The organism is Capnocytophaga canis (assembly GCF_000827555.1).
GTDB classification, from domain to species: domain Bacteria; phylum Bacteroidota; class Bacteroidia; order Flavobacteriales; family Flavobacteriaceae; genus Capnocytophaga; species Capnocytophaga canis.
Genome location: NZ_CDOI01000142.1, coordinates 1 through 57,671, shown reverse-complemented (window position 1 = coordinate 57,671; position 57,671 = coordinate 1). Strand labels below are relative to the sequence as shown.

Annotated in this window: 49 protein-coding genes, 1 tRNA gene and 2 other RNA genes (1 of these 52 running past the window's edge); 22 read left to right on the top strand and 30 right to left on the bottom strand. The window is 36.0% G+C overall.

The features are described 5' to 3' along the window. The coding region annotated (locus CCAND38_RS05480; protein ID WP_042344241.1) for an HYR domain-containing protein crosses the window boundary (this coding region is incomplete at its 3' end): on the bottom strand, positions 1–3,299 show 3,299 of its 3,818 nt. The annotated region extends 519 nt beyond the left edge of the window. A 260-nt stretch (positions 3,300–3,559) separates the two neighbouring features. Between CCAND38_RS05480 and ald the strand changes: the two genes are divergently transcribed. Further along, on the top strand, positions 3,560–4,672 hold the full coding sequence (ald, locus tag CCAND38_RS05475) for an alanine dehydrogenase (protein WP_042344240.1): 1,113 nt from the start codon (positions 3,560–3,562) through the stop codon (positions 4,670–4,672). Positions 4,673–4,902: 230 nt separating this feature from the next. Here ald and rplS read toward each other — a convergent pair whose 3' ends face one another. The 3 genes from rplS to CCAND38_RS05460 form a co-directional block, all read right to left on the bottom strand. Next, entirely contained in the window at positions 4,903–5,250 is a 348-nt protein-coding gene (rplS, locus tag CCAND38_RS05470) for a 50S ribosomal protein L19 (protein ID WP_042006040.1), read from the bottom strand. Positions 5,251–5,356: 106 nt separating this feature from the next. Continuing rightward, positions 5,357–7,255 carry a LysM peptidoglycan-binding domain-containing protein gene (locus CCAND38_RS05465; protein WP_042344239.1) on the bottom strand — a complete coding sequence of 633 codons (1,899 nt, stop codon included), beginning with the start codon at positions 7,253–7,255 and terminating at the stop codon, positions 5,357–5,359. A 167-nt stretch (positions 7,256–7,422) separates the two neighbouring features. Then, a complete protein-coding gene (locus CCAND38_RS05460) occupies positions 7,423–8,184 on the bottom strand; it encodes a creatininase family protein (RefSeq protein ID WP_042006038.1) in 762 nt (253 codons plus the stop codon). Between the two features lie 92 nt (positions 8,185–8,276). Between CCAND38_RS05460 and trpS the strand changes: the two genes are divergently transcribed. The 4 genes from trpS (at position 8,277) to CCAND38_RS05440 (ending at position 13,806) form a co-directional block, all read left to right on the top strand. Further along, positions 8,277–9,245, top strand: coding sequence for a tryptophan--tRNA ligase (gene trpS, locus CCAND38_RS05455; protein ID WP_042344238.1), 969 nt, complete (start codon positions 8,277–8,279; stop codon positions 9,243–9,245). A gap of 20 nt (positions 9,246–9,265) precedes the next feature. Then, positions 9,266–10,081: a 2,3,4,5-tetrahydropyridine-2,6-dicarboxylate N-succinyltransferase gene (locus CCAND38_RS05450; RefSeq protein WP_042344237.1), complete on the top strand. Its 816-nt coding sequence runs from the start codon at positions 9,266–9,268 to the stop codon at positions 10,079–10,081. Positions 10,082–10,177: 96 nt separating this feature from the next. Next, the gene (locus CCAND38_RS05445; protein ID WP_042344236.1) at positions 10,178–10,909 is read left to right on the top strand and encodes a YggS family pyridoxal phosphate-dependent enzyme; all 732 of its coding nucleotides are present in this window, start codon (positions 10,178–10,180) and stop codon (positions 10,907–10,909) included. A gap of 47 nt (positions 10,910–10,956) precedes the next feature. Then, a complete protein-coding gene (locus CCAND38_RS05440; protein WP_042344234.1) occupies positions 10,957–13,806 on the top strand; it encodes a DEAD/DEAH box helicase in 2,850 nt (949 codons plus the stop codon). 301 nt (positions 13,807–14,107) lie between these two features. On the opposite strand, the gene CCAND38_RS05435 is transcribed toward CCAND38_RS05440, so the two are convergent. Continuing rightward, positions 14,108–15,874 carry an aminopeptidase P family protein gene (locus tag CCAND38_RS05435; RefSeq protein WP_042344249.1) on the bottom strand — a complete coding sequence of 589 codons (1,767 nt, stop codon included), beginning with the start codon at positions 15,872–15,874 and terminating at the stop codon, positions 14,108–14,110. Between the two features lie 93 nt (positions 15,875–15,967). Here CCAND38_RS05435 and CCAND38_RS11510 point away from each other — a divergent pair, with 93 nt between their 5' ends. The 3 genes from CCAND38_RS11510 to CCAND38_RS11615 all read left to right on the top strand — a co-directional run bounded on the left by CCAND38_RS11510 (position 15,968) and on the right by CCAND38_RS11615 (position 16,821). Beyond that, the gene (locus CCAND38_RS11510) at positions 15,968–16,147 is read left to right on the top strand and encodes a hypothetical protein (RefSeq protein ID WP_082023492.1); all 180 of its coding nucleotides are present in this window, start codon (positions 15,968–15,970) and stop codon (positions 16,145–16,147) included. Between the two features lie 52 nt (positions 16,148–16,199). Next, positions 16,200–16,367 (top strand): hypothetical protein, encoded by a 168-nt coding sequence (locus CCAND38_RS11620; RefSeq protein ID WP_156129771.1) that lies wholly within the window; start codon positions 16,200–16,202, stop codon positions 16,365–16,367. Between the two features lie 106 nt (positions 16,368–16,473). Then, positions 16,474–16,821: a transposase gene (locus CCAND38_RS11615; protein ID WP_156129770.1), complete on the top strand. Its 348-nt coding sequence runs from the start codon at positions 16,474–16,476 to the stop codon at positions 16,819–16,821. 210 nt (positions 16,822–17,031) lie between these two features. Here the strand turns inward: CCAND38_RS11615 and CCAND38_RS05425 are convergent. From CCAND38_RS05425 to CCAND38_RS05385, 9 genes are all read right to left on the bottom strand, one after another. After that, positions 17,032–17,105: transfer RNA gene (locus CCAND38_RS05425), tRNA-Ile, on the bottom strand. A 105-nt stretch (positions 17,106–17,210) separates the two neighbouring features. Then, a complete protein-coding gene (locus tag CCAND38_RS05420) occupies positions 17,211–18,110 on the bottom strand; it encodes a DUF1835 domain-containing protein (RefSeq protein WP_042344231.1) in 900 nt (299 codons plus the stop codon). Positions 18,111–18,251: 141 nt separating this feature from the next. Continuing rightward, positions 18,252–20,471, bottom strand: coding sequence for an NADP-dependent isocitrate dehydrogenase (locus CCAND38_RS05415; RefSeq protein ID WP_042344229.1), 2,220 nt, complete (start codon positions 20,469–20,471; stop codon positions 18,252–18,254). A 205-nt stretch (positions 20,472–20,676) separates the two neighbouring features. Next, positions 20,677–21,348 carry a spermidine synthase gene (locus tag CCAND38_RS05410; protein ID WP_042344227.1) on the bottom strand — a complete coding sequence of 224 codons (672 nt, stop codon included), beginning with the start codon at positions 21,346–21,348 and terminating at the stop codon, positions 20,677–20,679. Beyond that, positions 21,345–21,842: a hypothetical protein gene (locus CCAND38_RS05405; protein WP_042344225.1), complete on the bottom strand. Its 498-nt coding sequence runs from the start codon at positions 21,840–21,842 to the stop codon at positions 21,345–21,347. The genes CCAND38_RS05410 and CCAND38_RS05405 overlap by 4 nt, the downstream gene beginning before the upstream one ends. Before the next feature lie 201 nt (positions 21,843–22,043). Beyond that, positions 22,044–22,718 (bottom strand): hypothetical protein, encoded by a 675-nt coding sequence (locus CCAND38_RS05400; RefSeq protein WP_042344224.1) that lies wholly within the window; start codon positions 22,716–22,718, stop codon positions 22,044–22,046. Positions 22,719–22,813: 95 nt separating this feature from the next. Further along, the gene (locus tag CCAND38_RS05395; protein ID WP_042344223.1) at positions 22,814–23,335 is read right to left on the bottom strand and encodes a hypothetical protein; all 522 of its coding nucleotides are present in this window, start codon (positions 23,333–23,335) and stop codon (positions 22,814–22,816) included. Between the two features lie 299 nt (positions 23,336–23,634). Next, a complete protein-coding gene (locus tag CCAND38_RS05390; RefSeq protein WP_042344222.1) occupies positions 23,635–24,816 on the bottom strand; it encodes a hypothetical protein in 1,182 nt (393 codons plus the stop codon). A 149-nt stretch (positions 24,817–24,965) separates the two neighbouring features. Next, positions 24,966–25,871, bottom strand: coding sequence for a leucine-rich repeat domain-containing protein (locus CCAND38_RS05385; RefSeq protein WP_156129769.1), 906 nt, complete (start codon positions 25,869–25,871; stop codon positions 24,966–24,968). Between the two features lie 899 nt (positions 25,872–26,770). Between CCAND38_RS05385 and CCAND38_RS05380 the strand changes: the two genes are divergently transcribed. From CCAND38_RS05380 to CCAND38_RS05350, 7 genes are all read left to right on the top strand, one after another. After that, on the top strand, positions 26,771–29,647 hold the full coding sequence (locus CCAND38_RS05380) for an ATP-binding protein (protein WP_042344220.1): 2,877 nt from the start codon (positions 26,771–26,773) through the stop codon (positions 29,645–29,647). An 18-nt stretch (positions 29,648–29,665) separates the two neighbouring features. Further along, positions 29,666–30,787: a formimidoylglutamase gene (locus tag CCAND38_RS05375; protein WP_042006101.1), complete on the top strand. Its 1,122-nt coding sequence runs from the start codon at positions 29,666–29,668 to the stop codon at positions 30,785–30,787. Between the two features lie 19 nt (positions 30,788–30,806). Further along, positions 30,807–32,591: a M14 family metallopeptidase gene (locus tag CCAND38_RS05370; RefSeq protein WP_042344219.1), complete on the top strand. Its 1,785-nt coding sequence runs from the start codon at positions 30,807–30,809 to the stop codon at positions 32,589–32,591. 145 nt (positions 32,592–32,736) lie between these two features. After that, complete coding sequence (locus tag CCAND38_RS05365) at positions 32,737–33,645, top strand: helix-turn-helix domain-containing protein (RefSeq protein WP_042344218.1); 909 nt, start codon at positions 32,737–32,739, stop codon at positions 33,643–33,645. Between the two features lie 191 nt (positions 33,646–33,836). Next, positions 33,837–35,702: a M1 family metallopeptidase gene (locus CCAND38_RS05360; protein ID WP_042344217.1), complete on the top strand. Its 1,866-nt coding sequence runs from the start codon at positions 33,837–33,839 to the stop codon at positions 35,700–35,702. 4 nt (positions 35,703–35,706) lie between these two features. Then, entirely contained in the window at positions 35,707–36,111 is a 405-nt protein-coding gene (gene rnpA, locus CCAND38_RS05355) for a ribonuclease P protein component (protein WP_042344214.1), read from the top strand. Between the two features lie 21 nt (positions 36,112–36,132). Beyond that, positions 36,133–36,711 carry a PhnA domain-containing protein gene (locus CCAND38_RS05350; protein WP_042006107.1) on the top strand — a complete coding sequence of 193 codons (579 nt, stop codon included), beginning with the start codon at positions 36,133–36,135 and terminating at the stop codon, positions 36,709–36,711. A 130-nt stretch (positions 36,712–36,841) separates the two neighbouring features. Here the strand turns inward: CCAND38_RS05350 and polA are convergent, their stop codons facing one another. Then, positions 36,842–39,646 carry a DNA polymerase I gene (polA, locus tag CCAND38_RS05345; RefSeq protein ID WP_042344212.1) on the bottom strand — a complete coding sequence of 935 codons (2,805 nt, stop codon included), beginning with the start codon at positions 39,644–39,646 and terminating at the stop codon, positions 36,842–36,844. 186 nt (positions 39,647–39,832) lie between these two features. Further along, positions 39,833–40,510, bottom strand: a complete 678-nt coding sequence (gene radC, locus CCAND38_RS05340) for a RadC family protein (RefSeq protein WP_042344248.1) — start codon at positions 40,508–40,510, stop codon at positions 39,833–39,835. A 119-nt stretch (positions 40,511–40,629) separates the two neighbouring features. Between radC and CCAND38_RS05335 the strand changes: the two genes are divergently transcribed. Both CCAND38_RS05335 and ruvX read left to right on the top strand, forming a co-directional pair. After that, on the top strand, positions 40,630–42,990 hold the full coding sequence (locus CCAND38_RS05335; RefSeq protein WP_052458140.1) for a hypothetical protein: 2,361 nt from the start codon (positions 40,630–40,632) through the stop codon (positions 42,988–42,990). Positions 42,991–43,008: 18 nt separating this feature from the next. Continuing rightward, positions 43,009–43,422: a Holliday junction resolvase RuvX gene (ruvX, locus tag CCAND38_RS05330; RefSeq protein ID WP_042344211.1), complete on the top strand. Its 414-nt coding sequence runs from the start codon at positions 43,009–43,011 to the stop codon at positions 43,420–43,422. Positions 43,423–43,433: 11 nt separating this feature from the next. On the opposite strand, the gene CCAND38_RS05325 is transcribed toward ruvX, so the two are convergent. Continuing rightward, the gene (locus tag CCAND38_RS05325) at positions 43,434–44,651 is read right to left on the bottom strand and encodes an HD domain-containing protein (protein ID WP_042006114.1); all 1,218 of its coding nucleotides are present in this window, start codon (positions 44,649–44,651) and stop codon (positions 43,434–43,436) included. A gap of 266 nt (positions 44,652–44,917) precedes the next feature. On the opposite strand from CCAND38_RS05325, the gene CCAND38_RS05320 reads away from it, so the two are divergent. The 4 genes from CCAND38_RS05320 to rny all read left to right on the top strand — a co-directional run bounded on the left by CCAND38_RS05320 (position 44,918) and on the right by rny (position 47,311). Beyond that, on the top strand, positions 44,918–45,217 hold the full coding sequence (locus CCAND38_RS05320) for a hypothetical protein (protein ID WP_042344210.1): 300 nt from the start codon (positions 44,918–44,920) through the stop codon (positions 45,215–45,217). 12 nt (positions 45,218–45,229) lie between these two features. Continuing rightward, the gene (locus CCAND38_RS05315; RefSeq protein ID WP_042006118.1) at positions 45,230–45,517 is read left to right on the top strand and encodes a cell division protein ZapA; all 288 of its coding nucleotides are present in this window, start codon (positions 45,230–45,232) and stop codon (positions 45,515–45,517) included. Between the two features lie 61 nt (positions 45,518–45,578). Next, positions 45,579–45,684, top strand: a non-coding RNA gene (gene ssrS / locus CCAND38_RS11445) — 6S RNA. Positions 45,685–45,742: 58 nt separating this feature from the next. Then, the gene (gene rny / locus CCAND38_RS05310) at positions 45,743–47,311 is read left to right on the top strand and encodes a ribonuclease Y (protein ID WP_042344209.1); all 1,569 of its coding nucleotides are present in this window, start codon (positions 45,743–45,745) and stop codon (positions 47,309–47,311) included. Positions 47,312–47,468: 157 nt separating this feature from the next. On the opposite strand, the gene CCAND38_RS05305 is transcribed toward rny, so the two are convergent. Together CCAND38_RS05305 and CCAND38_RS05300 are read right to left on the bottom strand one after the other, a co-directional pair. Next, a complete protein-coding gene (locus tag CCAND38_RS05305; protein WP_042344207.1) occupies positions 47,469–47,993 on the bottom strand; it encodes an adenine phosphoribosyltransferase in 525 nt (174 codons plus the stop codon). 9 nt (positions 47,994–48,002) lie between these two features. Further along, entirely contained in the window at positions 48,003–48,422 is a 420-nt protein-coding gene (locus CCAND38_RS05300; protein WP_042344206.1) for a nucleoside-diphosphate kinase, read from the bottom strand. 148 nt (positions 48,423–48,570) lie between these two features. Between CCAND38_RS05300 and ffs the strand changes: the two genes are divergently transcribed. Beyond that, positions 48,571–48,669: signal recognition particle sRNA small type (gene ffs / locus CCAND38_RS11440), an RNA gene on the top strand. A 9-nt stretch (positions 48,670–48,678) separates the two neighbouring features. Here ffs and CCAND38_RS05295 read toward each other — a convergent pair. The 11 genes from CCAND38_RS05295 to menA form a co-directional block, all read right to left on the bottom strand. Continuing rightward, the gene (locus CCAND38_RS05295) at positions 48,679–49,431 is read right to left on the bottom strand and encodes a TerB family tellurite resistance protein (RefSeq protein ID WP_042006142.1); all 753 of its coding nucleotides are present in this window, start codon (positions 49,429–49,431) and stop codon (positions 48,679–48,681) included. A gap of 98 nt (positions 49,432–49,529) precedes the next feature. Further along, the gene (locus CCAND38_RS05290; RefSeq protein WP_042006127.1) at positions 49,530–49,781 is read right to left on the bottom strand and encodes a type B 50S ribosomal protein L31; all 252 of its coding nucleotides are present in this window, start codon (positions 49,779–49,781) and stop codon (positions 49,530–49,532) included. A 197-nt stretch (positions 49,782–49,978) separates the two neighbouring features. Continuing rightward, on the bottom strand, positions 49,979–50,449 hold the full coding sequence (locus tag CCAND38_RS05285; protein ID WP_042344205.1) for a DinB family protein: 471 nt from the start codon (positions 50,447–50,449) through the stop codon (positions 49,979–49,981). A 113-nt stretch (positions 50,450–50,562) separates the two neighbouring features. Then, positions 50,563–51,312: a ribonuclease III gene (rnc, locus tag CCAND38_RS05280; RefSeq protein WP_042344244.1), complete on the bottom strand. Its 750-nt coding sequence runs from the start codon at positions 51,310–51,312 to the stop codon at positions 50,563–50,565. 5 nt (positions 51,313–51,317) lie between these two features. Next, positions 51,318–52,565: a beta-ketoacyl-ACP synthase II gene (fabF, locus tag CCAND38_RS05275; RefSeq protein WP_042006130.1), complete on the bottom strand. Its 1,248-nt coding sequence runs from the start codon at positions 52,563–52,565 to the stop codon at positions 51,318–51,320. Between the two features lie 119 nt (positions 52,566–52,684). Beyond that, positions 52,685–52,921 carry an acyl carrier protein gene (locus CCAND38_RS05270; protein ID WP_042006133.1) on the bottom strand — a complete coding sequence of 79 codons (237 nt, stop codon included), beginning with the start codon at positions 52,919–52,921 and terminating at the stop codon, positions 52,685–52,687. Positions 52,922–53,096: 175 nt separating this feature from the next. Continuing rightward, positions 53,097–53,966: a hypothetical protein gene (locus CCAND38_RS05265; protein WP_052458138.1), complete on the bottom strand. Its 870-nt coding sequence runs from the start codon at positions 53,964–53,966 to the stop codon at positions 53,097–53,099. Between the two features lie 375 nt (positions 53,967–54,341). Then, positions 54,342–55,097, bottom strand: coding sequence for a hypothetical protein (locus CCAND38_RS05260; RefSeq protein ID WP_156129768.1), 756 nt, complete (start codon positions 55,095–55,097; stop codon positions 54,342–54,344). A gap of 6 nt (positions 55,098–55,103) precedes the next feature. Further along, positions 55,104–56,261 carry a 5-(carboxyamino)imidazole ribonucleotide synthase gene (locus CCAND38_RS05255; protein ID WP_042344199.1) on the bottom strand — a complete coding sequence of 386 codons (1,158 nt, stop codon included), beginning with the start codon at positions 56,259–56,261 and terminating at the stop codon, positions 55,104–55,106. Between the two features lie 169 nt (positions 56,262–56,430). Beyond that, on the bottom strand, positions 56,431–57,108 hold the full coding sequence (locus CCAND38_RS05250) for a metal-dependent hydrolase (protein WP_042006138.1): 678 nt from the start codon (positions 57,106–57,108) through the stop codon (positions 56,431–56,433). 59 nt (positions 57,109–57,167) lie between these two features. Further along, positions 57,168–57,671, bottom strand: a 504-nt coding sequence (gene menA, locus CCAND38_RS05245; RefSeq protein ID WP_042344198.1) for a 1,4-dihydroxy-2-naphthoate octaprenyltransferase, incomplete at its 5' end; no start/stop codon positions are given.

Genomic DNA, 57,671 nt, shown 5'->3' with positions numbered 1-57,671 from the left:
TCCAAGCATGGTTTAATAGCTTGTTCACAACCTCCAGTGATTCTTAATGGAATACGGATTATTCGTTCAGCAGATGCTTGTCGTAAGGTTTCGCCAGGAATGACAAATTGGTAGGTACGACTCGCCGTGTCATAGGTGTATGTAGGCACAAAACTTCCCATTGAGGCTGCTGTTAGCATCGGGCTTCCGTCTAAAGTAACATTGCTGTTTGATGGTAACACTACAGTCATCGTAGCAGTAGTGATGTGCTCACCACCACTGTTTCTGTAGCGGATCTCATATAAGAACGCATCAGAAGTCGGAGATAATTCGGATAAAGGCGTATTACTACCATTCACATAACGAGATGTCAAACTAAGATCCAAAGCGTTCGAAAGAACTGTTACCAAGAAAGTACGGGTGGTTGTGTTTCCTGATAAATCTGTAAAAGTATAGGTAACGGTAGTTACACCCAAAGGAAACTCATCTCCTGGAGTATGCGTACTACTTACTGTTACAGGCGGACAGTTATCCGTAGCCGATACCGTCCATGAAACAGGAGCTAAACATCGTCCCAAAGGTAGCCTTTGTGTGATGTCAGGTATTGGTGCCACAACAGGAGCCTCATCATCATGAGGAATGGTGATTGTACGTCTCAAGGATTTGATTTCTCCTTGATTACAAATTATGGATTGTTTTAAGTTATATTCCACCTCAAAGGTGGTCGTTTTAGTTACAGTAGTTAGGAACACACGTCCAGTATGTAATGCTCCACCCACTCGATTGTCTTGTTCATCTAGCTTGAACCAACGAATGTCGTACAGAGATTCAATTCCCGTGAAGTTCAAAATAACATTTGCAGGGGAACAAACATCGGGGCGGTTTACCAGTGGAATCATACGAGGAGGATAGAAGTTATTTGCTAACACTTCTACATCTTTCGGCACTGAACCACAACGATGTGCCGTAATCACTTTGTATTTCCCTGTTGGAATGTTAGAGAACACATGGGATGTTCCTCCTGACGAATATGTTTGTGACGCTACTACAGCATTCGTTATAGGGTTTATCAACGAATAAGTCAATGGATAGGAAATAACATGAGGATTATTGATGTTTACAGCCACGTATGCTGGTGTGGAAGCATCGCAAGATGAGCTAATAATATCCGGATCAATAATTTCTTGTTCTTTAATTTCGAAGTATGCGTAATCTCTAAAATTTTGTGCATACGTGCTACCATGGAAATACGGATTTCCGTTCAACGCCTCTTCTAAGAAAGAATAACCTGAATGAGAACTTTTTGAACCATTGGGAGCTATATAGGTGTAATAATAATTATAAAACTCCACTCGATATTCTCCTGTAGGGATGTTTACAAAGGTGTTGGTATATCCAGAAATACGAGGATGAGTTGTTGTCATAGAAACCCAAGTGACAACTCCTGATGCATTGACTGTTTTTCGCTGTAGCGTTGCTTGCATGTTTCTTGCCAGGGGGTCATTTCGATCAAAGTTATAGGTATAAGTCCCTAATTGACAATCCTTAGTGATTGTTTCCTGATACTTTATTGGAAGACGCCCTGTAACGGTTAATGTTTTCGAAGCTATATTTCCACAAGCATCTGTCACGGTTACTATGTATTCCCCAGGAGGTAGATCACCGATGTTGCGTGTCCCTCCATTGTTTGTAAATTCGATAGGGAATTTTACCGTGCGAGTGTAGGTGTCTGTTTCTAATGGTAATTTAGTTTGGAAAGATACAGAAGTTTGACCATCTGTACGTGCCAAATGCAGTTTCATATTGTTACCATAAAAGTAATTGTAGATATAACCTGTACCCTCATAAATACCAAGACCAGGCTGCAAAACATTTATCGTATTCTCTAATGGAGGTTTAGGAAGGGGAGGGACTTTAATCTCAACTTCTTTTTCTGCGTCAGGGTAACAACCTTCGTGAGCATTCAACCTATACTTCACCTTGTATTTCCCAGCTCCATGGGCTGTTACGTCAATGTGATTATTAGATTTTATGATACCTGTAGTCAAAGGGCCTGTCCAAGTGTTAGTGCCTTCGTCGAATTTATATACATCCACATGGTTCATCAAATCGGTATTATTTTTTACCGCCCATCTTATGTGGAAAGACATTCGTTTATTATTGTCTGTTGGGAACATTAGGTGGTTGTATGTTCTGAATCCATTGTATTTGTTAACATAAATATATAATTTCTCTACGGGTATACAATCAGCTGTTCGAGAGATACCATAGGAAACAGTTGGAGCTGCTTGTTGGGTCACTTCTTCAAACTTGAAATGGTCGTCTCGTTCAAAAATAGGCGGTACGGTGAGTATGTTAACTCGTACTCTCACTTTAATTTCATCATTTTCTTCAAAGGCATAATCTGTGTAGTACCACCCCCCTGAAAAGCTGGATGAAAAATCCGTGATAGTTCCTTTGGTCACGTTCTCCACCACAAAAGTACCCGACTGTTTCATCAGGTTGTCAAGTACAGTTCTTTCCGCACCGCTTAAGTTCGAGTAGATGTATCCACCTCCCGTAAGCAAATGAGAACTGTACGTCATTCTGTACTTACAGACTCCAGAAGGGTCTCTCTCAAAACTCTGAGGCTTTACTCCTACCCCTAAGCATTCATAGTTTTGTACTATTGTCCCCGTCATAACCATCGGAATTCGGCGTGTTTCCCCACATTGTACAACATCTCCTGCCAAATCCTCTATTACCAATACTACATTTCCTAACGGGATGGAATTAGAGCCTGACCCTTCGATGCTTATTACATTGCTTCCCGTAGGTCGTGCAAAATCTTCGGGAGCATATAAAACATTTCCGTTAGGATCTTCAACACTCACTCTAAAAGGACCAGTCCCTCCTGTAGGTATTCTAAATGTGATTTTACCGTTTCTCTGAGTTAAACATGTAGGAGGGGATTGTTTAATCTCCTGAATGTTCATTATCACGTAGGAGCTGGTTACGTTAACTATCTTAGGAGCAGTTTGTATACCAGAATCCTGATCCATAACTGTTACGGTGTACGTTCCAGCGCGTAAAGCATTAAAGGTGTAGGAAGCAGGAGTTCCCGTCAATTGTTGATATTCAACGTTTCCGGTTCCTTCTGGTGGTGTCAGAACCGCCAAATAGTTTCCTGTACAACCAGCAGGTAATTCTACCTTTAAAGTTGCATCAGAAAAACACGATCCGGGAGTAGGTGTTGCCGTGAAACTATCAATACACGGGGTCTGAGCCTGTGTTACCCAAACAGTGCATAAAAAAACAAATGTTAGTAAAAGATTTTTCATATAGGTTGAATCTTATTAGTTCATTTTTCTATCACCGCCATGAGTAACACATAAAAAAAGTGAAACACAGCTATGTAGAAAATATTCGATATGCAAATATATATTTTTTAATGGATTTTCTCATAAAAAAACTTCTTTTTAGCGAAAATTTAATGCGTTTATAAATAATCAGTTAAATTTTTCATCTTAATTTTTCAATACTTTTGTTTGTTTTCTTTTTTTTTGTAATTTTATGGCTTCAATTTTAATATGTATTTATTATGATAATAGGAATTCCAAAAGAGATTAAAAACAACGAAAATCGTGTTGGAGCCACTCCAAGTGGCGTGAATGAACTTGTAAAATTCGGACATACGGTTTATGTCCAGAAAACGGCGGGTGAAGGCAGTGGATTTTCTGATGAGGAATATGTGGAAGCTGGAGCTAAGTTGTTGCCAACTATAGAGGAGATTTATGCTCAATCGGAAATGATTTACAAAGTGAAAGAACCTATTGCGGTTGAATATGATTTAATACGTGAAAACCAATTGATTTTCACCTATTTCCATTTTGCAGCAGAAGAAGCTCTTACCCATGCTATGATAAAACAAAAAGCTGTATGTTTGGCATACGAAACGGTCACTGAAAACAATACTTTGCCACTACTAACTCCCATGTCCGAAGTGGCAGGACGTATGGCAGCTCAGCAAGGAGCTCGTTTTTTAGAAAAACCTCAAGGAGGACGAGGGGTGCTTATGGGCGGAGTGCCAGGAGTTCATCCAGCTCGTGTACTGGTATTAGGCGGTGGAGTGGTAGGTTATAATGCCGCTATCATAGCCGCAGGATTAGGTGCTAATGTGCTGATAGCGGATATTTCGCTTCCAAGGCTACGTTTGTTGGATTCAATTTTACCTAAAAATATAAAAACTTTGTTTGCATCCCAGTACAATATCAAGCAAGAACTGGCTCATTGCGATTTAGTTATTGGAGCAGTGTTGGTTCCTGGAGCAAAAGCACCTTATTTAATCACTCGTGATATGCTCCAATTGATGAAAAAAGGTTCTGTATTGGTGGATGTTGCTATTGACCAAGGAGGATGTTTTGAAACTTCACGAGTAACAACCCACAGCAACCCTGTGTATGAAGTTGATGGTATCGTTCACTATTGTGTAGCCAACATACCTGGAGCTGTTCCTTACACTTCTACGTTGGCTCTAACAAACGCTACACTTCCGTATGCTATTGATTTGGCAAACAAAGGATGGAAACGAGCTTGTCAAGACAACCGAGGTTTAGCTGAAGGATTGAATATTATCCAAGGAAAAGTAGTTTACCAAGCTGTAGCAAATACCTTTGGATTAGAGTATACACCAGTAAGTGAATTTCTAAAATAATGCGAGGAGTATAGTGATTACGTAGCAAAGAAACTATTCTCTTGTAAAAATATAGAAGAAAATAGGCTTAAAAAATAGATCTTTGTGACTTTTTAAAAGTTAATTTATTCTAATTCAGGTTGTTACAGATTAAATTTAACTCGAACGATTTTTTTTGGATAGCCTTAAATAAAAAAAGTGAAAAATGAGTTTGAAATTCATTTTTCACTTTTACATATTCACTAATTCGATTAGCGAACTTCTTTAATACGAGCTTTTTTACCTGTAAGTCCTCTAAAGTAGTAGATTCTTGCACGTCTAACTTTACCTCTTTTGTTCACTTCGATTTTTTGAAGAGCAGGTAAATTGAAAGGGAAAATACGCTCTACACCTACTGTTCCAGACATTTTTCTGATAGTAAATGTTTCAGTAGCTCCGCTTCCTTTACGTTGAATCACTACGCCTTTGAAAAACTGTGTACGTTTTTTATCTCCCTCTTTAATTTCATAGTACACTGTGATAGTGTCACCTGATGAAAATTCAGGAAAATCCTTTCTTTCTACAAAATTGTCTTGTACGTACTTTAATAAAGGTTCCATAAAAATTTAAAATATAATTTAGTTATCATTGGGCAACATTCACGTCTTTCGCCAGAGGTTGACCAAATCGGGTGCAAATTTAGATATTATTTTTGAAAATACAAGTTTATTTTACTTCTTTTACTTCCATATTTTCGTATTTAACGATGAAAACACCTTGGTTTTCGTAACCTCCACCTTTGTAAGGGTTGCGTTGATAGGCAAATTTATTTTCTAAGTAGGAAGTTTCGCCCACATGTGATGTTGATTGTTCAAAGTTTCCAGTAACTCCTAATCGCAGTACGGCATCCATTGTAATGTCAAATCCTCTAATAGCATATCGATTAGGCAAAACACCATATGTTTTCACATAGCGTTGCGAAAAACTGTCATCTCCGTTGGAGTATTTATTGAAAGTAGGATAGGTGAACTGCAAATCCGACAACTGATTGTTAGAAATGTTATTAGAGTCAAAAACACTTCCTCTATCAATAGTAGCCAAGATGATTTTTGGAGAAATATCGTTCTTTTTAAGAGATAAAGCTCCGTGTAGCACACGCACCGCGTTGGACACATAGCCAATGTCATTGGATTGAATCAAAACAAAATTCAGACGGTTGTAATCAATGGCATTAGGAATTGATTTTGCAGTAACTTCAGTAACGATTTTTGCGTTCGGAAAACTACTTGCTAATCGTTCACGAATCGCAGTGTTCTTAGAGTCTGCCAAAATCAAAATGTTTGCATCTGAGTGATTTTCAGAAATGTAAGTAATCATTTTGTTTTGTTGTACCTCATCAGTTGGAAGTGTTTGAAATACGTTTGGGTTTAAATCAATATTTCGGTTTGATAGAGGAGCCAATACCGCAACATTGGTAATATGTTTTGTCAGATCATTAAAGGATTTCGCTGAAAAAGGGCCAATAATTAGCTGTGAGTTTAGCAAATTCTCATCGGCGATTATATTTTTTATGTTGTTATTTTCACTGTCAAACACATTGACTTTAAACGAATACCCCATTTTTTGTAATGAATCTAAGGCAATCATAGCTCCCGAATAGAAATCCGTTGCCATAGGCGTGGCACGATTGTCTCCTAAGCGTGTACGAAGTGCGGCAGATTTGTTTTCTTCCGAAATATCTGATATTCTGAAAGGAAGCACAAAAGATAACTGACGTACATTTTCTGTCGATGATAGCGATTGCACATTTTGATTCGAATCTGGAAAACTTTTTTCCTCAAAAGAGGTCATTGAATAGCGATATCGATTGTAATTTTCCTTCGGAATCCAAATTTGAGTATCGGCCTTTACACCATCTTTTAATTCAGGATTCAATTTGATAAGTTCTGCCTCTGACAAGCCAAATTTACGTTGCAAACTATAAAAACCCTCAGCTTTTTCTACAGCGTAAGGCACTAAATCCGTTCTATGATTTGGTTTTGAGGCAACACTTTCAACGGCAGGTACCCAAATTTCTTGGCCATCTTTGAGGTTACTTGCCGTAACTCCACGGTTCATTTTTTCTAATTCTGCTTGACTGATGTTATGTTCACGAGCGATACGCCACAGGGTTTCTTGAGGTTTTACTACGTATTTTTTTTGTCCTTGCACACCTTTTTCAACAGTCCCAGTAGCTCTACTGAAAATAGGAATTGAGATTAGTTCTCCTTCTTGTAATCCACGTGTATATAAATCAAAATTATACCGTTTAATATCATCGATGGTGATGTTGTACTTTTGAGAAAGCCCGAAGAATGTTTCTTTAGCTTCCACTGTATGCGGTATAAATCCCATTGGGCGTTGTGTACTGTAATATTTTACCTTTCCACTTGGAATAACAATCACCATACCCTTTTTCATACTATCTTTAAGTCCTGGATTTTGCTTAAAAATATCGGATGGTGACACACGATAAGTCTTAGCAATGTGGTCAATACTCTCATTTGCTTTAATTGTATGGGTCTGCTGTTGGGCGAAGATCACCCCAAACAAGAGGAAAAAAACGATAGAGGTAATTTTTTTCATATTTGTATTACACTTTTTTTAGTAATTGAATGCACAAAGATATTGCATTCATTGAGAATAAACGCAATAAACTCAAAAAATTAATATTTTTTTAACCTCAGCATCAACAGTCTTTACTTTCAATAGAGGAAAGCGATGCGGAGAATCAGTATGAGGTTAGATTCTGACTATTCGTATGGGTGCTCAACATCCAGTTTTTCCAACTGAATGAACACATTAGCAATTTTTTCAGTGATGAACTTAAAATATCGCTCTCCTTTTTCAGCGGTAGCTAATTTAGGGTTACCGACACCTGTGTCGGCAGTGATTTTTGACCATTTGCGTTCTGACCACATCCAACCTTCTGTAAATTCTTTTATTTTATGTTTCTTCTCTTTACCTTCGCCTGCCTCAGACAGAGGAAGTACTAATTCAGGACGCAGGTACATTAGCAAACTGGTTTCCATCTCATCGGCATGGTCGCCAATTTGGTCAAAATAGTTTTTTTTCTCTCCATTTTGAAACCAATTGCACACAGAAATATGCATTTTAGGAAATTTTAGTCCTAATTCTCGTAGAATAGGCTTGAAATCATTACCGCCGTGGCTGTTGAGTACCACTAATTTATGAATGTTCTGGCGGTTGAGGGTTTCGACAATGTCCGAAAGTAAAATCAATTGAGTGCTTGGATTGATATTGATATCTAAGGTAATGTCAGCTTGTCCCGTATTTACTCCGAAAGGTATGGCAGGAAGTACGATGATTCTACAACCTTGTTCCCATGCAATTCGTGCCGATTCAGAAGCAATACATTCCGATTCAATTACATCGGTGGCATAAGGTAAATGGTAGTTGTGGGCTTCCGTAGCTCCCCAAGGTAAAACGGCTATGCTAAAATTAGTTTTTTGGATAGTCTTCCAATTTGTTTCTGCTAAGATATATGGTCTCATTTTGAGTAATTTTGATTTAAGTAGCATACAAAGTTACAAATAATAAAAATGATTTTGTACTTTTGTAGACTTTATTTAAAAAAACAAAGAATATGGCACGAATTTTAACCGGCATTCAAAGTACAGGAACTCCCCATCTGGGCAATATACTTGGAGCAATTATGCCGGCAATAGAAATGGCTCAAAATCCTGAAAATGAATCTTTTCTTTTTATTGCGGATATGCACTCGCTTACCCAAATTAAGAACGGTCAAGAACTTAAAGCAAACACATATAGCGTAGCGGCTACGTGGTTGGCTTTTGGGTTGGATTATAATAAAATTACGTTCTATAGACAAAGTGATGTGCCTCAAACAGCGGAACTTACGTGGTATTTGAGTTGCTTTTTCCCTTACCAACGTTTGACACTTGCTCACTCATTTAAGGACAAGGCAGATCGTTTGGAAGATGTGAATACGGGGCTTTTTACGTATCCAATGTTAATGGCAGCTGACATCCTTTTGTATGATGCCCAAATTGTACCCGTAGGCAAAGATCAGTTACAACATCTCGAAATCACACGTGATGTGGCTTCGCGTTTCAACCACCAAATGGGCGAAACTTTTGTATTACCACAGGCTAAAATTGAGGAGCGAATTATGATTATCCCTGGAACAGACGGAGAGAAAATGAGTAAATCACGCAATAATTACATCAATATTTTTCTTCCAGAAAAGCAACTTCGCAAACAGGTGATGAGTATCCAAACCGATAGTATACCGCTTGAAGAACCTAAAAAACCAGATACATGTAAAGTTTTTGCTCTATATAAGCTGTTGGCTTCGGATGAACAGATACAAACTATGCGAAATCTATATGAAGGAGGAAACTATGGTTATGGACAAGCAAAACAGGTTTTGTATGAACTTATTTTAGAAAAATTCTCCGAACCGCGTCAGAAATTTCATTATTATATGGAAAATTTAGATGAATTAGAGAAAATATTACAAGAAGGTGCTTTAAAAGCACAGAAAGTAGCAACAGATGTACTAAAAAGGGTGCGTGAAAAAATAGGATATTAAAAAAACAACACTATAGCAGTATGACAGAAATAAAAAATACGATAGAAGCAGCTTGGGAAAACCGAGAGCTTCTTAAAGATGAAAGCGTACAAAACGCTATTCGTAAAGTAGTTGATTTGTTGGATAGTGGAAAGTTGCGTGTGGCAGAACCTACTGAAAACGGATGGCAGGTAAATGAATGGGTTAAGAAAGCCGTTGTGATGTACTTCCCGATACAGAAAATGGAAACCTTAGAAGCGGGAATTTTTGAGTATCACGACAAAATTCCGTTGAAGAGAGGCTATGAAGAGAAAGGAATCCGTGTAGTTCCTAATGCAGTCGCTCGGCATGGAGCTTATATTTCAAAAGGCGTGATTTTGATGCCAAGCTACGTTAATATAGGTTCATATGTAGATGAAGGCACCATGGTTGATACCTGGGCAACTGTAGGAAGTTGTGCTCAAATTGGGAAAAATGTACATTTGAGCGGAGGTGTTGGTATTGGAGGGGTTTTAGAACCTTTACAAGCGGCTCCTGTGATTATAGAAGATGGTGCTTTCATTGGTTCGCGTTGTATTGTAGTGGAAGGCGTTCGAGTGGAAAAAGAAGCTGTCTTGGGAGCAAACGTGGTACTTACAGCTTCCACAAAAATCATTGATGTAACAGGAGAAACTCCAATAGAATTGAAAGGATATGTTCCAGAGCGTTCGGTAGTTATCCCAGGAAGTTACACTAAAAAATTTACAGCAGGTGAATTTCAAGTGCCATGTGCATTGATTATCGGAAAACGCAAGGCTACCACCGACAAAAAAACTTCATTGAATGACGCTTTGAGAGAATATAACGTTTCGGTGTAAATATCTATTTTTAAACTGTTTAGACTTTACCAAGTTTGATATTTCTTTACATGATATTCATGCTTGGTGAGGTCTAAATTTATTATTGTTCCCCCAATGAATCAAAATATTACTGAAAATATAAATCAAATTCAAGCACGAATTGAAAATGCTTGTCAGAAAGTAGGAAGAAATCCAAAGGAAGTAAAATTGCTTTTGGCAACCAAAACGGTTAATGCAGAGCGGATAAAAACAGTATTGAATGCAGGATATACCCTCATTGCTGAAAACAAAGTGCAAGAGGTCAAAGAAAAATATGATGCTTTGAAGGACATCCCACATACGAGTCATTTTATTGGGCATCTGCAAACTAACAAAATAAAAGAAATTCTAAGATATGATATCCGTTGTATTCAATCGCTTGACAGAATTGAACTAGCTCAAAAATTACAACAGCGATTGGCTTACGAAAATAAAAATATGGATGTTTTCATTCAGGTAAACACATCGAACGAGGCTAGTAAATTTGGAATAGCTCCAGAAAAAGCCATTGCTTTGGTGCAAGAGGTAGCTCAATTTGATCGACTACACATCAAAGGATTGATGACTATAGGTTTATTCAGTGCAAAATCAGAAGAAGTTAGACCATGTTTTCAATTATTAAAGAATTTACAATTAGAAATCAACGGATTGAACATAACAAATGTAGATGTTTCTGAACTTTCAATGGGAATGAGTAATGATTTAGAAATCGCCATTGAGGAAGGAGCAACAATCATCCGAGTTGGAACAGCTATTTTTGGAAAACGTATATATTCAGATAGTTATTACTGGAATGAAAATCATTAACACATTTTTTTTCCAAAAGTACAAACAAGAACTTCATCGCTAAGAATATGTATTTACTTTTTTTTGATTTTACGTTTGACACTGATTTTTCGGTTTATCTGCCTAATGCTTATATTGCTCAGCAAAAAGGCAAGGCGTGGTATTTTTTTAAAAAAGCTACGGATTCCGTGTTGTTAGGATTACCTGAGTTATCCATAAATTTACAACAAAAAGAGGCTTTGGTCTTGGTTAATAGCTTACAACGAACAGTATTACTGCAAAAATTTGTAAAAAAAGGCAGTTCCTTAGAAATTATTTATAAAAACATCACTCAAAAACAACTTATTCAAAGATATATTGAAGAAAAAACGGATGTTTTATTAGAGATTATTGCCAAAAATGAATTTATAACCACTTTAGAATACAGTAGTAGGGATGAAATTTTTAAAAGACGCATTCAGGTTAGTGAAAAAATCATAAAACCTTTTTTAGAGTTTGAAAAAACAAACTTAGGAATTAACTATCGTTTGTTTTTGTATGACAATGACACTAAGATGATTCCTTCGGAACAAAAAATTGAATTGTTGAACAATCAAAAATCATGGATTGTTATCAATCGAGAGTTAATGCGTGTGAATCATATTAAAGCATTGAACATAAAACCTTTTTTGAATAAAACTGAAGTTCATATTCCTGAGAAAATGGTTCATGAATATTTCGATAAGTTTCTTAAAGAAATTCTTAAGAAAGTAGAAATCAATGCCATAGGGTTCAACGTTTTACAAAAAAATAGTATTCAGTCATCGGAATTGCGTTTAGTCAATGATTTTTTTGAAAATCGCTATAAAATTTCGGTGGGATTCAATTATGGAGGTTATGTTTTTTTCAGTAACCAAGGTCGAATTTCCCATTCTGTTCTAGAAGTAGATGAAAATAACGCCATACAAATCATAACTTATAAAAGAGATACATCGTCTGAAGAAAAAATATATGATTTATTTAGGAAAATAAGTTTTGAAGAGGAAAATGGTTTATTTTTCGTTCAAAAAGAAGGTCTTTATGCGTCAGTATATCATCTTTTGGAACACAGTTCTGCTTTTATTTCTGAGAATATTAATATGAATTCCATAGAAATTGAAGGTAAAAAACTAAATAAAGACAATTTTGAGCTTATTTTTGATAACATATATACCGAAAATGATTGGTTTGATTTGAAAATCCATGTAAAAAAAGGGAATAATACGTTTCATTTTAAGGAATTAGTCAAAAATATTAAGGAAAATAATCCAGTTTATATATTGCCTGACGGAACTGTTTTTTTAATTCCCGAAGAATGGTTTGCTCGTTACGGGACAATTGTAAAATTTAGTAAAGTGAATGAAGGCAAATTGCAGTTACCTAAAAGTAACTATGCTCTGTTGAACGATACGCCTGAACTACAACCAAAACAGTTGATAAACAGTGTTGTATATGTTCCATCTCCTAACTTAAAAGCTACACTTCGACCCTATCAAAAGGAAGGTGTGCAATGGCTTTTGGATCATCATTACAACGGCTTGGGAGCATGTTTGGCGGACGACATGGGTTTAGGAAAAACCTTGCAAACCATCGCTTTGTTGGTTGATATTCACGACCGATTGCCCATGCAGGAAAATACCACTCCAACCGATTTATTTGATTGTGTGCAGCAGAAAGAACCGCTAAAAGCCTTGGTAATTTTGCCTTCATCGTTAGTGTTCAACTGGTATGACGAAACTAAACGCTTTGCACCGCATCTGAAATGTACGCAATATGTTGGTAATGAGCGTAAAGGTAAAACTAATCGTTTGCAGAATTACGATGTAATATTCACCAGCTACCCTATTGTGACACGAGACGCTAAGTTATTCCATAAACATGAATTTCGATATGTGATTTTAGATGAAAGTCAACGAATTAAAAACAAAAACTCGCAGATTTTCAAAGCTATTCACGATATCAAAGCTACGCATAAAATTTCACTCAGTGGAACACCTATCGAAAACTCCCTCAGTGACTTATGGTCGCAAATGCAATTCATAAACCCAAATATATTAGGGAGCTTTTCTCAGTTTTCGAAATATTTTAAGCAAGGCATTGAAAAGAAAAAGGATCCCATTGTTTTGGAGGAATTAAAAACAATCATCAGGCCGTTTTTGCTCCGCAGAACAAAAGAGCAAGTATTGGATGATTTGCCTGAACTTACAGAACAAATCACTTATTGTGAGCTTTCCGAGGCTCAAGAAAAATGGTATGAACGTGAAAAATCAGCAGTTCGCAATCAATTACTACAAGTTGATGGACAGATTTCGCAACTGAATGCTTTAAATATGCTCATGCGTTTACGTCAAATTAGTAATCATCCTAAATTGGTGGAGAAAAACAGCGATATACCCTCTGGAAAGTATGAAGAGGTTATTAGTTATATGGAATTAATAGCTAATTCATCACAAAAAGCATTAGTTTTTAGTAGTTTTGTGTCACATTTGGCAATTTTTGAACAATGGTGCATTGAAAATAATCTAAAATATGCGAAATTGACAGGAAGTGTACCAACGGATGAACGGAAAAAGGAAGTAGAAGCCTTTCAAAATCAACCAGAAGTTATATTCTTTTTCATTTCGCTCAAAGCAGGTGAAGTAGGGTTGAATCTCACTAAAGCCTCTCATGTGTTGCTTTTGGATCCGTGGTGGAATCCTTTTTCCGAAAAACAAGCCATTGCCAGAGCTCATCGTTTAGGGCAAAAAAACAAGGTGAACGTTATTCGTTTTGTATCAAAAAACACCATTGAGGAGAAAATCATTCGTTTGCAGGAGTCGAAAAAGGAATTGTCACAAAACATCGTGGACGATACTGCAATCATCCACGATGTGATGCAACATATTGATGAAATTCTTTAGGTTCATTTGTAAAGTATCTAATTTTCTTTCAGAGTGTTAAAAAAACAGCAGACTTCATCCCAACTGTTGGATTTCTTTCTTTTTTTGGTTGTTTTTTAGCTTTGAAAATCAGAAAAAACAATTTGGCGTCTAAAAGGTATAACTATTCTTTTCTATTTAAAAATTTTGTAGCATTGGAATTCAATTTTTAACACAAAACCCCGATTTTCGGTTTTCGCCGAACTTCGGGGATTCGTTTGTAGCAGATATATAAATTATTTATCTGATATACAGTAGCATATACTCTTTTTTTTGAACAGACCTACAGAGGTTTCACCAATTCCAAAAACCAAGTTTTCACTTCGCCTTCCAGGTGTGGAGCGATTTTCTCTTCACAAGTTTTGTGATAAGCATTCAGCCATTGCTTCTCGTCATCAGTCAAAAGTGTAGGATTAATACCAGTTGCCATAAACGGACAAAGAGTTAAGGTTTCAAAGTCACAGAATGTACCAAACTCATTTTTACAGACTTCTCTAACAGCAACTAAATTTTCATGTCGAATCCCATATTTATTTTCTAAGTAAAAACCTGGTTCATTTGAGCAAACCATTCCTGGCAATAGCTCCTGTGGGTTCATATCCTTACGAATGTTTTGAGGGCCTTCATGCACGTTCATAAAACTACCTACACCGTGTCCTGTACCATGTCCATAGTCTTTGTTATTTTTCCAAAGAGCCATACGTGCAAAAGCATCCAGCTGTACACCACGTGTTCCTTTGGGGAATTTCACCAACGAGAGTTGAATCATCCCTTTAAGAGCCAACGTACTATCGTTGATAAACTCTTGCGATACTTTTCCTAACGGTATAGTACGCGTAATATCGGTTGTCCCCTCTAAATACTGTCCTCCAGAATCCACCAAGATACTTCCTTCTGCAAACACCTCTTTGCTACCGGTTTCAGGAGCAGAATAATGCACTATAGCTCCATTTCCTTGATATCCAACAATGCTTCCAAAACTTTCTCCTACGAAATTTTCTCCAGCCGCTCGAAATTCTCTTAACTTAACCCCTATGCTGTATTCTGTCATTGGTTCTTTACCTACTTGATGTGTGAGCCAATAAAAGAATTTAGCTAAAGCTACACCGTCACGAACCATTACGGTACGGAAACCTTCTAATTCGGTAGCATTTTTTACTGCCTTCATTAAATTTCCAGGAACAGGAGATTGGATAAGCACATTCCCTTGAATTGCCCTGAAAATCGCCTGATTTGTATTTGGTGCAATAAGAATCTGTTTATCTTTTATTTCTGTAAGATATGGAAAGAAATCGGAATAAGCCCTTATCGTTACGTTTGCTTGGGTCAAATGAGCTCTTACCTCATCGGTAACTTTTTGTGTATCAACAAACAAAAAAGTATCTTCATTAGAAAGAACTATATAACCCAGAAATACAGGATTGTACGCTACATCACTCCCTCGGAGATTGAGTGTCCAAGCTACATCATCCAAAGCTGTGATAATATGGAGGTTTGCTTTTTGTTGCTTCATTTTCTCGCGGATAGCTTTCAATTTTTCTGCCACCGTTTGTCCCGCCCATTTGTCAGGATGTACAAAAATTGAATGTAAAGGACTTTTCTCTCGATTTACCCAAACTTTATTTAACAAAGGGTTGTCTTTCAGTTCAATATGTTTAGTAGCTAGTGCCTTTTCCAATTTTTCCCAAGCTACATGTGATGTTGCTAATGCATTCACAGCAACTACCGATTTCTCAGGAAGCTCTGAAAGTAACCAATCCGTATAGTCAGGTATACCTTCCACACCTTCTTTAAACAAATCAATACCCGACCCTTCAAGTTCTATAGGAGCTTGTACAAAATAACGAGAATCCGTCCACAAACCTGCTTTATCTTCGGTAATAACCACAAATCCCGCTGACCCTGTAAATCCTGAAATCCACTGACGTTCAAGCCATTCTTTTGGTAAATATTCACTTAAATGCGGATCGGCACTGAATACTACAAACGCATCCACTCCTTCGGTTTGCATTTGTTTTCGTAATAATAATAATTTCTCTGACGTTTTCATCATATATGCTTTTAATTTTATTTTCTGTACCTAATCCACAAATATAGGATTATTTTAAAAAAAAGACAAGAATTTTTAAAATATTTCGGATAGTTGTGTTTTTATACACATAAAAAACTTAGAAGTGCTTACAGAAGTTTAAAAAACAATCTGCCTTGGTTGTTTACTTGGTATGATAATTATGAATTAGGCATTCCCAATACAACTAATGCTATTGACGGTCATTTTGCTGATTTAAAGAATAAGAGACCTTTGCAAGACAAATCTCCCTAAAATAACTTTTTAATTATTTGATTGTTAGTTGATTATTTTGTATATTCGCTTTATGAAACGCAGCAAAACCCTATCCGCTATGTCCTTTGCTGCTTACGATGTAGAAAGACGCACCCGAAAAGGCTCTTTTTACGCACAAGTCGATACTATTATCGATTGGAAACCCATTTTCGCTATCATTGACCAACATTATCAAAAAGGACTTTCCCGCCTCGGGTGAAAAACCTTACGATGGACTCCTGCTGTCCAAAATGCTACTTATCGGGATGTGAAACAACCTCTCGGATGTCAAGGTAGAAGAGCATGTAAACGACAGCCTATCGGCGATGAAATTCTGCGGTATGCAGCTGGAGGATAATGTTCCGAGCTACAATGTTTTAAGTCGATTTCGCACCGAGCTTACCGAAAAGAAAGCCTTTGATTTACTACTTTCGGAAATCAATCATCAGTTAGAAAAACACAGAATTATCATTCATCAAGGCGTAAAGGTAGATGCCAGTATTACGCAGAGTTTGTTTCATTCGAAAAAGCCGAAAACTTTTGAAATTGCCCAATACCGAAAAGAAGAAGAATTGCCCGAGGGAAAAGTTGAAAAACAAGACCATTTTTTCAAGGAAGTGGCTGAATATGGGGTAGATAAGGAATCGAGATGGGTCAAAAAAGGGAGATTTTAATTAAAATAGCCTCAAAAGATTGAGAAAAAATGATGAAAAAGAACATAATTTCGAATTTTCAGAAACACATTTTCTAAAAAAATCATCCTAAATACAGGAAAAATAGAGGATAAATGGTTCTTGCAAAGGACTCAAGAAATTTATAAAAAACATTTCACACATAAAAAACAGAAAAGGCTTTACATTTCTGTAAAGCCTTGATTTTCTTTGTGGTCCCAGCTGGGCTCGAACCAGCGACCACCTGATTATGAGTCAGGTGCTCTAACCAACTGAGCTATGAGACCTGTCCACTGTAATACGGTGCAATATTACATCTTTTTTTTTTCTTACGCAAGTAAAGAAAGAGTATTTTTTACACCTTTGTATTTAAGTCGTTAAATATGAAACCTTTATAACTTCATAATTTTATTAGCAGGTTCATAATACAAAAAATTGTATTTTAAACTACCTCCAAAATAATCGTGTTCATTTCGCAGTGAGGCGTAAACATTCAACTCTTGTCGGAGTGCTTTTTCAGCATCTTCATTGATTTTTAACGGATTTAATGAAGAAAGTAAAGGTCTTAACCGATTAATCAGATTTTGATATTGAGCTGAAGCATATCCCATTTTTTGGTCGTTTTTTACCAAGTGACTTAACACAGCATCTCGGTTTCCATTGAGTTGGTAAATAGTTTCTAAAATATTTATCTCAACGTTATTTAAGCCATTCGCCACCAAAGGAAAACGTTTCAAGTGGAGTTGGATAGCATTAGGCAGTGCTGTTAAGCGAGTTTGTATGTTTTTGGTGTGTTTTTCTAATTGCAGAGGAGAATTGCTACAATAAAGTTGCCAAATGTAATCAGCATATTCGATATCATCTTGAATTAGCGGATGTCGCTGGGTGTAGGCAAGTTTTATTTTTTCAGTAGTTTGGCTGCTTGGAAGTAAATTAACCCATGACACTTGAATATTTTTGCGGTGTTGCTTTATCCATGAAATCACACCTATCATGTTAAACTGACTTTGTAAGTCTTCTGCAAACCATAATACTATTTCATCTTGTGTTTTTTGATTGCATAGGTTTCTATATTCCTTCAAAACGGTTTCAATAAACGATGATTTTTCCGTATTATATTCATTTTTAAAAAAATCATACCGATTTTTCCAAAAATGTTCACTACCTACATCAGTTGTTGTTTTTCCCTCACAAAGCATTTCGTTCCAAGTGATTACTTCCGATTTTGCGTAGGTTTGTTGCAATTTTTCAGAGGCAGATTGGTTGTTAGTAATATGTAGTACTCGTTTCATAATATCATTATTTTAGTTGTACAGACCACCCGCAAACTTACGAAAAAAAATAATATGATATATTTTTATTTTCGAAAAAAAAATAATGAAGAGTAATAAAAAAGGCTATCTTTTTCAGTTAGATAGCCTCTTTTAAATACATTAACTCAAGATTCTATTTAATGTTTTACTTGGTTGCATTGCTGCATAAGTTCGTTTTTCATTCGGAGCATAATATCCCTCAATGCTGACAGGATGTCCCTGAACGCTTACTAATTCCTCAACGATTTTCGTCTCATTATCTTTCAACGCTTGTGCTATAGAAGCAAATTCACCTGCCAATTGGTGATCTTTATCTTGATTAGCCAAAGCCTCAGCCCAATACAAAGCTAAATAGAAATGGCTTCCACGGTTATCTAATTGTCCTAATTTTCGTTGAGGTGATTTATTGTTTTCCAACACTTTTTCGGTAGCTTCACCAAGAGCATTGGCTAAAACTAAGGCTTTTGGATTGTTGAAAGTTTCTGCAAGATGCTCTAATGAAACTTCTAATGCCAAAAATTCGCCCAATGAATCCCAACGCAAGTAGTTCTCTTCCAAAAATTGCTCCACATGTTTTGGGGCAGATCCACCAGCTCCTGTTTCAAACAATCCTCCTCCGTTCATCAGAGGTACAATAGAAAGCATTTTGGCACTGGTACCTAACTCTAAGATAGGGAACAAATCAGTTAAGTAATCACGAAGTACATTTCCTGTTACAGAAATGGTATCTTCCCCTTTCTTTAGGCGTTTTAACGTATAAACAGTAGCTTCTTCTGGTGATAAAATTTGGATATTTAAACCGTTGAGATCATAATTTTTAAGATATTCCTCCACTTTTTTGATAAGTTCATTATCGTGGGCTCTGTTTTTATCCAACCAAAAAACGGCTGGAGTTTGGGTTGCTTTAGCACGTGAAACTGCCAACTTTACCCAATCTTGAATAGGCGCATCTTTCACTTGACACATACGCCAAACATCACCAACTTCTACATTATGAGACAAATAAACCACTCCATCTTCCCCAATAACGTTCACTATTCCCGTCGCAGGGATTTCAAAAGTCTTGTCGTGAGAGCCATACTCTTCCGCTTTTTGAGCCATCAGTCCTACGTTCGGAACAGTCCCCATAGTAGTTGGGTCGAAAGCTCCGTGTTCTTTACAGAATGCGATTACTTCTTTGTAAACTCCTGCATAAGAGCTATCGGGAATCACCGCCAAGGTGTCTTGAGCTTCGCCTTTGGCATTCCACATTTTTCCTGAATTGCGAATCATTGCGGGCATTGATGCGTCAATAATAACATCGCTTGGCACATGTAAATTGGTAATCCCTTTATCAGAATTTACCATTGCCAAAGCAGGTGCGTTTTCGATAGCCGTTTGAATATCTTTTTCAATAATCTCTCGTTCAGTATTTTCCAAATTCGACAGTTTAGCGATGATATCACCCCAGCCGTTATTTGCGTCCGCTCCGATTTTTTTTAGAATATTTGCGTGTTTTTCAAAAATATCGGCGAAGAAGGTACGCACTGCATGTCCAAAAATAATAGGGTCAGATACTTTCATCATCGTAGCTTTCATGTGTAATGAAAACAAAATGTTTTTATCTCTTGCCACTTGTACTTGTTCTTTTAGGAAAGTAAGCAAGGCTTTTTTGCTCATCACTGCTGCGTCAATGATTTCGCCCTTCTGTAAAGATGTTTTTTCTTTCAAGACTATTTTCTCTCCTTCAGCGGTTGTAAGCTCAATTCGTACGTTGTCTACTTTTTCTGTAGTTACCGACTTTTCACTGTGGCAAAAATCGCCTGTGGACATAGTAGCTACTTCGGTCAATGAATCTTTGCTCCAAGCGCCCATAGAATGAGGGTGTTTTTTAGCGTAGTTTTTCACTGCCTTTGGAGCTCTTCGGTCTGAATTTCCTTCGCGAAGCACTGGATTTACGGCACTTCCTTTAATTTTATCGTAACGTGTTTTAATCTGTTTTTCTCCTTCGGTAGTCGGATTTTCGGGGTAGTCAGGCAAATCGTATCCTTTGGATTGTAACTCTTTTATGGCAGCAATCAGCTGAGGTACTGAAGCACTAATGTTTGGTAGTTTAATGATGTTAGCCTCAGGTTGTGTTGCTAATTCTCCTAAAACTTTTAAAGCATCTTCCACCTGTTGTTCTTTGGTCAAAAAATCAGGGAAATTCGCCAGAATACGTCCCGCTAAGGAGATATCTTTCAACTGAAAATCAATATTTGACGAAGTCGTAAATCGTTTGATGATAGGCAATAGAGAATGGGTCGCCAATAACGGAGCTTCATCGGTTTTAGTGTAGATTATTGTTGCTTTTTGAGTCATTACTATATGATTTTTTATTAAGAAACCACAAATGTAACATTTTATTTCTAAAAAAAATAGTATTCCCTTAAAATATTTTAGCACAAATCTCAAAATAGCCATCACCTTCAAAAGAAAGTAATGAGTGCATTTCTCGTTTACGTACGAAGAAAAACGAAACGAACAAAATTATACTAAACGTATCGAAGTTTTTAATTCACGCACTTTAGGAGATAGTGTCTTTCTTAAAAATCAGTAATAACTCATTGCTTCCTTCAACATTAGGAAGAACCTTTACTGTCGCATATTTTTTGCAATACTCAACAAAACGCAGATTCCTGATGGCGTCCTCTTTTCTTACTTTCATTGTGTTAAACAGAATGATTCCGTTGTTATTCAGCAATGAAATTGTTTGATTGATAAAAGCTTTCGAAAATAGAAAATCAGGCATGTGGTTATCCTGAAAAATATCAACGACAATTAGGTCATAGGTTTGTTTTGCTGTTTTGACAAAATTCTGAGCATCATCAATTACGATGTCTAAACCATCTATATCACTGATTATAAAATACTTATTTGCAATATCAACTACTTCACTATCTAATTCAACCGCTGTCATAGCCCCTTGGTAACCTATTTCATCAATCAGAGTTCTCACAACACTTCCTCCTGCCAGTCCCATTACTAAAATACGTTCCATTTCTCGCACACGTGCGAAACCTATTTTCTTCAAGCCAAATCGCAGAATACGCTGAAGACTTCCATAGGAATAGTTCGTATTCGGTGTATCAAGTATATAGCGACCGTTGTGTAATAACACCTCCAACGACGTACTCACCTGTGAGTCTTGTTTATGTACCGAAATAGGAATAATGTAACTAAGTATTTTCTTTATCATTCGATTCTTTTGAAAGTATTTTTGGCGTGATTCACGATTGCTTTACACAGTTGAGCATCTTTCTCGTCCGTATACTGAATTTCAATAATATAAAAACCTCTTTCACTATTGATTGTATATTTCATAAACGATGTTTTACCGTCTATAATTCCTTCAAGAAAATAGTAATCTTCGTCATGAAATTCTGTATTAGAATACTTTACATTTTCACTTTTCAAATCTTGATCATACGCCTCTTTCAAATTAACCCAATCAGATTCATCATTTATGATAAATGCATGATATCCTCCAAGAAGAATATCTTTTTCAGGATATCCAAGCCGAATTCCATCTAAATGGTTCATTACAACATCCATATTCGTTGGATATTCAAACTGAAATTCGTAGTCCTGATTCAAATAAGTTTCATATGTAAACTTCGGTTCCCGTGGCTGTTGATTGTTACAACCTATCGAGATAAATATACCTACAAAAAAGATAATTAATTTATTCATATATTCTGATTTTTAATCACTTACAAACAATTTGTTACAAGAATATCAACTTTGTGCCGAATTTGATAAAGTTTCTGTTGTTGGGGTAACACATATTACTTTTATCCCTGCCTTTGTTTTGTATCTGCGGAAAGGTTATATCTACTTTAGTCTTATCACAGGCGAGCAGAAAAAGTTTAATGTACAGTTTTTCAAAAGAAACTACTGAGCGTAGTCCCATCTATACTCTCCTGTACCACTTACCTTCCGTTGGTTTATGTCAAATTTATATTTTTCTAAACATATGATTGGAAATCCATCAGTTAGAAAACCTCTTTTTTCAAATTCTTTTTTTTGTTGTTCTAACTGGTCATTCATTAAATTTTCAGGTATTTCCGTGTTTGATTTCCAGGTTTTTGTAGCTTCTTCCCAATATATTCCGGGAGGGGTTTCCTCTCCGTACAGGTAGATGTAAAACACGCCACTTTCCTCTCCTGTTTCAATTCCCCAAACTGAAGATGATGCCTCTAATATTTTCTCTCCTGTTTTAAGATTATAAGCCTTCAAATCACGGGTTCCGCCTGTACCTAAACTGACCAACAAGAAATGATTGTCAACCTTTTCTAATGAGACATATTCGTTATCCGATGCCAATTCAAAAGAGGCTATTCCTTCTTTTTTCGCTTGGATTTTTAATTTGTTAAACATTTCATTTTCATCATCTTGATTGACTATACGACAAAACGAATCTTCAAACTCGACTGTCTCTCCTTGAGACAATTCAGGTAAAGAAACCTCTTTTGGGATTTGTCCCTCGGTCGTGTTTTGCTTTTTAGGTGTCGTTTCACAACTCACAATCAATAAACATGTTACAACTATAAAATAAATAAATTTCATTTTTTCAAAATATTTTTATTTGCTTTTTTGATCCCATATTTCAACACAGAAAACAGGCTCTCCAGATTTGTTTATTTTTCTGATAATATTTTATATCAGTCAATAAAATTAGTGTTCATATAATCAATTTGAAAACTATCCCCGTTCTTAACAAGTATCACGTCTGACGAAGTTTTCACCTCCCCATAGTCTATAAAAACATTAAAACTCAGGTCTTTTAAGTGTTTTATTTTCAAGTCCTCAAGTTTGTCAACATCTCCATTTCCTGTTCCAAACACATTAAGATCATCTTCTTTCACTGGGTTATAAACACTTGCCCATTTCTTTTTATATTGAGCTCTGGCTTGTTCCAAAGCTTCTTCCGAATCGTAGTTATCCTCTGCCCAAAAACTGTAAAGCTCAATGGCTTCATTGTAAAATTCTAAAAATCGTTTCGTATAGAGTTTATCATCCCCTCCCCATTCAGGAAAACAAAATCCATTCCCGTTAGGACATTGGAATATAGCATACAACCACTTTTCGGCAGCTTCAACCGAAACTTTGTCGTTCTCACTGTTGCTTTTGCAACTCCACAGTAAGGTAATCACTGCGATACTAAGTATTACTTTAATTTTCATAATCTGTAAATTTATTGTTTTACAAAAGTTTCTGCAAATTTTCGTCAATATGAAAGCTCTTTGTGGTAAAAAACACACTCAAGGTGAGATGAAATATCATCATCACCTCGAATATGTTTAAAAACCTAATTTAACATTACAAAGATAATTAATTTTCACTAATGTTTTGCATTTTTCTTGCTCTTATTGATAAGTTTAGTTAAAATTCTTATACTTTATATTCAAAGGGAAAGTTTCAATTACATTCAGTAACTATTTTTTTAGAAACAATACGTTTTGAATAGTTTTGTTTCTCCTGTTTATTTGCTGATTTTTCTAGGATTGTGTGTCCCATCAAAAGGAGCTGTAAATTGGTATTTGTTTTGCCATTTTTTTCCGTCGCCTGGCTGTTGTAGATTGTACTGACGCAAGTACGTTACGCCTCCTTCGTTAGTCAAAAGTCCCACTAACAAACTCCGATGCGTGATTTCGTATGGATAGTTTGGACTTTTGAATGTCTTCCAATCTTTTTCTAAAAACACAAGTTTGTCTACTTTAAAAGCTCCTTCAAATTGTTTTTTAGCGTCAGCCAAAGCTTTTTGCGTTGTTGCAGGTGTCATATTGTATGTTTTTGGCATATCTATACCTTTTGCCGTATGAGCATCCCAGCCTTTTACTCTTTGTTTTATCTGTTCATATTTGTTTAACACAAATAGATAACTATCATCTTGTACTTTTTTGGGATGCTTCTCAAAATGTTCTTTCATTGTTGTAGCAATTCTGAAACTCATTTTGCAGCTATCGTATTTCCCAGCCTTTTCGAATTTTTCAATGTTGTTTAGCATTCCAAAAAAAGCTGCTCCGATGGTGTTGAAAGGTGTTTTGTCATACACCATTTGGTCTAAACGTACCACTTCAAGCCCCATATCTGCTACACGAGCTCTGTGAGAGTAAAGCAGTTGAAGAATACCACTATCGGTCACTACCTTTGTATGTTCATTATCTTCATATTTTGCTTCAAAAGTGATGTCTCCATAGCGATGGGCTTCCAATAAAGTTTTACCTGAAACATAGAACGAATAAGGCTTAATGCCCTCAGGATCAGCGTTAAACACAGCGAAGTAAGCGTGTATAACATTGTCATCTTGAAAAGAATAACGTTTTCCTCCTTTGTTGGGCAAATTTACCTCAAATAACTTGGATTGAATACTTTCACGCAATCCTCGATTGTTCAACTGTTGATGTGTATAAATTTCCTGTGAGATCAAGGCTTGCTCACTGTTGGCATCCAGCAGATAAAATTCTTTGAACGCAGGATTGTCATAAGGCTTGTGATATAACCTTTCATCTAACTGTGTATAAGATTTTCTAATCTCTCCGATTGATTTGGTATATCCCTTTTCAACTGTTTTATTGTTGAGTTCAGGATCGTTCTGTGCATTGATTTGTAGCGAAAATACCACAAGCAATCCTAGTGTTGCTTTTAGAATATTTGTTTTCATAGATTCCTGTATTTCAATTTAGTTAAAATTTTAGTTCACTCAGGATTTTATCCTGTCTAAATCATAAAATGCTTTAATTAATTTATGATAAATGTGTTCGATTTTGCATTTCTTCCCCCATTTGACACGTATTTTGGGGCATTTTTAGCTTATAATTCCTTGTGGAAATTAACAATAACTCTCCAACATTTCTCGTTTTTTCCGATATTAATATCACCATTTGTAAAAACATTTTTCTCTGTTTTTCCTCGTGGGGTTTTGTTAGCTGTCAAGTAGAGGAAACCTGTTATGTCACAACGCTGTGGTAAACTATTCATGAAAGCCGTCATATTTTCCCCTTGAATATGATTTCCATAACAAAAGATTGTTTTAAGACTTATGTTTCTACTGACGTCCAAGGATTTCAAATTGGTATCGCTACAATTTAATTCCTCTAGGCTTACATTTGCTTTCAGATTCAAATTCTCAATCTGGCTTCCTCGAACACAAATTCGTTTCAAAATGAGATTTCTGCTCACATCTACCGATCTGATTGGATTAACCCCCATTGACAACTGCTCCAGTTTTAGATTGTTACCCAATTCAAGTGAGGATATGCTATTCTCGGAACAATCCAGTTCTTTTAGATTTACATTTTTTGACAGATCAAGCTCCTTAATATTGTTTTCCGAGCAGTATAATTTTTCCAGTGCAGGATTTTTACTAACCTCCAATCGTTCCACTTTTGCTCGTGGGATGTATAGTGCAGTTACTTCGCCATAAATAGTAATTTCAGGAGCATCTACTTCAAAAATAGTGTACTGTCCAAAAAGTGTTTCGTTAAACTTCTCACCAACATCTTCTCTTTTGTTATTGTTCCAATCAATCCAAACAGCATTTTGTTTCGATGTTTCTGCCTCCAAACTGAGGCAAATGCTTTCTCCTTTTTCCTTCTGTGTTACAAAAGTTATTTTATTCGATTTTTCCATCAAGGATTCGTAATCCTCCATCTCATCTGTTGAACAGGCTGCAAATATTAACACAGCCAAGAACATTATCAATTCTCTCGTTTTCATCTCTTCTAAGTTTTAATGTAATCTTACTTTGTTGTTTTTTCCTATTAGCGTTATCCTTATTTTTAAATAATTTCTTTTGTAGCTTCACAGCGTGGGTTACGTTATCTTCTCGACTACATAACCCTCAACTGTGGTTTAATATTTGAATATGAAAAAAAATAAGTTTTCTTTAATCTTCTTCGGTAGCTATAGCTGTGCTATCCTCCCGACAGCACAGCCTTAAACTACTACTAACATTTGAATATGAAAAAAAATGATTTAACTTCTAATCTCTCAAGTTGCGCTATCCTCCCGACTGCACAACTTCACTAATTAAGTTCTCTTTTTATATTTTAAAAAACTATGATGTTTTTCTCTTACAGAATAAAGTCATTTTATCTTCTGTTTTCTGGTACAAAGGTAGGGTGAACCTAAAAGACGCAGTTGTAAAAATCAAATTACTTTTTGTAAAAATGACGCATTAACAATTTCGAGATTTGTATAAATCACACACGTAAAAATATGTTAAACAATTTAAAATGAACAGAATATAAATACAAAACCATTTAAAAAATAAAACCTTTTTCTTTAGCAACCTAAGTTTTTAAGCAAAATAAAAAGCACATTTGCTGATTTTCAGTAATTTATAAAATTATTCAGATGTACTTTGTTATCTTCTTTAAAAACATGTATTCAACTGATAATCAAAATAATGTTAATTTTAAAACTTTCATACCTACAATTCAAAATTTGTATAAATCACGCACACTCTTGTTACTATTTTATTAATAATCAAATTTTTACAAATACAAATAATTTCTACAGATAAATTACACTCGGAGAACCATCTTTTTTGGATATATTTTTTTCCAATTGGGAAAAAAAAATTACTTTTGTTGCGATGAAATGCAGTTCAGAAAATGAAATATATAGAAAATAAATTTTTCGGTTTCTTTGTCGTTTTTTCGTTTCTGATTATCTACGGTTGTTCCTCTGAAAAAGCACAAGTTGTAGATAATGAGGCGAAAAGCATGTACTTAAAGGAAGCTCAGAAACTTTCTCGGAAAGAAGATTCTCTAAAAATAATGGTTCAGAAATATACTGATGAGAAAAACAATGTCGCTTTGATGATGTTTTACAGACAATTAGGTAAAACACAACGTGAAAACACACGCTTTTCTGATGCCATCACCTCGCACCAAACGGGGTTAGAAATTGCCTTGAAACTCAACGACACTCTTGAAATTGTTCAGGCTCTCAACGATTTAAGTACTGATTTCAGACGTATAAGTGCCATGACAGAAGCTGCTAACTACAGTTATGACGCTCTTCATTATATCGAAGCTTTTTCCGATGTTAAAAGCAGTGGACGAAAATTGCGAGTAATGACTCTCAACGGTATAGGAAACATTAGTGAACGTTTGGGTTACTCGGATGATGCCGAACGCTATTTTCGAGAGGCTCTTAAAGAAGAAACTGCCTTAGACAGCAAGGTGGGACAGGCCATCAATTATGCCAATCTGGGATCTATTTTCCGAAATCGACAGGAATATGATTCCGCAAAAACTTATTACAACCTCTCATTACAGAAAAATATTGAAGCTAATTCAAAATTAGGCATTGGACTGTGCCATAATCATTTAGGTAACCTTTATGCGGTAGAAAAAAAATACGATTTAGCAGAAAAAGAATATCGAATTGCCTACGATTTGATGGAAAAGTACTCCGATAAATGGCACTGGCTCAATGCTTGTATTGCCTTGGCTAAAATAAATCTAACCACAGGTAAAACAGAACAATATCACGAATATATTTCTTTAGCAGAAAAAACGGCTCAAGAAATCAATTCGACGGGACATTTAGCTGAAATCTATTTACTTAAACACGACTATTCCATCAAACAAGGTAAATATGAAGCTGCTTTGGAACAGTACAAATTCAGTAAATCCATGACCGATAGTATTTTAGGCGTTAAAAACACCAATCATTTTATGGATTTACGGGTAAACTACGAGCGGGAACAAAATTCAAGGCAACTTAAAATGATCGAAGCCGAAAACCAAATCAAGGAGGAGCGAAGAGAGCGAGTTCTTTACTTGATGTGGTTAGCTGCTGTTGTGGGAGCTATCATCATCGGTTTGTTGTACTATGCTTATCGACAACGCACCCGAAGCAACCAAATCTTAAAACAGATTGAACAAACCCGCTCGGATTTCTTTACAAATCTGACCCATGAATTTAGAACTCCATTGACTGTTATTCAAGGACTTAATAGACAATTACAACAACGTAAAGACTTAAGCGAAAAGGAAAAGACACGGTTTATGCTTGCTATCGACCGACAAAGCGAAAATCTACTTAAGTTGGTTAACCAACTTTTGGATATTTCTAAATTGAAAAGTGGTACGGACAATCCGAAATGGGAACGTGGAGACATCATCTCTTACTTGCGTATGACTGCTGAAACTTTCGGATTATTCGCACAAGAAAGAAACGTAAACTTAGTGTTTTATACCGATATTGCAGCTCAAGAGATGGATTTTGTTTCCTTCTATATGGATAAAATCATCAGTAACCTACTGTCAAACGCTATCAAACACACTGAAAACGGAGATAAAATTGAATTTATTGTCTTGAAAGGAAAAAATCCTAATGAAATTATGATTCGTGTGGCAGACAATGGAGATGGTATCCCAAAAGATGAATTAGACCGTATTTTTGAATTATTTTATCAGAGTCCTAACGTAAAAAATAATTCAGGAACGGGTATTGGACTGGCTTTTACAAAAATGCTTGTCGAAAAAATGAAAGGGAAAATTGAAGTAGAAAGTGAATTGGGAAAAGGCTCAACCTTTACCGTTACCTTGCCTTTAAAAAATAAGAAAATGCAAAATCTTCCGATGCTGGTGCTTCCTAAGGCAGACCATATCGTTACAAATACCTCGCAAAATCAAGATAATCATGATGATGACCATGGTAGTGATAAAATCACACCTATGGGCACTGATGTTCCAATTGTTTTAGTGGTTGAAGATAGTAAAGATGTTTCCTTATTTGTAAAATCTTTATTGCAAAGTAATTACAATGTTATTACTGCTAAAAATGGAGCGGAAGGGTTGCTGATGGCTGAAAAATATATTCCCGATATAGTGATTACCGATGTGATGATGCCTGTAAAAAACGGATATGAATTCTGCACTGATATGAAAGACAATGTTTTGTTGAATCATATTCCTATTATTATGCTTACTGCAAAAACCTCAGAGGAAGATCAATTGGAGGGATTGCGTCATGGGGTAGATGCTTATATGCGTAAACCTTTCAGAAGTGAAGAATTATTGATTCGGATTGAAAAAATTTTAGAAAATAGAAAAATATTAAAAGATAAATACTTAAGCGTTATTGAAAGTAGTGGAAATAATATTTCCGAACAAAAAGCAGACAATGATGAGAAGATGAAATTCTTATGCAAGGTGATGGACATCATTAATGCTGAGATTACAAACCCTAATTTCAACGCTACTTTTATTGCTGATAGAATGGCTATGAGCACTTCACAACTAAGTAGAAAACTTAACCAAATTGTTGGAGTTTCAACGGTGTCATATATCTTGCAGGTAAAACTCATAAAGGCTAAAAAAATGTTACAGGACAGTTCCATAAGTTTAGGAGAAGTTTCCGACGCATGTGGATTCTACGATTTGAGCTATTTTTCTCGTACATTCAAAAAAGAATTCGGTATCACGCCAAGTGCATACCAAAAAAATGCATCCATGAAAGGGTTCTTGAATACATAAAAGTTGAAATCAAAAAAAATGTCGTTATTATACCTACAACCCATCGATAGCACCTTAGCTTCAAAAACTTACAAACCACAGCAATTAGGTTCGCAAATAAGAAAACACACCTTCGAATTGGGTGTTCCTGATTTAGATGAAATTAAAGTGGCTTTCTTTAGTGTAGAAACCGCTGAACGAACTTTGCATGAAGTTCGCAAGAGTTTGTATGCTCTTTATAGAGGTAATTGGAATTTTCCGATTGCCGATTTGGGAATTTTGTACGAAGGTCACTCCACTAGCGACACTTATTTTGCAGTTAGAGAGCTGGTAAATTCTCTCATAAAACAAAACATTACCCCTGTTGTTATTGGAGGAAAACGGGATTTGACCTATCCTATTTATCGAAGTTTTGACACTTTAGAGCAAATGGTCAATTTGGTAACTGTAAATCCCACGTTTGACTTTGGGGATAAATATGAATTGTTTTCGGAAACATCTTATTTGAGTAGAATTTTATCCGAAGAACCTATTAATCTATTTGATTTTACAAATTTAGGTTACCAATCGTACTATGTAGCCCAAGAAGAATTAGATTTACTCGAAAAAATGTGTTTCGATACCTATCGTTTGGGAATCATTGTCAACGACCTACCGATGATTGAACCTACCATGCGCGATGCTGACATTGTAAGCATTACGATGAACGCTATACAAGCACGAGATATTGAAAACACTGATGGATTCGTGAATGGTTTTTCCAATCGTGAAATCTGTGCTATTTCTCGATACGCAGGTATCAGTAGTAATGTTCAAGTCTATGGTATATTCGACATCCCCGATACGGGACTTGCTGCCCAATTGACAGGACAAATGTTTTGGTATTTTTGCGAAGGGTTTAACTTTAGAGTCAAGGAGTTACCTTTGGTGAATGACAATAACTATATCAAATACATTGTCCCAGTTGACGACATACAAATTGAATTTTTTAAAAGCGTAGCTACAGGTCGTTGGTGGATGAAAGCAGGAAGCGAAAGTTTTTCAGAACGCAAGCCCCATCTTCCACTGGGATTGATTCCGTGTAATCATAAAGAATATCTTGATGCAACACAAGGCGTTATTCCTGAACGTTGGTGGAAGGCTTATCGGAAATCAATTTAACTTTGTAATATATTTAAAAATGAAAAACAACATATATATCTTAATTTCACTTATCGGATGGACACTGGTAGGCTGTGAGCCTCCTTTTTTTTCGGAAACACAAAGCTTTGTCACTCGTTTTGAAACTTCCAATGGAGAGGAGAGTGCAACCTATGAGGAAGTAATCAATTTTTACAAAAACCTATCTGCAAAATATAGCTCCATCAATCTAAAAACAATGGGGCTAACCGATGCAGGACTACCTCTACACATCGTTACTTACAGCACAGATGCTGAGTTTAATTTTACTAAACTTCAAAAAGATAAAGTTATTATCCTGATAAATAATGGGATACATCCAGGAGAAACCGATGGTATTGATGCTACAATGCTATTGTTTCGCAATTTGGCTGAAAAACAGATAAAAACACCTGAACATGTGGTTGTAGTTGCTATTCCTGTCTACAACATAGGTGGAGCTTTGAACCGAAATTCAACAACCCGCGTGAATCAGAATGGCCCTAAGGAATATGGATTTCGAGGTAACGCTAAAAACTTGGATTTAAATCGTGATTTTGTGAAATCAGATTCTGAAAACGCTCTTTCTTTTGCAAAAATATTCCATTTGATACAACCTGATGTTTTCATTGATAACCACGTTACTAATGGTGCGGACTACCAACATGTACTTACCTATGCCATCTCTCAGCCAAAAAAATTAGGCTCTTTTCTTGGCGGATATATGCAAGATACCCTAATTCCGAATCTATCCGAAAAGTTAATCACACATCAGAATAGTGTGAAGAATGATTCTATTGAAAAGCCTTTTCTACACTTGGCTCCTTACGTAACTATTTGGAATACAACCCCTGATAATGGATACAGAGAAATGCTCGACACACCTCGTTATTCCACAGGATACACAAGCCTATGGGGTACTATGAGTATACTAATCGAAACCCACATGCTGAAGCCTTACAAACAGCGTGTCGAAGCGAATTATGAGATGATGAAGGCTCTGTTGGAATTACTTGAAAATGATTCAAAAAACATCAAACAGCTACGTACTAAACAAAGAGAAATAGCCCTTACAGAAAAATCGTATCCCATTCAATGGCAATTAGATAGCTCACAAGTGTCGTCCATAACATTCTACGGTTATAAAGCGGATACTCTCATCAGTGAAGTTACAGGACTACCACGTTTGCACTATGATCGGAATCAGCCCTATGTGAAAGAAATTCCGTACTATAATCACTATGTACCTACCAAACAGGTGGAAGTACCACAAGCGTACGTTGTTCCTAAAGCATGGACAAATATCATTGATCGGCTCAGGGCTAACAAGGTAAGTATGAATGAAATAAATAGAGACACACTCATGTCGGTTGTTTATTACCGCATTGAAAATTATAAAACTGTAGATACTCCTTTTGAAGGGCATTATCTCCATTTCGATACGGAAGTTTCAAAACACAAAACAGAAATACAACTATCAAAAGGTGATTGGATTATACACTTAGACCAACCAGCGAAACGTTATCTATTAGAAGTTTTAGAGCCCGAAGCTCCTGATTCATTTTTCAATTGGAACTTCTTTGATGCCATTTTACAGCAGAAAGAACATTTTTCACCCTATTTATTTGAAAAAACCGCCTTAGTTTTTTTAGAAGAACATCCACAACTTCGAGACTCATTGGAATTACTCAAAAAAAACGACCCGAGTTTCGCTAAAAATAGCTACGAACAACTAAATTGGATTTACCAACAAACACCTCATTACGAGAAATCACACCTGCGATACCCAATTTTTAGAGTGGAATAAAGGTGCGCTCTTAAGTCTCCTGTAGATTTGATGCGTACAATTCCGCTCCCCAAAAGATTATCACAAAGGCTATATCTATACGGATGTAAAAACTACTGAATTAACAGTTCACTCCTGTTCGAAAATTAAAAATTTTCGAACAGGAGTGATTTTAGAATTACTTACGGAATATCCAGCTACTCATTTTTCTATTGGTAGCGGAGGGCGTTTTCATCATACTCAAATTAATACTGAAAACTTTACTTTATTTCAAAATCATTTTTTTTCAGGAGAAAAAACGATACATTTGGATGGTGAATCTTCTGTTCCCAGTTTGGAAATACAAATCAATATAGGCGAAAATGATATACCTTTCTATATCAATCCTTCCCAGCGAAAAATAGCGAAAAAATCGCATTATAATTTACTATATATCAATGGAGAAAAAAGCGGAATTTCTTTTCAATCTCAACAAGAATACAAGACCTTTGATGTGCATATGCCTGTTCATAGGATATTTGAATATTATGGGAATAATGCTATCATAGATAATTTTATTAAGCAAATTGAGAATCAAGAACCTGCAATGCTTTTCGATGAATATTTACCAGTTTCTCACACGGTTTATGAACTTATTAGAGGTATAAAGCAGTGCAATTTGCCCGATTATTTGAAAGAAGAATATCTAAACATAAAAGTTCAAGAAATTTTTCTAAGTATATTATCTGAATCGGAGCGGAGTTTTGACCCCAATAATATCAGCTTAAAAGACCAAAAGTTGCTTTTGGAAGTCAAAAATTTAATGGAGCAAAATATTGAAAAACCGCTCACCATCATAGAATTATCAAGATTAGTGGGTATGAATGACAACAAGCTAAAAATATTCTTTAAACGCTATTTCGGTTGCACTATATTTGAATATTTCCAACAATACAGAATGTACAAAGCTAAAATGTATCTCGAACAAAAAGAACTTACAATCAAAGAAATAGCATCCCAGTTAGGCTATTCCAACACGGCTAATTTTTCAAATGCTTTCAAACGATTTTGGGGTATTTCCCCAAGTGAAAAATAATTGTCTGTTATAGAACTCCAAAACCAATCAGAATTTTAACTTGTTGATAGTATGGTTATATCTTAAATTCCATTAGCAAGTGTAATTTTTTGAGATTGTTTTTCTCCTCTAATTCTAAAAATTGATTTTGCCTATTTGTACAGAAGTTATATCTTTGTGCTTTTACGTTTAATTTCAAAATTAATAATACTATGAAGAAATACGGTCTTATTGCCTTACTTCCATTCTTTTTTGCATACTTAAATGCCCAAAATACAACTTATTGGCAACAAAAAGTCCATTATGAAATGGAAATTGATGTTGATGCAAAAAACTTTCAATATAAAGGAAAACAAAAACTCACGTATTTCAATAATTCTCCTGACACCTTGCAAGTAGTTTTTTATCATCTCTATTTGAATGCTTTTCAGCCTAATAGCGAAATGGATTTTCGTTTACAGTCAATTGCTGACCCTGACCGTAGGATGGTTAAGAACTTAGGAACAGCGGAAAATCCTGTCTACGAGAGTCGTATCGCTAAATTGAAACCTAACGAAATAGGGTATATTAATGTAAAATCGTTAAAACAAGATGGTATTGCTGTGGAGCATACTACAGAAGGCACAATTTTGAAAGTAAAACTCAACAAGCCAATTCCACCCAAATCAAAAGGAGTTTTTACAATGGAATTTGACGCTCAAGTTCCTGTTATGATTCGTCGTACGGGGCGTAATAATCCTGATGGAGTAGCCTTATCAATGGCTCAATGGTATCCAAAAATAGTGGCATATGACTATCGTGGTTGGCATCCAACAGAATATATCGGTCGCGAATTTTATGGAGTTTTTGGTGATTTTGATGTGAAAATTACCATTGATAAAAATTATGTACTTGGAGGGAGTGGTACTTTGATAAATGCCGATGAAATTGGTTTTGGTTATGAAAAACAAGGAGTCATTTTACCAAAAACTAAAGAAAGAACCAAAACGTGGCATTTTGTAGCTTCCAACGTACACGATTTCACTTGGGCTGCTGACCCTCAGTTTAAACACGATAAAATTACATTAAACGACGGAAAGACATTTCATTTCTTATACAAAACCGAAGTTGAAAATTGGAAAAAAATACAACCTAAACTGGTAGAAACCTTTGAACTTTTCAATAACCTTGTTGGTAAATATCCATGGGAACGCTACTCTTTTATTCAAGGAGGTGATGGAGGAATGGAATATGCAATGTGTACCCTTTTAGTCGGTGGTGCAAATTACGATGATTTGTTAGGCACTGCCGTTCACGAGTTGGCTCACGCTTGGTTTCAACATGCTATCAACACCGATGAGGGATCATATGCATGGATGGATGAGGGCTTTACATCATTTATTGAAGATTTGGCAATGGCATTAGTTATCAACCCTACCAAAAATGAAACAAATCCATTCGAAGGTTCTTACAAAAGATATTTTCGTTTGATAAAATCAGGATGGGAAGAACCAGCTACTACACATGCCGACCGTTTTCAACGAAACTTCGCCTATTCAGTAATGGCTTATAGCAAAGGAACGCTATTTTTAACTCAATTGGGATATATCATTGGAGAACAAAACCTTATTAAAACGTTACAACAATTTTACAAAGAATATGCTTTAAAAAGCCCACATCCTAACGACTTTGTACGTGTTGCTGAAAAAGTATCGGGTATGCAACTTGGATGGTTTTTAAATGAATTTATCAGCACTACTCACACGGTGGACTATGCCATAGAAAGCGTTAAAGCGAAAGGTAAAAAAACCGAAATTACTTTGCGTCGTATTGGAGCATTACCACTACCTGTTGATTTATTTGTGGTTGATAAAAGTAAAAAAGTAACCTATTGCTACATTCCGTTGCGTATGCAATTTGGGGAAAAATCTAATCCATATCAATATGAGAGAAAGGTATTCCCTGCATGGGGATGGGCAACCCCTACTTACACCTTTGAAATAGATGTGCCGTTTGAAGAACTTCACGGCGTTGAAATCGACCCATCAGAAATGACAATAGATATTAATCGTCAAAACAATTCGTTTACGAATCAATAGAATCATGAATTTTTGTTTCTCAAAAGAGGAAAAGCTCTGTAAATTAGAGCATATTCAAAAATTATTTTCAGAAGGAAAAAGTGTTCAAAGTTTTCCACTTAAGTTCTTGTACATCCCTATTGAAAAAAGACGAGAGAGCACTCAATTTCAGCTACTTATCAGTGTTCCGAAACGTAATTTTAAAAAAGCTGTAGATCGTAATCGCATCAAACGGCTTATACGCGAAAGCTATCGATTACAAAAACATCAACTAGCTACTTTTACGAATGAAAAATATGCTTTAGCATTTATTTTTACAAGTAAAGACATGCCTACTTATGATTTGATTTTCAACAAAGTAAATAGATGTTTCGAGAAGTTTTCACAAGTCTTGGAAACTCAAACAAAAGATTGCACATTAGAAAAATAAGCCAAATAAAAAGTTTTTAATATGAATTTACTTCAAGAATTAAAAAATCGCAGTGGAAACTGCTGTGAGTTGTGTGGAGCAACCGAAAATTTACATATTTATGAAGTTCCTCCTGTTGGAGCAGGGGGTGTTGATGGCAGTTTATTGGTATGCGAAACATGCAAAAACCAAATTGAAAATCCCGCAATGATGGATACAAACCATTGGCGTTGCTTGAATGACAGTATGTGGAGCGAACATAGAGCCGTAAAGGTAATGGCGTGGAGAATGCTAAACCGTTTAAAATCAGAAGGATGGTCGTTAGATTTATTAAACATGATGTATTTAGACGATGAAGAGTTGGCCTTTGCTAAGGCTTCCGACGACCATTTGGACGAAAGTGAACGTATTGTGCATCGTGATAGCAATGGAGCTATACTTGAAGCGGGAGATAACGTAGTGTTAATCAAGGATTTGAAAGTAAAAGGATCCAGCATGGTTGCTAAGCAAGGAACCATCGTTAGAAAAATATCCTTGGATAGAGAAAATGCCCAATATATTGAAGGAAAAGTAGACGGACAACAGATTGTGATTGTTACACAATATGTTAAGAAAGTGTAACCCATCGATAAAAACCAATACCGAGAAATCTTAAAGGTTTATATTCGTAAAATATGGCAAAAATCTTTGTAAATCACTTTTAGTTAGCTACATTCAACTCACAAAGCATGCGAGTTGAATGTAGCTACTATTAATGAGCCTCTAACCAATTTTTACCTACTCCCAAATCAACTACCAAAGGAACAGTAAGTGAAAAAGCATTTTCCATTTCATATTGGATAGCACTTTTAACGGCTTCCAGTTCGTCTAAGGGAACATCGAATACCAACTCATCATGCACTTGCAAGAGCATTTTGGTTCGAAATTGCTCTTTTTCCAAACGGTTTTGAATACGAATCATCGCAATTTTAATAATATCGGCGGCACTTCCTTGAATTGGAGCATTGATGGCGTTCCGCTCAGCAGCTCCTCTAACCACCTGATTACGTGAATGAATATCTGGCAAATAGCGTCTTCGTCCCAACACTGTCTCAACATAACCATGTTGCTGAGCAAAAAATATTTGTTTGTTGATATACGCTCGTAAATTTGGATATGTAGCATAATAAGTTTCTATGAGTTCCTTACTTTCGGTACGTGAAAGATCTGTTTGGTTGCTAAGTCCAAAGGCAGAAACTCCATAGATAATCCCAAAATTCACGGTTTTAGCATGGCTACGTTGTTCGCGTGTAACGGCTTCAATAGGAACATTAAACACTTTAGCTGCGGTGGAGCGATGAATATCTTCCTTGTTTAAGAATGCTTGAATCATATTTTGCTCTTCACTTAGTGCAGCAATTATCCGTAATTCAATTTGCGAATAATCCGCAGCGAGTAGTACATGTTGTTCATCACGAGGTACAAATGCCCTACGTACTTGCTGTCCTCGTTCAGTACGAATTGGGATGTTTTGTAAATTTGGATTATTACTACTCAATCGTCCAGTAGCTGCAACGCTTTGCATGTAGGTTGTATGGACACGCCCTGTTTTAGGATTTACCTCGTTAGGTAAACTATCTACATAAGTAGACTTTAATTTCTGTAACTGCCTCCATTCTAATATATTAGAAACAATCAAATGTTTATCTGCAAATGCTGAAAGTACCTCTTCGGAAGTGGCATATTGCCCTGTTTTGGTCTTTTTAGGATTTTTAGCAATTTTCAATTTTTCGAACAGAATATCCCCCAATTGCTTGGGAGATGCCAAATTGAACTCCTCCCCTGCTTCAGTAGCAATGGCTTTTTCTAAAGTAGCTATATCGTCGTCCAATCCTGCTGATAACTCTTTGAGAAAATCAGTATCCAAACGAATACCTTCAAGTTCCATTTTCGTAAGAACCTGAATTAAAGGAGCTTCCAAATTATAATATAATTCATCAACCTTCGATGATTTCAACTTTTCTTCAAAAACTTCCTTAAGTTGCCATGTGATGTCAGCATCTTCAACAGCATATTCCTTTTGGTCATGAAGCGACACTTGACGCATCGACAACTGATTCTTACCTTTTTTCCCAATAAGACTTTCTATGGAGACAGGGGTATAGTTCAAATACGTTTCCGCCAACACATCCATATTGTGCCTCATATCTGGATTGATGAGGTAATGAGCAATCATAGTATCGAAAATCAATCCTTTAACTTCCACGCCATAATTGTGTAATACTTTGATATCATATTTCAGATTTTGGCCTACTTTCGTAATATGCTCATTTTCAAAGAATGGTCGAAAAATTTCGAGTTGTTTGCTCGTTTGTTGTTGATTCTCAGGGAAAGGTACGTAATAACCCTTTCCTGCACTCCATGAGAAAGCAATACCAACCAATTCAGCTTCCAAGCTATCAAGATTCGTGGTCTCTGTGTCAAAACAGACTTCTTTCTGTTGTAATATATTCTGAATAAGAATTTTACATGCCATCGGAGTATCTACCAACTGATAAAAATGCGGTGTGTTTTGTATGTTTTTTCTTTCAGAAATATGCTCAGCTGCAAACAAATTACCTTGCACAACTACAGGGGCTGTTTGCAAAGAAAATAAATCAGACGGAGCTTCGATTTGCTTTGTTGCTGGAGCTGTGGTCTGGTAAGTTTTGATAAGATTCTGAAGCAGTTGTCGGAATTCAAGCTCTTCAAAAATTTTGGTAACAGCCTCCATATCAGGTTGCGACAGTTCAAAATCGGTTTCATCAAATTGCACTGGAACATCCAAAATAATAGTTGCTAATTTTTTGGAAAGCAGTCCTTTTTCTGCATTTTTTTCGATATTTTCACGCAGTTTTCCTTTGAGTTTATCGGTATTAGCGAGTAAGTTTTCCATACTACCAAAGTCAGCAAGAAGTTTCTTTGCGGTTTTCTCACCAACTCCAGGCAATCCTGGTATGTTATCGACGGCATCTCCCATCATTCCTAAAAAATCAATCACCTGATCTGGACGTTCTACCTCAAATTTTTCTCTTACTTGGTCAACACCCCAAATTTCGACATCATTTCCCATCCGAGCAGGGCGATATACGAATATATTCTCAGAAACTAACTGAGCATAATCTTTATCGGGAGTAACCATAAACACCTGATAATCTTGTTTTTCGGCTTGTTTGGCAAGGGTTCCAATAATATCATCGGCTTCATAACCTTCTTTTTCGATGATGGGAATGTGCAAAGCTCTCAAAATCTGTTGAATATAAGGCACTGCTATACGAATAGCCTCAGGGGTTTCATCCCGATTGGCTTTATAGTCCGTAAATAATTCCAAACGGTCGACACTTCCTCCTTTGTCGAATGCCACCGCCAGATGGTCTGGACGCTCCTTTTTTATAACATCAAACAACGAGTTCATAAACCCCAAAATAGCTGAGGTGTTGAGTCCTTTGGAATTGACTCGTGGATTTTTGATAAATGCGTAATATCCTCTGAAAATCAACGCATAAGCATCTAATAGAAATAGTCTTTTTTTTGACATTTTATTGATCTTTTATTAACCGAAACTCTCAATCGGACAAAGGTACACATTTTTGGCGAAATTGTTGGCTCATGACACTTTGCTTTTAAAAGCAATCCGCAAAAAAAATGACAAGCATCATTTCTTTTGAATTTTCACAACCTACTGAAATTCAAAAAAAATATTTCCCACAAAAATACAAAACTCTCAAAGTTCTCCTTCATCAGCGAAGCTGAAATATGTTTTTTCGTTCAGAATGATGTGATCCAACAATTTAATATCCAAACTCTCCCCTGCCATTTTTATTTTCTGGGTAATATGCCTATCGGCTTGGCTGGGTGCTAAATTCCCTGATGGATGATTGTGTACCAAAATTAAAGCTACTGCTCCCCACTCTATGGCAGCTTTGAACAACAGACGCACATCTACCACCGTTTGAGTAATTCCTCCTTTTGAAAGTTGTGTTTTGTGAAGCACACGATTGGCATTATTTAGGAACACTCCCCAAAACTCCTCGTGAGCTAACTCTCCAATAATGGGTTGCATAAGCTGAAAAACATGTTTTGAGGCTTTAATGACTGGCTGTGGTTCGGGTAATTCAGAGCTTCTGCGTCTACCCAATTCTGTAGCTGCGAGAATGGTAATTGCCTTTGCCTCCCCTACTCCTTTAAATTGTTGCAACTGCTTCAATGTCAACTTTCCTAATTGTGTTAAATTATTGTTTACCGATGTCAGAATACGCCTACTCAATTCCAAAGCACTTTCATTCCGACTGCCTGAACCTATCAAAATAGCCAACAATTCGGCATCACTGAGTGCATTTTTACCCTGTGCCATCATTTTTTCACGAGGTTTGTCATCATCCGACCAATTTTTGATAGAAATATGCGTATTTGTTGACATAGCTTTATAGTTTTCAAAAATTCAATGCTAAAAGTAGAAAAAAAAATGTAAATTACAAAATATCAAAAAAATAGATTATTTTTGCAATACATTAGTTGGTGATGGGGCGTATTTTTCTTGCAATATTGGTTGTTGTATTGGGGTTCAGTGCCTGTGGCAGAGGTAAAAAAACTGTCAAAGGCGATGTGCTTCTATTCCCTGAAAACACTCAGGTTATCTATCGAATCAACGACAAGAACAACTTTTTGAGCGCCATCGAAAACAATGAATTTTGGAAAGAAAACAATCCTAAACCATTACGAACTTATGAAACAAAACTAATACAAAGCCTCCCTGCTGACAATAATATTTGGGTTGCTTTTACTGGCTACAAGAATTTTTTCGCAATCGCTAAACAAGAAACTTCTGATACGCTCAGCATCTGGAAAAATGCAAATCAACATGTTCAAAAACAATCACAATTTGGCAAAGAATGGTTCTATACGATAATTGACAATAGACTGATTGTTAGCAATGTTTTTGAAATACACTCCTTCTTTAACACAGATAAAACCAACCCTACTAACAAAACTGAAAGTCAAAGCATTTTAGAAGATTTACAAAGAATCGCTACAACGGCATGTAGTGCAAATCTTTTTATGCAAAATGAACAGGCTAACCAGTTTTTCAGTCCATTTTTTAAGAAAAATATTACCAAAGAATTTGACCATTGGCTGGCGTTGGACTTATTTTTGGAAGAAAACGATATACGTTTCAGCGGAATGGCTATTGTTAAAGACGATTATCAGAACGATGTACTGATACGTTCCTCTCCTTACGAAAATGATTTGACAAAGGTGTTTCCTGCCCAAATTTTGGAAGCCACCTCTTTTTCGTTCAAAGAAGCTGAAAACATTGTTTTGCGAGATTCAATCCACGTGCCTTTCAAAAAAAAACTCAATGGCATAGCTTCTGTGCGTACTATTGATGGATTATTTGTGGTCGCATCGTCCTTTGATGTGGATGAAACCTTATTGCAACTTCCTATTTTAACGGAAGTCACTCAGAGTGATTTTGCCATGTATGAACTTACGGACGATTCCTCTTTGGATTTCTTCAAATCATTTGAACCAAACTTCAAACCTCGATTTGTGAGCGTGTATGATGACTATCTGCTATTCTCAAAATCCAAAGAATTGCTCATCGCAGTTATGGGGGATATCGACCGAAAAAACACACTTTCAACGAACAAATCCTATGAAGTTCTAGAAAAGAACACGGCTTCAACTGCTAACTTAACTTATATCGCTAACCTACGCGATAACAGTGAATTCAATAAAAAATACCCAAAAATCGCTGAAAACTATCGGTGGGCGGTCTTTCAACAAACATCTCAAAATGACTATTGCATACTAAATTTCGCTAGCAAAAAACAAACTCAAAAATCGCTCTCCGAAAAAATCAAAGAACGTTTTCAATTTTCTTTTGACGAAAACATGATTACCCCACCAACGATTTTACTAAATCACAGAACAAAACGTTTAGAAATTGCGGTACAAGATCAGAACTACGACCTTCATTTAATCGGCAATAACGGAAGTTTGTTATGGAAAAAACAATTGGACGGAAAAATCCAAAGCCCCATCTATCAAGTTGATTTGTTCAAAAACGGATTCCTACAGATGGCATTCACCACTGAACATTCCATTTGGGTAGTGGACAGAAATGGCAATAACGTAGCCCCATTTCCCAAAAAGTACAAAGGAAAGATCACCCCAATGGAAGTATTTGACTACGACCGAAATAGGGAATATCGTTTTCTTTTTGCTGAAGGAAAAAATCTGCATATGCTCGACAAAAAAGGTGAGGTAGTAAGCGGATTTCTACGCAAAACCACCAACGCTGCTCCACTATTCACACCAAAACACTATCGAGCCAACGATAAAGATTTTTTAGTATATCTGTCTGATGATGGAAAATGTAATATTTTGCATCGAAATGGAGAAATTCGCATCCCAATTCAGGGAAAATATAATTTTTCAAACAACCCTCCGTTGTTTTTTGATAATCGTTTCCTATTTTCAACTCAACGAGGTGAACTGATACGCATCGACCTTAACGGAAATACCATCGTAAATGATCGCGAATGGGCTCGAGAACACTATTTAATTGGAAATCAACACACAACGTCTTTTCTTTCAGGAAATACAATTTCTATAGGAACCACGCGAATTGACATTCCTGATGGACGATATGAACGTCAACGATTATTCCGCATTCGAGGCGTGAACTACGTTTCTGTTACGGATTCTTATCAAAAGAAAGTATACCTTTGGAACGAAAAAGGAGAGTTGATACAGGATTTTCCCCTGATAGGAAATACCCCTATTGCTATTGATGTGGATTTGGATAAATCGATTTGGATTGTCGTTGGAAAAACCAACAAGCAATTGCACGTCTATGAAGTCCGAGATTTAAAATAAATGTAAAAATAAAAACATATGTATCGAATTTTAGCCATTGATTATGGAGTCAAACGTTGTGGCATTGCCGTTACCGACCCTATGCAAATCATAGCCTCAGGATTGACAACCGTTGCTACAAATGAGCTTTTACAATTCTTAAAAAAATACATAAACGAAGAAAATGTAAGAGAAATAATTGTAGGTAAACCGAAACGGATGAATAACGAAGATTCTGATATTGAAGCTCTTATTCTAAATTTCATAAAAAAATTAACCACGGAATTCCCTGAACTGACTATTCTCCGTGAAGACGAACGCTTTACTTCAAAGATGGCTTTCCAAACGATGATTGACAGTGGTATGAAAAAAAAACAACGTCAAAATAAGGAACTTATTGATGAAATCAGTGCTACCATTATCTTACAAAGCTACCTAAACAGAAGAGGATAAAACAAAATCAACTACTTAGGATAATAAACATAATGTTTTACCACAGGTTTGGATAAAGCTTCCAAATTCAATTGGTCAGAAGCTTTAATTACGTCAGTAATCTTTCCTTTCTTGGTTAGTATTTGTATCCTTTGGCGTTCCGAATTGTATGCAGTATTACTAACTACTCCTGAGAAAACAAAAAAATCAGCCTCCTCTTTTGAGATATTATAGTGTTGCATTACCTTTTGACGTTGACTCTCCAATTTTTCAGTTTCAAAGGGATAATTTTGCATTTTCACCTTTGGTAAATCCCTATATAAAAGCATTTTACTTAATTTAGACAATACAAAATCTGAATGAAATTGCCATTGTTTCATCGCGGCAATAATGTCTGTATCATCCAGCATAGCAAAGGTGTCTAAAATTTCTTTAGAAAAATAATCTTTGCTAACTCTACATTCTATAAAATATTTGAGCGGAGAGGACATGGACACGGACTCACCTCGTTGTATAAGCTGTTTGACACGCTGCAACACCTTGATTAGCAACTGTTCTGCCACAACACTCGTTTTATGCAAATAAACCTGCCAGTACATCAACCGTCGAGCTACCAAAAATTTCTCTACCGAATAAATCCCTTTTTCTTCAACCATCACTTCATCATTCCGTACATTAAGCATTGAGATGATACGCTCAGGATTGATGTTTCCTTCAGCAACTCCGGTGTAAAAACTATCGCGTTTCAAATAGTCCAATCTATCCATATCAAGCTGACTTGCAACAAGTTGATTCATAAACTTACGCGAGTACGTCCCTTGAAAAATTTCAATTGCAAGATCTAATTTTCCTTTAAACTCTCGATTTAATTCTTGCATAAAGAGCAAAGAAATTTCCTCATGTGAAATATTTTCAACAATACTGTGTTCCATGGCATGCGAAAAAGGGCCATGTCCAATGTCATGAAGTAAAATGGCTGCATACAACCCTTGTGCTTCTTTATCAGAAATCTCAACACCTTTATAGCGAAGGGTTTCCACGACTTTTTGCATCAAATGCATACACCCCAAAGCATGTTGAAAACGGGTATGTCTTGCTCCTGGATATACCAAATAAGACAACCCCATTTGTGTAATTCGACGCAACCGTTGGAAATAAGGATGTTCCATCAAATCAAATATAAAAGCATCCGGTATATGAATAAATCCGTGAACGGGGTCGTTGACAATTTTTAGCTTGTTTCTTTTCACCTATTGAGTTTAAAAGGCAAATATAATGATTTTCAGTGATATTTTAAAAACTCCATACAATAACAACATGAACATATGCAAACCCTTGATATCAATGCTGTGATTTTTTCGTCAAAATAAATCAAGAAATGTGCAAAATTGGGAGTTTATATCAATTAACCAAAATACTGAATATCAAATACATACAAATATAAATTCAATTAATTCATTGAAAAATTGTTTTTTTAAGCATTCTGTATTAACTTTGTACCCACAGAATACGTTGAATGTCTGCAACAGGAAATATATATGATTTGGCTCGATTGCTCGAAGAAAAAGCAATGCAGTTGAAACGTAAGATAGAAGATTTAGCATCTGAAAATCAACGATTAAAAGAGCAAACAATCTCTTTGTGCAATGAAAAAGAGATTTTAACAAAAGAAATTATTCTTTGGAAAGAAAAATACGAAGCCATAAAAGTTGCAAACGGTATTCTCGGCAGTAAGGAAGAAAAAACAAAAGCAAAACAACAGATAAACGCTTTAATCAGAGAGATTGACGCTTGTATTGTTCAACTTTCAAAATAGACCCAAACAAAAATGGATGAAATTTTGAAAATTAAAGTTTCAATTGGTGATAGGGTCTATCCGATGAACATCGAACCTCATCAAGAAGAAGGATATCGCAAGGCAGCTAAAGAAATCAACGAGTTGATTCAAAAATTCGAATCAACATATGAGTTGAAAGACAAACAAGATGCTTTGGCGTTGTGTGCCATTGTTTTAGCAACAAATATTGAACAAAAAAAACTCGACGAGAGTCAAATAGATTCTACGGTTAAAGATAAATTGACTTCCATCAACGAATTGATGGACGCCATGCTTTGATTCATATGTTCTTACAAATAGAAAGGAATTACTGCCTACATTGATCATGATTTTTTGGTAAACTCAACATTAAACAAAATAAAAAAGGTAAGTGGAGTTGTTAAAGCGTGCCGTCATCGAACGGATTCTTGACCAGCTCAGTAGCCTTAAACCTGTTCGCGGAGTTTACGCAAAACTCTCAAATCAATGTAGGTTTTTTTATACATAATTTTTTAAAACAAGCAAATGGAAACAGTAATATTAGGAATTGTGGTCGCAGGAATCGTAGGGATTGCCTTAGGATTTGCCATCGCAAAGGTATTGGAGAAAAAAAACGCTTCAAAAATTATCTTAGGAGCTAAAACAGAAGCAAATACTATTTTAAAAGAAGCTAAGAGCGAGGGTGAAAACATCAAAAAAGACAAAATCCTACAAGCAAAAGAAAAATTCCTAGAACTCAAAAGCGAACATGAAAAAGTCATTGCCAGTAAAGACAAAAAAATGGCAGAGGCTGAAAAACGTATCCGTGACAAAGAATCGCAGGTTTCAAACGAATTAGCTCAAAACAAACGACTTAAGGACGAATTGGAAGAGAAAAACAAAGAAGCCGAACATCGTCTACAATCACTTAACAAAAAACAAGAAGAAATTGAACGTCTACACAAAAGTCAAGTAAAACAATTAGAGGTTATTTCGGGACTTTCTGCTGAGGAGGCAAAAACTCAATTGACAGATTCATTACGAAGTGAGGCTCAGGCTGATGCGATGGCATATATCCAAAGTACTATCGAGGAGGCAAAGTTAACTGCCCGTCAAGAAGCTAAAAAAATTGTCATCAACACCATTCAACGCATTGGAACTGAAGAAGCTATCGACAACTGTGTGTCAGTTTTTAACTTAGAATCGGACGATGTAAAGGGTCGTATAATCGGACGTGAAGGGAGAAACATTCGTGCTTTGGAAGCCGCCACTGGTGTAGAAATCATCGTGGACGACACTCCTGAAGCCATCATCCTATCTTGCTTCGACGCTGTACGAAGAGAAATCGCACGATTGTCACTACATAAATTAGTTACGGACGGACGCATTCACCCTGCTCGTATTGAAGAAGTTGTAGAAAAAACTACCAAACAGATTGAAGAAGAAATTATCGATATTGGTAAACGAACCGTAATTGATTTGGGAATTCACGGTTTACATCCAGAGTTAGTAAAATGTGTAGGAAGAATGAAGTATCGTTCTTCTTATGGGCAAAACCTTTTACAACACTCTCGTGAGGTAGCAAAACTATGTGGTGTAATGGCTGCCGAATTAGGACTAAATGTAAAGTTAGCAAAACGTGCAGGATTACTACACGATATAGGGAAGGTTCCTCAAGTAGAAACCGAGGTTCCTCACGCAATCTTAGGAATGGAATGGGCAGAAAAATACGGCGAAAAACCCGAAGTTTGCAACGCTATTGGGGCTCACCACGACGAAATTGAAATGACTTCCCTATTATCCCCTATCGTTCAGGTGTGTGATGCTATAAGTGGTGCTAGACCAGGGGCTCGTCGTCAGGTATTAGATTCTTACATTCAGCGCTTAAAAGATTTGGAGGATGCAGCATTCTCTTTCAATGGCGTGAAAAAAGCATATGCTATTCAAGCAGGACGGGAGTTGCGTGTGATTGTAGAAAGTGAAAAAGTGAGTGATGATAAAGCTGCAGAATTATCGTTCAACTTATCTCAGAAAATTCAAACAGACATGACCTATCCGGGACAAGTAAAAATCACTGTTATTCGTGAAACTAGAGCTGTTAACATAGCTAAATAGGAACTGTTGAACGTAATATTATAGACATATTTACCCGATTGGAGAAACCAATCTAAAAGTATACAGCCCCAAAAGTTAAATATTTTTGGGGCTGTACATTTTAAAAAATGAAAACGTATTGATGGTTACTTTCTCATTTATTTTTAAAGTAGCTTTTTCAGTATTTCAAAACACTATAAACCTCGTGATTTCCTAATTTTTGAACACCTTTCAAGAACGTAAGTTCAATGAGGAAATTCAACTGGACAATATTTCCTCCGAGAGTTTCAACGAGTTTTACTGCTGCTTCGGCAGTACCTCCTGTAGCGAGTACATCATCATGAATTAGAACGTTCTCTCCTTTTTTAATTGAATCTGAATGGATTTCGAGTTGATCCTGACCATACTCTAAATCATAGGTCTGTGCAATAGTTTCGAACGGGAGTTTGCCCGGTTTTCGTACTGGAACAAATCCTGCTCCTAAACGTTGAGCTAAGAGCGTTCCGAAGAAAAATCCACGACTTTCCATTCCGATTACTTTATCAATTTTCTTTCCATCAAGACGCTTCAAAAATAAGTCTAAAACCTGTCTGGTTGCTTGGACATCAGCCAACAGAGGTGTAATATCTTTAAATACGACACCTGGTTTTGGAAAATCGTAAATATCTCTTATTTTACTTTCTAAATACGTAATTTCATCCATCTTTCTTCATTAAAAAGTTTCACGTCCTGAGAAATGAAAGCTACTTTCAATAGCTGCGTTTTCATCACTATCTGATCCATGAATAGCATTTTCAGAAATAGACTTGGCAAATCGCTTACGAATAGTCCCTTCAGCAGCATTTTCGGGATTGGTAGCTCCGATAAGTTTTCGGAAGTCTTCCACAGCGTTATCTTTTTCTAAAATTGCTACTACGATAGGGCCTCTCGACATAAATACTACCAAATCTTGAAAGAATGGACGCTCTTTATGAATTGCATAAAATAGCTCTGCATCTCGACGAGACAATTGTGTGAATTTCATTGCTTTGATTTTGAATCCCGCTTCTGTAATCTGATTTAAAATTGCTCCAATGTGTCCATTCTCCACAGCATCGGGCTTAATCATTGTAAATGTTCTGTTTGTAGGCATAACTAATTATATTTTAATATTTTAAAAACTATTTGTAAATCAGCAATATAGCATATTTACACACACTTTTTTATTTTCTTGTTCCACAAATATACACATTTTTTTCTAAAAAAACTTGTTTAGTGTACAAAAGTATGTATATTTGCACCGGCAAGTCCTACACGACCAGCTCCTACAAAATCCTCCAGGGTGGGAACACAGCAAAGGTATGTGGTTGTAGCGGTGCGATGTAGGTAGCTTGCCATTTTTTATTGACTCAAAGTCCCCTTTCTTTTTGGATTTGCTCATAAGCTTGTTGCACCTGCTTAAACTTTTCCTCAGCTCCTTTTCTGATAGCTTCGTCTTGTGTAATCACCTTGTCTGGGTGATATTTTTTTGCCATTTCACGATAAGCCTTTTTCACCTCAGCATCAGTAGCATTTCGATTGATTTCAAGAATGGTATACGCATCACGAATACTTTCTTTCTGGCTGCGAACAAACATGGCTTTAATACTTTCAAAATCATGTTGTGAAATCGCAAAATATTGTGCAATCTCTTTAATCTGACGTTCTTCCGAGTCACTAACTATACCATCAGCTTTGGCAATTCCAAAAAGAAAATGTAGAATCTGCAAACGAGTTTCGTAGGGAGTACGAGCTCTTAGAAACATACTAACTCGCTGAGCAGATATTTCACGTCCTTTCACTAACTCGTTGAAGGTTCTGAAAACAGCATTAGCTCGATCTTTCCCATACATTTCAACAAAACGAAGCCTGACAAAATCGAGTTCTGATTGGCTGACCTGCCCATTAGCTTTAATAACTAATGAACATAAAGAAAGTAGGTTAACCTCAAAATCTGCTGGACTTACTGTTCGTTGTTGTCGATAATTTGATTGCGATCCATACTGCCCACTTCCGCCAGAGTTATTTGTAAAACTTTTCAACAAATACCCTAAAAAATATCCAATAATAGCCCCAGGCAATTTAAAAAGTAAGTATCCTAATAAAGAAAGTATCCACTGCATATCAATTATTACAAAAATATTAGTAAAAATAAAACTGCTCAAAAAATCAGTTTGACCCAATTTTTTGAACAGTCTCGTGCATTAAATAAAAAAACTGCTTATTTTTTAAATTTAGCATATTTGCTTTTAAACTTATCGATACGTCCTGCGGTGTCAATAAGTTTTGATTTTCCTGTATAGAAAGGGTGAGATGTTCTTGAAATCTCCAATTTCACTAATGGATACTCAGTTCCTTCAACTTCAATTGTTTCTTTAGTGTCGATAGTAGACTTCGTAATAAAGATTTCTTCATTTGACATATCTTTGAAAGCTACCAATCTGTAAGATTCTGGGTGTATTCCTTTTTTCATCGCAATGTATATTTTTTATCCACTTAATTTTTCAAAGGGCAAAGATAGGTATATTTATTTAATTAGCAATAGTTTCAGTTAAAAAATATTGAATTATTTTAGATTAACGTGTATTTTATCTCATTCAAAATGCTACATCAATATCATCAAACAATTTAAAATCAGTCCTTTGTTCTGAAATGATATTTTTGAAGACTCTACTTCACAAAATAATTTAAACTGATAACCACTCCCAAATGCATACTCTCATGTGTGTTATTAAATTGAATAGCATCCTCAATCGAATTCAATTCAAATCCATAACTTGTTGAATATGAATTAAAATTCTCAAAAAAACCTTGTTGATAATCTTCCTGAAGTTGCTTTTGTGTTGATATAAGTAATTCCTTTAATTGCTGAACCTCTTCTTTTGTCGGCGTATGCCCATCGGGAGCCGTACCTTTTCGATAGGTTTCTATAAAACTCTCAGGCACTTTGGGTGTTAATCCACTAAGTTTATAGCACAATATTTGTTGAGTTGCAACGCAATGAGCTATATTCCATAAAACATTGTTATTGAATCCATTAGGAATTGTTGCTAAACCCTGCTCTGTCAAACTATCTAAATAGTTCAACAATTTAGCACGAGTAGCCTTATGCAGGTTGAATGTTTGTGATGTTAGTTTCATTTGGAATATTTTTTTGATTTACAAAAGTACGGTTTTCTTACAAAAACAGGAAGGATTTATAGGAAAAACAAAATTGATTTAGCAAGTAAAACCACAAACGAGTTCGGCACAAATCACTGAATTAGGTTCTTGTGTTTTCCTTGAATTTTGTAACACGCTCGTTTGGCAGCGTTTTCTTCTGCTTTTTTCTTAGAAGTAGCTCTTGCTTTAGTCACAGAAAAACCTTCCACATAAATTTTTGACACAAAATACTTTGCTCCTGAGCGGTCTTCTTTATCTTCGTCTGTATCAAAGGAAAAAGTGAGTTTGTGTTTTTGACACCATTCAATGAGTAAACTTTTATGGCTAAGAATCTTATCTTCAAGGTTTTTAATATTTATGTAAGGTTTTATCAATTTCCTTTCAATAAATCTCATACACTCACCGTAACCTTTATCGAGATAGATTGCTCCTATAAGAGCTTCAAACAAATTTCCTGTTATATTGTTCCCTAATTGTTTTGGGGGCAATTTTGTGCGTAAAAAATCTAACAATCGCATTTCTTTACCTAATTCATTCAAATAGCGGCGTTCTACGATTTTTGATCGCATTTTTGTCAAATACCCTTCATCTTGTTCAGGAGCATTCTTAAAAATATAGTCTGCGATAACTGCTCCCAAAATAGCATCACCCAAAAACTCCAAACGTTCATAGCTTTTCCGTTTGGTTTTATCATATTGATAAGACGGATGCGTAAAAGCTTCGCTATAAAAAGACAACGTCTTTGGAGAATAGCCCAACAGTGCTTCCATTTTGGCATAAAAAACCCCGTCTTTTTTCTTTTTAAAACGGGTAAAACTTAATATTTTTTTTAGATTTATCAAAATGACTATATTTTTTTGAACAAGACACAAGCGTTATGACCTCCAAAACCAAATGTATTACTCATAGCGACTTTGACATCTCTTTTTTGAGCTTTATTAAATGTAAAGTTGAGTTTAGGATCAATACTTTCATCTGCAGTTTCAAAGTTAATTGTCGGAGGGATTATTCCGTGTTTCACAGCTAAAATAGAAGCGATAGCCTCTACAGCTCCTGCAGCCCCCAATAAGTGCCCTGTCATTGATTTTGTTGAATTTAGATTGATGTTATATGCATGTTCTCCAAAAACATCTAACACAGCCTTTGATTCTGCAACATCTCCAAGAGGAGTTGAAGTACCATGCAGATTTATAGCATCCACTTCTTCTGGTTTCACCCCAGCATCTCTCAAGCAGTTGAGCATAACGTTCTTAGCCCCTAAACCTTCTGGATGTGGAGCCGTCATGTGATTAGCATCTGCGGAAAGTCCTCCTCCTGCCAATTCACAATAGATGGTTGCCCCACGAGCGATAGCATGTTCATATTCTTCTAAAACGAGAGCTCCTGCACCTTCACCTAACACAAAACCATCTCGGGTTGCATCAAACGGACGAGAGGCTCTTGCATAATCATCATTACGTGTAGAAAGAGCGTGAAGAGCGTTAAACCCTCCGATTCCTGGTATAGTAACCGCAGCTTCCGAACCTCCAGAAACAATTACATCGGCATATCCCAAACGAATATAGTTCAAAGCGTCTATAATCGCATTAGCCGATGATGCACAAGCAGATACGGTAGCAAAATTAGGTCCTCTAAATCCATACTTGATAGAAATCATCCCAGGAGCAATGTCTACAATCATCTTAGGAATAAAGAAAGGATTAAAGCGTGGACTTCCATCTCCTTTTCCAAAGTTAAGCATCTCATCCTGAAACGTTTCCAGCCCTCCAATGCCTGAACCCCAGATAACTCCTACACGGTCTTTATCAATGGTTTCAAGATCAATTTTTGCATCTTTGATAGCCTCATCAGAAGCTACCATAGCGTATTGTGTAAATTTGTCTAATTTTCGTGCTTCTTTTCGGTCGATGAAGTCTTCCACCTTGAAGTTTTTTACCTCACAAGCAAATCTTGTTTTGAATTTTGAAGCGTCAAAATGCGTTATCATGCCAGCACCACTTGTACCCGCAATCAAATTCTCCCAATATTCTTGAGTGGTATTTCCTATTGGGGTCAAAGCTCCTAAGCCTGTTACTACAACACGTCTATTTCTCATACAATTAAACAAATTTAGTTCATTAATAAAAAAAACAGTAAGCCATAAGACTAATACGCTGACTCTAAACTGATTCAGTTATTGGCTTACTGCTTACTGCTCATAGCTCACAACTTAAATTATTGTTTAGCCTCTTCAATATATTTGATAGCTTGACCAACTGTTGCGATGTTTTCTGCTTGGTCATCTGGAATTTGAATATCGAATTCTTTTTCGAATTCCATAATCAACTCCACTGTGTCCAATGAATCAGCTCCTAAATCGTTTGTGAAGCTCGCTTCCGTTACTACTTCGTTCTCGTCTACACCTAACTTATCAACGATAATGGCTTTTACTCTTGATGCAATGTCTGACATAATCTTTATATTTTTAAAATTAAATACCGATGGCAAAAATAATAAACTTTTTTTAAAAACACTACTTTTATTGGTTAAATATCGATGTTTTTTGTTTTTTCAAATCATAACTCATTGTTAAACAGCATCTACACCTCACCTTTTAACAAAATGACTGTTAGACTTTTATTCCGGCTTAGTGATACTGAACCTCTCTGAGAACCATATAACGAGCTATACCGTCCACATATTCGACGCGTTCTATCCAATTCCCTCTTTTGTCATAAGTATAAACATAGGCTACTTCGTCCAACATCAAACCTAACCTATCGTATTTAGTTTGTGTGGTAATATTTCCTGAAGAGTCATACTCAAAGACAACCTTATAAATAAGTCTATCTCCTTGGTAAAGAATCGCCTCGACCATTCTACCTTCTGCGTCATAGGTATAAGTCTCACAGTTATCTGGCTTTGATGAACGAGTACTAACATAACGACAGAGTTTTGAAACCCGTCCTGCATCATCGTACTCGTGTGTATATTTACCACATGTTGACTGTTCTGTTTGTACACAAACTTCTTCTATTTCTTGACCCTTATCGTTATTTTTATAAGCATACACTTCAAAAATAGCACCTTGAGAATTGTATCCTCGGAATGCTATTTTATTTCCTTTTTGATCGTATAAATAAACGCTTCTTTTGGACATCTTACCATCTGAACCGTAGGTTTCGCGAGCCGTACGCTTCCTTGTATTACTATACCTATAAACCACCTTGTGATTCAACTTACCTTCTTTATCGTAATACAACGCATCCGTTTTGTACCCTTCTCTATCAAAATTGGTTACAACGTCCCCACGCCAATAATCTGCTTTTTTTCCTTTGTAAATAGTCCCAAAACTATCAACGGCCATGTGCGATGTAATTCGCAATGACCTGACGTTTCCAACTAAACCGATTTCCTTCAACTGACTGGTAGGCTTTCGGGGTGGTACCATCTGTGCAAATGTAAAATCACAGAAAAAACTAAATACAATAAATATGATAACTGCAAATTTTTTCATCTCTTTTTGTTTCTAAAAATTAATCTAAACGTACTGAATCTCATACAAAATTACATAAAACGATTTATTCCATAAAATTTTTCTGAATTATTTAACAAAAAAAATGTGATTTCCTTGAAAAAACACCTTTTTCCTTGTTTTCTATAAACCTTTCGTATCTTTAAAAAAACCCAAAAAACACACATCTTAACACTATAAATCAATGAATTAAGTAAAAACCTATAAAAAACAAATGCTACGCAAGTAAAATTCACGTAGCTTTATACTCTTTAGAATGTTATAATGAAATGCAAAACTTGAATAGAACTTAAAGATGTAATGATTTGTTTAGAAATGATGATAATGCTGAGTAGCAAAAATTGGATAAAAATATCCTCAATAGTATGTGATTTTTCTTTCTGTTAATACCTGCGACATACCGTAGATTTCTTCAATGCGTTCAATCCAATTACCTTGGTTATCATACTTGTACGTAAATTTTTTTTGTCCGTACAATTGCCCTCCATTTCCATAGTAATTCTCTTCAATTACATTATTTTTTTCATCATAGACATATTTCAAAACCACTTTTTTACCTTCCTTATCCTCAATGTAACGTTCTGATAGATTTGATTTTGAATCATATATAAATTCGGATTTCATCAAAAAGTTCTCTTTTGAGTCGAGTAACAATTCATTTATCTTAAGCCCTTTTTCATCGTAACAAGCGATTTGTTTTCCTGTAAAAACACCATTAGCATCGTATCCATTTACATCTTCTTTTTGAGTTTTGGAATTGTAGGTATGTTTCATAATCTCTTGCACTTGTTTCTTTTGATTGAACACATCTACTTGTCGCAAAAGGTTGTTGCCCTCGTAAATGTACACCCAACTTCCTATGATTTTTTCATCGGTTGAGAATTGTTCTCCGGAAACCTTGTATCCTTTGATGTTGTACGAAACCAGGGTGTTAAACCCTGTCATTGGACTACCTTTTTGCATCTTTCCGTTGTCATTAATATACTGATATGTAATGCTTTTTACAGATTTAACTTTCCCTTTTAAATTTTCTTTTTCCCAGTCGGTTATAGGATACTGAGCATATCCCAATAGCGAAAATAGGAATAATAGAGTAACAATATTATATCTCATACCAAATTAATTACTAATTACTTTAATCGTTTCCTTAACTTCTTGTGCGATGCGACGTGCTTCAACCACATTTTCACTAATGATAGTTACGTGTCCCATTTTCCGAAATGGACGTGTTTCACGCTTTCCATAAATATGAGGCGTAACACCTTCCATTGCCATAATTTTTTCAATATTTTGGTAGACTACCTCTCCCGTATGCCCTTCGGCACCTACTAAATTCACCATAACTCCAGCGAGTTTGCTTTCCGTTTTCCCTAAAGGAAGGTTTAAAATAGCTCTCAAATGCTGCTCAAACTGACTTGTGTAGGCCGCTTCAATACTGTAATGTCCTGAATTGTGAGTTCGAGGAGCTACCTCGTTTACTAAAATATCATCTTCTTGTGTTTGAAACATCTCTACCGCCAACAAGCCAACAATTCCAAAGGCTTCAGCGGTTTTCAAGGCTACTTCACGAGCCTTTTGTGCCACAGTATCGGAAATACGTGCAGGACAAATGACATATTCCACCTGATTAGCTTCAGGATGAAATTCCATTTCAACCACAGGGTAAGTTCGCACCTCTCCCTGTAAATTTCGAGCCACAATCACAGCTAATTCATTTTTGAAAGGAATCATAGTCTCAGCAATACACTCTCCCTTAGGCAAACTTTCTAAATCGGTGAACGAACGGACTATCTTTACTCCGTTGCCGTCGTATCCAAATCGAGTACTTTTCCATACAAACGGAAACCTTATGTGAGAATCTTCAATGGCTTTTTTTAACTCTTCAATTGATGGAAAACGGAAAAAATCGGCTGTAGGGATATTATTTTGAGCATAAAATTGTTTTTGAAAACCTTTATTTTGAATAATCTTTAAACTCCTTGCTGAGGGGTAAACCTTAACTCCTTCTTCTTCCAATTTTTCGAGTGCCTCTACATTTACGTTTTCAATTTCGATGGTAAGTACATCTACCTGTTTCCCGAAATTGTAAACTGTATCAAAATCTAATAAGCTTCCTTGAAAAAAACGATTACACGCCAGACGACTTGGAGCGTCCGAACTGGGGTCTAACACAAAGGTTTTGATATCATATTTTCGTGTTTCTGTGAGCAACATTTTACCCAATTGCCCTCCTCCTAAAATTCCTAAGGTAAAATCTGATGAAAAGTAGTTTGCCATACTGATTATTTATCTGTGAATAAGTTTGTCTCTGCACTCTATACATCTTTTGCTAAGAAAGAAGAGTAAGTTATAATGAAGTATATATTTACCAAAAAGACTGTCTGAAAAGTTGACTTTGAGCAAATCAAACTCCATACAGCCTTTGATAATAGATATGAATATTTTTTTAAACCGTAATAAAGCTTCCAATAGCAGGTAAAAGCAATTCTTTTCCTTTAGCTTTGAAGCTACGTTTTGCTAACTCGTGATCGATTTTAATGAGATTGAACGTGTCGTAATTCACTCCCATAATGGTATTACATTTCACGAAATCAGAAGCCATGATAGCATCTTCTACATCCATAGTAAAATTACCTCCAATTGGAAGAATTGCCAAATCTAATTTGTATCGAACAGGAATAAGTTGCATATCAAAATGTAGAGCTGTATTTCCTGCAATGTAAATGGTTTTATCCATTGTTTTGATAATGAATCCACCTGCACAACCTCCTGCTTTCCCGTTTTGGAAAGTAGATGAATGTAAGGCAGGAACAAATTTTAGCACCCCAAAAGGAAAATTATTTCCCCCTCCCAAATTCAGCGGATGACCATCGATACCTCGATCGTAAAAATATTCAACAATCTCAAAATTTGAAATTATTTTTGCGTTAGTACGTTTGGCAATCGCCTCAACATCGGTAGTATGATCTTGATGAGCACTGGTTATCAAAATATAATCGGCCTTGATACTATTGATATCAATATGCTTTGCTAAAGGATTCTCTGAAATAAAAGGATCAACTAACAAATAAGTTTCACCAATTTTTATTCCAACGCATGAATGTCCGTAATATGTGATTTCCATTTTAAGTAATTATGAAATGTGTTTATAATTATAAATTAGTAAGTAAAAGAGTGGCTAAATTACAAAATTTGTCCGATAAAAAACAAAAGTGACATAAAAAAAGTACTCAAAGCGACCTTTTTTAACTCTTTGTCCAAGTTTTTTAACACTTTGTTGTTCTTAACAGTGATTAAATGCAACGCTAATGGAATGAATACCAACAAATAAACAAGCTGCCAACCTGTCTGCAAATGCAATACAGAAAATACTAACATACTAAGCATCGCTACTACAACCAAATAATAGTGATAGAATTTAGCCAAGTTACTTCCCATTTTGACTACTAAGGTGTTTTTGCCCATAGCTTTATCGTTTTCATAATCACGCATATTATTGATATTCAACACAGCTACACTGAGTAACCCAACAGATGTAGCTGGTAAAAAAATCTTCCAATCTAATTCGTGCAGATACAAAAAGTATGTCCCAACTACGCTAACCAAACCAAAGAAAATGAAAACGAACAAATCACCGAAACCTCGATACCCATAGGCTGATTTTCCTACCGTATACTTAATGGCTGG

What these genes read in the sequence shown, in the direction of transcription:
- CCAND38_RS05285 (WP_042344205.1), bottom strand. Translation starts at nt 50,449, where the DNA reads ATGAAACTAACATCACAAACATTCAACCTGCATAAGGCTACTCGTGCT.
- polA (WP_042344212.1), bottom strand. Translation starts at nt 39,646, where the DNA reads ATGTCAAAAAAAAGACTATTTCTATTAGATGCTTATGCGTTGATTTTC.
- CCAND38_RS05400 (WP_042344224.1), bottom strand. Translation starts at nt 22,718, where the DNA reads ATGAAATTTATTTATTTTATAGTTGTAACATGTTTATTGATTGTGAGT.
- CCAND38_RS05385 (WP_156129769.1), bottom strand. Translation starts at nt 25,871, where the DNA reads ATGAAAACGAGAGAATTGATAATGTTCTTGGCTGTGTTAATATTTGCA.
- CCAND38_RS05370 (WP_042344219.1), top strand. Translation starts at nt 30,807, where the DNA reads ATGAAAAACAACATATATATCTTAATTTCACTTATCGGATGGACACTG.
- CCAND38_RS05350 (WP_042006107.1), top strand. Translation starts at nt 36,133, where the DNA reads ATGAATTTACTTCAAGAATTAAAAAATCGCAGTGGAAACTGCTGTGAG.
- CCAND38_RS05300 (WP_042344206.1), bottom strand. Translation starts at nt 48,422, where the DNA reads ATGCCTACAAACAGAACATTTACAATGATTAAGCCCGATGCTGTGGAG.
- CCAND38_RS05315 (WP_042006118.1), top strand. Translation starts at nt 45,230, where the DNA reads ATGGATGAAATTTTGAAAATTAAAGTTTCAATTGGTGATAGGGTCTAT.
- rny (WP_042344209.1), top strand. Translation starts at nt 45,743, where the DNA reads ATGGAAACAGTAATATTAGGAATTGTGGTCGCAGGAATCGTAGGGATT.
- CCAND38_RS05460 (WP_042006038.1), bottom strand. Translation starts at nt 8,184, where the DNA reads ATGAGACCATATATCTTAGCAGAAACAAATTGGAAGACTATCCAAAAA.
- rplS (WP_042006040.1), bottom strand. Translation starts at nt 5,250, where the DNA reads ATGGAACCTTTATTAAAGTACGTACAAGACAATTTTGTAGAAAGAAAG.
- fabF (WP_042006130.1), bottom strand. Translation starts at nt 52,565, where the DNA reads ATGAGAAATAGACGTGTTGTAGTAACAGGCTTAGGAGCTTTGACCCCA.
- trpS (WP_042344238.1), top strand. Translation starts at nt 8,277, where the DNA reads ATGGCACGAATTTTAACCGGCATTCAAAGTACAGGAACTCCCCATCTG.
- CCAND38_RS05390 (WP_042344222.1), bottom strand. Translation starts at nt 24,816, where the DNA reads ATGAAAACAAATATTCTAAAAGCAACACTAGGATTGCTTGTGGTATTT.
- CCAND38_RS05465 (WP_042344239.1), bottom strand. Translation starts at nt 7,255, where the DNA reads ATGAAAAAAATTACCTCTATCGTTTTTTTCCTCTTGTTTGGGGTGATC.
- CCAND38_RS05445 (WP_042344236.1), top strand. Translation starts at nt 10,178, where the DNA reads ATGAATCAAAATATTACTGAAAATATAAATCAAATTCAAGCACGAATT.
- ruvX (WP_042344211.1), top strand. Translation starts at nt 43,009, where the DNA reads ATGTATCGAATTTTAGCCATTGATTATGGAGTCAAACGTTGTGGCATT.
- CCAND38_RS05270 (WP_042006133.1), bottom strand. Translation starts at nt 52,921, where the DNA reads ATGTCAGACATTGCATCAAGAGTAAAAGCCATTATCGTTGATAAGTTA.
- CCAND38_RS11620 (WP_156129771.1), top strand. Translation starts at nt 16,200, where the DNA reads ATGAAACGCAGCAAAACCCTATCCGCTATGTCCTTTGCTGCTTACGAT.
- ald (WP_042344240.1), top strand. Translation starts at nt 3,560, where the DNA reads ATGATAATAGGAATTCCAAAAGAGATTAAAAACAACGAAAATCGTGTT.
- CCAND38_RS05380 (WP_042344220.1), top strand. Translation starts at nt 26,771, where the DNA reads ATGAAATATATAGAAAATAAATTTTTCGGTTTCTTTGTCGTTTTTTCG.
- CCAND38_RS05375 (WP_042006101.1), top strand. Translation starts at nt 29,666, where the DNA reads ATGTCGTTATTATACCTACAACCCATCGATAGCACCTTAGCTTCAAAA.
- CCAND38_RS05410 (WP_042344227.1), bottom strand. Translation starts at nt 21,348, where the DNA reads ATGATAAAGAAAATACTTAGTTACATTATTCCTATTTCGGTACATAAA.
- CCAND38_RS05440 (WP_042344234.1), top strand. Translation starts at nt 10,957, where the DNA reads ATGTATTTACTTTTTTTTGATTTTACGTTTGACACTGATTTTTCGGTT.
- CCAND38_RS05335 (WP_052458140.1), top strand. Translation starts at nt 40,630, where the DNA reads ATGGGGCGTATTTTTCTTGCAATATTGGTTGTTGTATTGGGGTTCAGT.
- CCAND38_RS05420 (WP_042344231.1), bottom strand. Translation starts at nt 18,110, where the DNA reads ATGAAACGAGTACTACATATTACTAACAACCAATCTGCCTCTGAAAAA.
- CCAND38_RS05305 (WP_042344207.1), bottom strand. Translation starts at nt 47,993, where the DNA reads ATGGATGAAATTACGTATTTAGAAAGTAAAATAAGAGATATTTACGAT.
- CCAND38_RS11615 (WP_156129770.1), top strand. Translation starts at nt 16,474, where the DNA reads ATGAAATTCTGCGGTATGCAGCTGGAGGATAATGTTCCGAGCTACAAT.
- CCAND38_RS05415 (WP_042344229.1), bottom strand. Translation starts at nt 20,471, where the DNA reads ATGACTCAAAAAGCAACAATAATCTACACTAAAACCGATGAAGCTCCG.
- CCAND38_RS05290 (WP_042006127.1), bottom strand. Translation starts at nt 49,781, where the DNA reads ATGAAAAAAGGAATACACCCAGAATCTTACAGATTGGTAGCTTTCAAA.
- CCAND38_RS05320 (WP_042344210.1), top strand. Translation starts at nt 44,918, where the DNA reads ATGTCTGCAACAGGAAATATATATGATTTGGCTCGATTGCTCGAAGAA.
- CCAND38_RS05405 (WP_042344225.1), bottom strand. Translation starts at nt 21,842, where the DNA reads ATGAATAAATTAATTATCTTTTTTGTAGGTATATTTATCTCGATAGGT.
- rnpA (WP_042344214.1), top strand. Translation starts at nt 35,707, where the DNA reads ATGAATTTTTGTTTCTCAAAAGAGGAAAAGCTCTGTAAATTAGAGCAT.
- CCAND38_RS05395 (WP_042344223.1), bottom strand. Translation starts at nt 23,335, where the DNA reads ATGAAAATTAAAGTAATACTTAGTATCGCAGTGATTACCTTACTGTGG.
- CCAND38_RS05255 (WP_042344199.1), bottom strand. Translation starts at nt 56,261, where the DNA reads ATGGCAAACTACTTTTCATCAGATTTTACCTTAGGAATTTTAGGAGGA.
- CCAND38_RS05435 (WP_042344249.1), bottom strand. Translation starts at nt 15,874, where the DNA reads ATGAAAACGTCAGAGAAATTATTATTATTACGAAAACAAATGCAAACC.
- CCAND38_RS05265 (WP_052458138.1), bottom strand. Translation starts at nt 53,966, where the DNA reads ATGAAAAAATTTGCAGTTATCATATTTATTGTATTTAGTTTTTTCTGT.
- CCAND38_RS05260 (WP_156129768.1), bottom strand. Translation starts at nt 55,097, where the DNA reads ATGAGATATAATATTGTTACTCTATTATTCCTATTTTCGCTATTGGGA.
- CCAND38_RS05250 (WP_042006138.1), bottom strand. Translation starts at nt 57,108, where the DNA reads ATGGAAATCACATATTACGGACATTCATGCGTTGGAATAAAAATTGGT.
- CCAND38_RS05295 (WP_042006142.1), bottom strand. Translation starts at nt 49,431, where the DNA reads ATGCAGTGGATACTTTCTTTATTAGGATACTTACTTTTTAAATTGCCT.
- CCAND38_RS05450 (WP_042344237.1), top strand. Translation starts at nt 9,266, where the DNA reads ATGACAGAAATAAAAAATACGATAGAAGCAGCTTGGGAAAACCGAGAG.
- CCAND38_RS05360 (WP_042344217.1), top strand. Translation starts at nt 33,837, where the DNA reads ATGAAGAAATACGGTCTTATTGCCTTACTTCCATTCTTTTTTGCATAC.